The following is a 57,296-nucleotide window of genomic DNA, read 5'->3' as shown; positions in this document are numbered from 1 at the left end:
GTAGGCCCGGACCGCCTCCGCGATCCCCGGATCTGAGGCCTCCGCAAGCGGGTTCGTCTCCTCCTCCTGCCATCCTATGTTCTCTGTCTGTATTTCTACGCTCTGAACGGGCACGGTTTCCCCGTCCTTCGCAATCTCATCCCCTGTAAAAACAGCTCCGGCAGCCGCGAGCACAAGGAGCGACAGGGCGCACAGCGCTGCCAGCGCCCGGCGCACAAGTCTTTTGGCCCGCACTCTGCCTGTTTTCATTCTTTCTGTCACGGCAACCTTCCTTCCCCATGATCGCCATGGCCGACAGACAAGGGCACTACAAATGATACTCGCTAAAATTTGAAAAGTCAAGATTTGCACTTGCGCTTTCCGTCCTGTTGTGGTATTATACTATTTGTCTCTGTAGCTCAGTGGATAGAGCACTGCCCTCCGGAGGCAGGTGCGCCAGTTCGACTCTGGTCAGAGACGTAAAAAGGGAACAGCCCGCAGGCTGTTCCCTTTTTCTATGCCTCCTTCTCCCAGCCGGGAAGGGCCAGCGCCCCCTCGCTCCTGCGGTAAAAGTAGGGCGTGTCGGAGAGCACTTCCTCCTCCATCACCTGGGTCTCGTTGATCTCCTTTACGATCATGGCCGTCTCGCGCCAGGACGGCGCACTGCTCTCCGGCAGGATGATCACCTCGTGAATGCTGCTGGGAAGCACATAAAAATCTTCTTTCAGGAATGCGCCGATCTTCTTCAGTACGTCCTTATAGAGAATGGCCGATGCGCCAAAATTCTGTATGCTGTTCGTGAGGACATACATCCGGTACGCCCCTGCCGGATCCGCCTGCACGGGCGGCTCCTCCATCCCCGCCTGTGCCAGGACCGCACAGAGCGTCTTGAACTCTGCCGGCAGGAGTTTCTCCGTGTTCTCCCCGGCAGCCCTGCGGACCTCCTCCTCCGTGACATGCCACCATTTCAGATGCTCCCTGCGCACAAGCATGGTGGCGATCCGGTCGTCCGCCTCCAGATCCACCAGCACATGGAACACGACCGCCAGATCCAGGTAGGGGACATGGGGGACTTCCTCCAAAAGGTCCCGGTTCCGCTCCCGGTTGATGAGCCGGCAGATAAGCCTTGGCTTTACATTCTCATACCGGGACAGGCGCTCCCCGTCCCAGGACCTGTCCATGCGCACACTGCCGTACAGGGCAAGGATCTGCCCCGCCACTTCCTCGAAGCTGCTCCCCGCCTGATACCGCTCGTAGTACTCCTCCAGATAGATCGTGGGCGATGTGTTGACCCCCGCCTCCGTAAACACAAGCCCCTTCCTATGCCTGCCGTTGTTCTTCAGCGCGCTCCTTAACCGGACGCTCCTCCCGGGGGCAAGGGCGGCGCGCACTCTTTCCTCCATACGCTCTACAAACTGCTCATACGTCATAGTTCTCCTTTCTCTGCCTGCTCTTCATGTGGGATCGGGCCCGTGAAACGGTCCGTGAAAAAAAAGAAAATAAGATAAGAAACAGATCCGGCATGCCGGAATGATATTATGGTGACTTATATTATAAAAAAGCCCTGCAGAAAATGCAAGGCTTTTTTGACATATCTTATATTTATTTCCGGACAGACTATACTCTGGACAGATACTCACCGGAACGGGTGTCGATCTTCAGCACATCGTCCTGGTTCACGAACAGAGGAACCATGATCTGCGCGCCCGTCTCAACGGTAGCCGGCTTCGTGGCGCCTGTAGCTGTATCGCCCTTTACGCCGGGCTCTGTCTCGATCACGCGGAGCTCCACGGTGATGGGAGGCTCGATGGCGAACACATTGCCCTGGTGGGAGATGACCTTCACTGTCTCATTCTCCTTCACAAACTTCAGGGAATCGCCCACAACATCCGCATTGACAGCAAGCTGGTCAAATGTCTCCATATCCATGAAGTTGTAGAGATCGCCGTCATTGTACAGGTACTGCATATCCTTCCTGTCGATGTGCGCTGTCTCAAACTTCTCGGTCGGACGGAATGTCTTCTCCACAACGCCGCCGTTGATGATGTTCTTTAATTTCGTGCGGACGAAAGCCGCTCCCTTTCCTGGTTTTACGTGCTGGAAGTCAAGGATCTGATAAATGTTGCCCTCGATCTCCACTGTTAAGCCATTCTTAAAATCTCCTGCTGAAACCATTCTAATCCTCCTTAAACTGTGCGTTCACACCGCACATGTCGTTCTCTCACTTGTTCCATTTTATAATACTCCAGGCCTTTTTTCAACCTTTTTTTCCGTCCCGCAGGCTCTTCCTGTAAAAATGCAGTACGAGCCGCTCCAGATACCGCTTGAGCACGATCTGGATCTCCTCCTTCGGATGGATCGGTTTTACAAGGATATTGGGGATGCCCGCCCGCTTGGCCCCCCACACGTCGGTAAAGAGCTGGTCTCCGATGAACACCGTGCTCTCCCGGTCCGTCCCCATGATCTCCATGGCCCGGATGTAATTCCTGGTGGACGGTTTGTGGGCGTTATAGACGTAATCCACCTGGATGGGCTCATTGAACATCTTCACGCGCTTCTCCTGGTTGTTGGAGATCAGGCAGCACCGGAAGCCGATCGCCCTGAGGCGTTCAAACAGCTTCACCGCCCGCGCGTCCGCCGGGGCTCCGTGGGGGACAAGGGTATTGTCGATGTCAAAGATCAGCCCGCGCACCCCGTCCGCATACAGTTTCTCAAAATCGATCACGTATGTGGATGCCACATACCTGTCCGGAAAAAAACGCTCAAACATCTCTCTTCCTCTTTCCTGTCCGCGCCTGCTACGCCTCTTCCAGCTCTGTCAGCTTGCGGATCATCTCCTCGCAGGACTGCTGCACCGTCTTGCCGTCCGTGTTGACCACAATGTCCGCGGCCGCCTCATACTTCTCGCGGCGCTGCTCCATCAGCTCGGAGATGGCCTCCACGTCTTTCCGGCCGTTCAGGGCGGGCTGATCCTTGCTGTCCTTCACCCTCTCGTAGATCGTCTCCGGGCTCGCCGTAAGGAGCACGACCCTGCCGTTCTTCTTCATCTCTTCTATATTCCGCTCCCGCAGGGCCACGCCGCCCCCGCAGGAGATGACGGTGTTCTTCCGGGACTGCATCTCGATCAGAAGCTCTGTCTCCAGATTCCGGAAATACTCCTCCCCGTACGTGGCAAAGATATCGGGGATGCTCATCTCCTCCCGGTCCGCGATCACCTGGTCCATCTCCACGATATCCATGGCGAACATCGTGTTGAGGTAGTCGGATATGGAGGTCTTGCCGGCTCCCATAAAGCCGATCAGGATGATGTTGTAATCAAACAGCTTGCGCGCCTGGATCCGCTTGCTGTTGCGGTTGATCCGGCGGAACACGTCGTATATCTCGTCCCTGTATTTGTTGTCCCCCAGTTTTTCCTTCAGGCGGGCCTTCTGCTTGGCCTCCTGCTGCGGCTGGAGGATCGGCATGCCGTACTCTTCCTTGTACGCCATGATCTTCTCCACGATCTTATTTCTCTCCACCAGGGCGTCTATGATCTTGTCATCGCACAGTGCAAGCTGCTCCCGATACATTTCCAAATCGTTCATCGTCCATCTCTCCTGTTTTATCAATCCGTATCTGTATATAGATATAGCGTCATAGGGGAGCCCGCAGGCTCCACCGCCATATTATAGCAAAACATATATGGTTTTTCAATCTGGAAACCATAGATATATTCTATCGACTCCGGCAAAAACATGAATTTGTTTTATCTTTAACAATATTTTATACTATTACCATAAAGGTTCAGGATCACTGAAACATTACACAAAACGGAGGTACAGTCAAATGAAGAACAACTTCAGACACATCTTCAGCCCCCTCACCATCAACGGCATGACCATCCCGAACCGGGTTGTCATGATGCCCATGGGGAGCGATTTCGCCGGCCACACCGGGGAGCTGAGTGACGAGCACATCAAATACTATGAACTGCGGGCCAGAGGCGGCACAGGCCTCATCATCGTGGAGAACGTATGCGTGAAATACCCGGAGGGCTCCAACGGGACAACGCAGCTTCGCATCGACAAGGACTGCTACATCCCGCGCCTGTTCAATCTGACAGAGGCCTGTCACAGGTACGGCGCCTGCATGGGCGTACAGCTCAACCACGCCGGCGCATCCGCCATGTCCTCCCGGATCGGCATGCAGCCGGTATCCGCCTCCACCCTCCCCTCCAAGGAGGGCGGCGAGAGACCCCGCCCGCTTTCCAGGGAAGAGCTGGAGAGCATTGCAAAGGATTACGGCGCTGCTGCGCGCCGCGCGGTAAACGCCGGCTTTGACATGGTGGAGATCCACGCGGGACACTCCTACCTGATCAGCCAGTTCCTCTCCCCCACCATGAACGACCGCACCGATGAGTTCGGCGGATGCGCAAAGAACCGCGCCCGCTTCTGCCGCATGGTCATCGATGAGGTGCGCGCCGCCGTCGGGCCGAGAGTCCCAATCTCCCTGCGCCTGAGCGTGGACGAGCTTGTGGAGGGCGGCAACACTGTGGAGGACTGCCTGGAATACCTGGAGTTCTTAAACGAGGGCGTGGACATGTTTGACACTTCCTCCGCCCTGAACCCCTCCATCCAGTACCAGATCGACGCCAACTATCTGGAGGACGGATGGCGCTCCTACATGGCAACGGCTGTCCGCGACAAGTTCCACAAGCCCACCATCGCCATCGGCAACATCCGCAATCCCCAGGTGGCAGAGGACATCCTGGCAAGAGGCGACGCGGATCTGATCGGTATGGGCCGCGGCCTGATCGCGGATCCCGACTGGTGCAACAAGGCAAGATACGGCCACGTGGAGGACATCCGCAAATGCATCTCCTGCAACATCGGCTGCGTGGGCAACCGGATCGGCGGCAACAAGCCCCTGCGCTGCACCGTCAACCCGGATCTCATAAACGGCGAGGCCTATAAGAAGCACAAAGTGACAAAGCCCTGCAGCGTCGTTGTTGTGGGCGCCGGCACGGCCGGGCTGGAGGCAGCCTGCACAGCCGCAGAGGTCGGCTGTGACGTAACGCTTCTTGAGAAGCAGGATCACGTGGGCGGACTCTCCGTGGATATCTCCCGCATTCCTGCCAAGAAGCGCCTGGCCGATTTCCCGACCTACCTGAAGCACCGGGCGGAGGGCCTTGAGAACCTGACCATCCGGACAGGTGTGGACGTGACCGTGGATGTGATCAAGTCCTGCAACCCGGACCTGGTTGTAAACGCCACCGGATCCGTTCCGCTGCTTCCGCCCATCGAAGGACTCCACGAGAACCTGGGCAAGGAGGGCACAGGGGTGTACGGCATCAAGGATCTGATGGGCGATATCCCGGCATTTGACAAGGATATGACCGGCAAAAAAGTCATCGTCATCGGCGGCGGCGCAGTGGGCCTTGACGTGGTAGAGTTCTTCGCTCCCCGCGGCGCGGAGACGACCATCATCGAGATGATGCCCGCGATCGGCAAGGGCCTTGACGCCTCCACCACATCCAGCATGAATGAGTGCATGAGAAAGCACAGTGTGACGCAGCTTGTGAACACAGCCCTCATGAAAGTGGAGCCCCACGCCTTCGTCGTAAAGCGCGACGGCAAAGAGGAAACTCTCCCCTTTGACTACGGCTTTGTATGCCTTGGCATGAAGGCTTACGCGCCTCTTTGGAACGACATCGTGGAAGGCTTTGACGGCGAGGACACGGAAGTCCTCAACATCGGAGATTCCGTGCGCGCAAGACGGATCATCGACGGAACCGACGCCGGACGCCACATGGTGCTGGCCGCACTGGACAGACTGGGATACCTGTAAGACCCCCGGTAAAGGTATATGGACATTTCTGCTGCTTTCCTGTAAAATAGAGACATCTTTTTATGTACAGACAAAAGGAAGGACAGGACAATGGCGACCAAAACACTGGAACAGATCACAAAAGAAATTGAGGAGATCCTCGCACGCAACGATGAAGGGCAGACGGTCAGGCAGATCAGCCAGGCGCTGGATCTGGAGGAGGACTACATCTGCAGCGTCCTCGTCTGCCGTCAGAGCCACTCCGACGATGCGGCCTCCATCGCCCATATGGTCATGATGGAATAGCCTCCCGCGGATCAGGGTAAGGAAACAATATACGCACCAACGAAAGAGCAGCAGTGATCTTCCGTAAAAGGAAGTATCACTGCTGCTTTTATGCATCTGCTTTATAAGAAGCGTCCTATTTATCTTCCAGCACAAGCTTTGCGAATTCCTCCACGCCCATGCTGCCGATATCGCCCTCGTCCCTTCTGCGGACGGATACGTTGCCGCTCTCCATCTCCTTCTCGCCGACAATGAGCATATAGGGAACTTTCTCCATCTGGGCGCTGCGGATCTTGTAGCCCAGCTTCTCGCTCCGGTCGTCCGTCTCCACGCGCACACCGGCTTCTGTCAGCTCGCCGGCCACCTTCTTCGCGTAGTCCGCGAACTTCTCCGATACCGGAAGGACCTTCACCTGCACAGGAGAGAGCCATACCGGGAATTTCCCTGCGTAGTGCTCGATCAGGATGCCGATGAACCGCTCGATGGAGCCGAAGGCAACCCGGTGGATCATGATCGGACGGTGCTTCTCCCCGTCTGCTCCCGTGTACTCCAGATCAAACCGCTGGGGCATCTGGAAGTCAAGCTGGATCGTGCCGCACTGCCAGGTCCTGCCGATGGAGTCCTCCAGGTGGAAGTCGATCTTCGGTCCGTAGAAGGCGCCGTCTCCCTCGTTCACCACATAGTCCAGTCCAAGGGACTCCAGAGCTCCTCTGAGGGCGCTTGTCGCCATCTCCCACTCCTCGTCCGTACCCATGCTGTCCTCCGGCCTTGTGGAGAGCTCTACGTGGTACTTGAAGCCGAACTTGGAGTACACCTCATCGATGAGCCGCGCCACGCCCTTGATCTCGTCCTGCACCTGCTCTTCTGTCATGAAGATGTGGGCGTCGTCCTGCGTGAAGCAGCGCACGCGCATAAGGCCGTGGAGCTGTCCGGATTTCTCATGCCGGTGCACCAGACCAAGCTCGCCGACCCGCATGGGCAGATCCTTGTAGGAGCGGGGCTCCACCTTGTACACGAGCATGCCGCCCGGGCAGTTCATGGGCTTCACCGCGTAATCCTCATCATCGATGACGGTTGTATACATGTTGTCTTTATAGTGATCCCAGTGACCGGAGTTCTCCCACAGGTGACGGCTCAGGATGATCGGTGTGGATATCTCCACGTAGCCCTCTCTTGTGTGCAGCTTTCTCCAGTAGTCAATGAGCAGGTTCTTGAGCACCATGCCCTTCGGCAGGAAGAACGGGAATCCCGGCCCCTCGTCCATGATGGCGAAAAGCCCCAGCTCTTTTCCGAGTTTTCTGTGATCCCTCTTCTTCGCCTCCTCGATCTTGGCCAGATGCTCCTCCAGCTCAGCGGCCTTCGGGAAGGAAGTGCCGTAGATCCTCGTCAGCATCTGGTTGTGCTCGTCGCCGTGCCAGTAGGCGCCGGCCACGCTCTGCAGCTTGAACGCCTTCACGACGCTCGTGTTGGACACGTGGGGGCCTGCGCACAGGTCCACGAACTCGCCCTGCCTGTAGAGGCTGATCTCCTCGCCTTCCGGCAGCTCCTCTATGAGTTCCACCTTGTAGGGCTCGTTTCTGTCCTCCATGAGCTTCAGCGCCTCGTCCCTGCTGACTGCGCTTCTCTCAAGCGGGAGCGCCTCCTTCACGATCTTCTTCATCTCCTTCTCCACATCCGCCAGATGCTCTGTGGTGAACGGGAAACTGAATTCAAAATCATAGTAGAAGCCATCCTTGATCGCCGGGCCGATAGCGCACTTTGTGTCCGGCCAGAGGCGTTTGACTGCCTGGGCAAGGATATGGGATGTGGTGTGGCGGAAGGCCTCCTGTCCCACTTCGTCTGCGAATGTCAGATCCTGCACGGATCCGTCTCTCATACTTACTTTCATTGTCCTCTTCTCCTTTCCTGCCCCTCCTTCCGGGGCTGCTCTCTATCCAGACAGCATGCGCGGAAAACAAAAAGCACCCCTGAAGGGACTGCCTCTGTCCTCTGCAAGGGTGCATCTTCTCGCTGCACGGTTCCACCTTTATTTTTCACTCAAAGAGATCTCCTCCGAGATCCGTACCCTTAACGCGGGCGGACGTCACCGCTTACTTGGCCTGTCTGCCGTTGGGCGGCGCAGCTCGGGAATGGTTTTCATCGTCCTTCTTCTATAAGGGGCTTCCAGCTCTCCGCCCCTCTCTCTGGATAGTTCCGGATGACTACTCGTTTCCGTCTGTGCCTTTCCTGTCTGAGATTTCAATTTTTATTATAACCATCCCGCAGGAAAAGTCAATCCTTTTCTGCCTCCTGCCCGGTGCGCGCGATGGCCGCCCCGATATCCGCCCGGAACTGCTGCCACGCCTCTTCATTCTCCACAAAATACTTCGGGCAGTTCTTGCCCGTCACATCATAGTGGCGGATCACATCACCCTCATCCAGCCCGAATTTCAGGCACAGCCAGGCGCTAAGCTGCACCATGGAGCGGTAGGTGTCCCCGGTAAACTGCCCCGTCTCGTCCGGGTGGCAGCACTCAATGGACACAGTATCTATATTCCTGGAATTGGAGGCGTAGGCCACCTCCCAGGTAGGCACGCACTGGACGATCTCCCCCTCCAGGCCCACGACAAAGTTGCTGCTTGCCTGGGTGATGTGGCTGTCCTTCAGTCCCTCGAAGTAATTCCGGTTATCCATGGCTGTGGAGCCCGGGTTCGCCGTGTAGTGCACCACGATCCCGGTGATCCGCTCCGTCTCCTCCCCGGGCCTGGACCACGGGTTGACCGTGAGAAGCTCCACGTCGATATCCGGCCGGGAGGCGTCTACCTGCGCGCCGTCATACTCTATGTACTGCCGCCACGGGAGCCACTGGGGCCTGACCGCGCGGATCACCGCCAAAACGGCGAGCAGGGCTGCCAGAATGATCAGCCCTGCCTTCCAGTATGTCCGCATCTTCTTTCGATGCTGTGCTTTCGTCTTTCTCTTCGCTCTTCTTCCTGTCCGGCTCATCTTACCTTCCCCATCTCTGATCCTGCTCCATTCTATCATATTCAGGAAAAGAAAGTATGAAGACTTACTTATGATTTTCTGAATCTTTATTCAGATACAGAAAACCGGTAGGCCGTCACCGTGTCGTACGCCTCGCCGGCCTTCACCACCGGCCCTTCAAAGTTCTCCTTGTGGACGGCGTCCGGGAAATACTGGGTCTCGAAGCAGACGCCGCTCCGCTTCCCGTAGGAGACGCCGCCTTTCCCTTTGTCCCCCTCCAGGAAATTGCCGCAGTAGAGCTGCATGCCGGGCAGATCCGTAAAGACTTCCATCGTGATGCCGCTCTGCGCGCTGGCAAGCTCCGCCACCTTCCGATAGCCGCTGCCGTTCAGCGCCCAGTTGTGGTCATAACCGCCGCCGAAGGCAAGGGCCTGGAAGTCCGCCTCTATATCCCGGCCGATGGCCTTCCTCACGCGGAAATCCATGGGCGTGCCCTCCACCGGCAGGACCGCCCCTGTGGGAATGGACTGCGCGTCCGCCTCCGTGTAGGCGTCTGCGCCGATCCAGACCTCCTGGTCCAGTATGGTCCCGCTGTCCTGGCCGGCCAGGTTGAAGTAGCTGTGGTTCGTCATATTGAGCAGCGTGTCGGCGTCCGGCACGGCGTGATAGTGGATCCGCACTTCATTTTCTTCCGTCAGCGTATAGGTCACGGTCAGATCCACCGCCCCCGGGTATCCCTGGTCGCCGTCCGGGCTGTGGAGGGTGAATGTGACGTGATCCGGCCCGTACTCCGCCGCCGTCCACATCCGCTTGCTGTAGAAATCCATGCCGCTGTGAAGGTTGTTCCCGTTGTCATTGCGGTCCAGCTCGTAGGTCTTCCCGTTCAGCTCAAAAGAAGCCCCTCCGATCCGGTTCGCCACCCTGCCGACCGTGGCCCCGAAGAACTTGTCCCCGGCCTCGTATCCGGCCGCGTCGTCATAGCCAAGGACAACATCCCTCTTTCGGCCGCGCGCGTCGGGTACGATCACTTTCACGAGCGTGGCGCCGTAATCAGAGACGGCGATCTGCATCCCGTTTTTGTTCTCCAGTGTGTACAGGACCGTCTCCTGTCCGGCGCCTGTCTTTCCAAATGCTTCTGTCATGGTTCTTTCCTCCTCCATATAAGACAGGCCCGGGCCTTCCGGCACGGGCTCTGTCAGTGTATCTTTCTTTTATTCGTCTACGCTGTAGTTCGGAGCTTCCTTCGTGATATGGATATCGTGGGGATGGCTCTCCTTCAGGGACGCAGCGGAAATCTTGATGAAGCGCGCGTTTGTCTTCAGCTCCTCAATGTTGGTCGTTCCGCAGTATCCCATACCGGAGCGCAGTCCGCCCATGAGCTGGAATACAGTGTCTTCCACCGTTCCCTTGTATGCCACGCGGCCCTCCACGCCCTCAGGCACAAGTTTCTTCGCGTTCTCCTGGAAGTACCGGTCCTTGCTTCCGTTCTCCATGGCGGCGATGGATCCCATGCCGCGGTATACTTTGTATTTCCTTCCCTGGAACAGCTCGAACGTTCCCGGGCTCTCGTCGCATCCGGCAAAGATGCTTCCCATCATACATACATTGGCGCCTGCGGCGATGGCCTTGGTCATATCTCCGGAGTACTTGATGCCGCCGTCCGCAACGATCGGGATGCCGTACTTGTCCGCTACCTCGTAGCAGTCCATGACCGCCGTGATCTGGGGTACGCCGATGCCTGCCACGACGCGGGTCGTGCAGATGGATCCCGGTCCGATGCCGACCTTGACAGCGTCAGCGCCGGCCTTGATGAGGGCCTCCGCGCCGGCTCCTGTGGCCACGTTGCCCGCGATGATCTGCAGATCCGGGAATTTGCTCTTTATCATGTCAATGGTGCGCAGCACATTGGCGGAATGTCCGTGTGCGGAATCCAGCACGACTACGTCTACCTTGGCGTTCACCAGCTCCCGGGCCCTGTCCAGACAGTTTGCTGTGATACCAAGGGCAGCGCCGCACAGAAGCCGGCCCTGGGCGTCCTTCGCCGAGAGCGGATACTTGATCTGCTTCTCGATATCTTTGATGGTGATGAGACCTTTCAGGTTAAAGTCGTCATCCACGATGGGTAATTTCTCTTTTCTCGCTTTGGCAAGGATCTTCTTGGCTTCCTCGAGCGTGATCCCCTCCTTCGCGGTGATGAGTCCCTCGGATGTCATGGACTCCTTGATCTTCTTGGTAAAATCTTCCTCGAACTTCAGGTCGCGGTTGGTGATGATGCCCACCAGCTTCTTTCCCTCGGTGACCGGCACGCCGGAAATGCGGAACTTGCCCATCAGCTCGTTGGCGTCGGCCAGCGTATTCTCCGGGGAGAGATAGAAGGGATCCGTGATAACGCCGTTCTCCGAGCGCTTCACCTTGTCCACCTCTTCCGCCTGCGCCTCAATGGACATATTCTTATGGATGATGCCGATTCCTCCCTGGCGCGCCATGGCGATCGCCATGCGGTGCTCGGTCACCGTGTCCATGCCCGCGCTCATCATGGGGATATTCAGCCTGATCTTCTTTGTCAGGAAGGTAGACAGATCCACCTGGTTGGGGATCACCTCAGAATAACCCGGCACAAGGAGCACATCGTCAAATGTAATGCCTTCTCCGATAATTTTACCCATCGCTTAAACCTCTCTTTCTTTTATCTTCTATGTGTAACTGCTATCATACATAAAAAACACAGTTCTTGTCAACTGCTTTCCCGCTATTTGCGGATCACTTTCCGCGGGGCCAGCAGAAAGAATCCCTCCACGAGATCCCGGTTTGGCTCAAAGAGGACCTTCACCGTCTCCCCGGACCTGGTGAACACGAGCACGTAGCGCCCGGTCGCGGCCGGATCGCCGCTGCTGTAGTCGTACACTTTGCCTGTCCGGTAGGACTGGAGCTGGAAGGATCCCTCCGGCGCCAGCAGTTCCATATCCTGCACGTTCATGGAGAGCATATGCTTTCTCTTCTCCTTGTGCATGACCTTGTCGATGTCCAGGTCGCCGTTGATGTAGATGTACTCATACTCCACGTCCATGCGCCGGAACAGGAAAATATCCGCGGCGATGAACACGACCGGGAGCAGGAGCAGGAACGGCATCAAAAAAGCGATAAAAAAGCTGATTACCGTCACTGCGATCAGCAGAATTTTCATCGCGATATCCTTTCCGTCTGTTCTCTTCTTGATCAACTGCTCTGTATAGAAGTCACTCATGTCTCTTCCTCCAAATACCCGGTATGCAGTATACCGTCTGTTTCTAGACATTATATCACATCTGTGTACAAAAAGAAAACTCCCGCAGGGGGAGTTTTCTAAATTTTCACTTTTTTATACGGAGGGATTACATCATGCCCATTCCGCCGCCTGCCGGCGCCGCGGGTGTCTCCTCCTTGATGTTGGCGACAACAGACTCCGTCGTCAGAAGTGTGGCCGCTACGCTTGTTGCGTTCTGCAGCGCGCTTCTTGTCACCTTCGCAGGATCGAGGATGCCGGCTTTCACCATATCCACGTACTCTTCCTTGTATGCGTCGAATCCCTGTCCGGGCTCAGACTCTCTCACCTTGTTGATGATGACTGCACCCTCCAGGCCTGCATTGCCTACGATGTGGAACAGCGGGGCCTCCAGGGCTTTCAGCACGACCTTGGCGCCTGTCTTCTCGTCGCCTTCCAGTGTATCTGCCAGCTTTGCCACTTCCTTGGATGCGTGGATGTATGCGGATCCGCCGCCTGCGATGATGCCTTCCTCAACAGCCGCTCTTGTCGCTGCAAGGGCATCCTCCATGCGCAGCTTCGCCTCTTTCATCTCTGTCTCTGTGGCAGCGCCCACACGGATCACCGCTACGCCGCCTGCCAGCTTGGCAAGTCTCTCCTGCAGCTTCTCCCTGTCGAAGTCAGATGTGGTCTCTTCGATCTGCGCCTTGATCTGCGCGATACGTGCAGCGATGGCGTCCTTGTCTCCAAGGCCGTCCACGATGACGGTGTTCTCTTTCTGAACCTTGACGGATTTGGCGCGTCCGAGCTGCTCCATGGTCGTCTCCTTCAGATCCAGTCCCAGCTCGTCGGAGATCACCTGTCCGCCTGTCAGGATGGCGATATCTTCCAGCATGGCTTTTCTTCTGTCACCGTATCCCGGAGCCTTCACGGCCACTACATTGAACGTGCCGCGCAGCTTGTTGACGATCAGGGTTGTGAGAGCCTCGCCCTCTACGTCCTCTGCAACGATGAGAAGTCTTGCGCCGGCCTGCACAACCTGCTCGAGGAGCGGCAGGATCTCCTGGATGTTGGAGATCTTCTTGTCTGTGATGAGGATGTAGGGATCCTCCAGGTTCGCCTCCATCTTATCCATATCCGTGCACATGTATGCAGATACATAGCCGCGGTCAAACTGCATGCCTTCCACCAGATCCAGCTCTGTCTTCATGGTCTTGGACTCCTCGATGGTGATGACGCCGTCGTTGGAAACTTTCTCCATGGCGTCCGCAACCATCTCGCCCACCTCGTCATCGCTGGCGGAAATAGCTGCGACCCTGGCGATCTGGTCTCTTCCTGTCACCTTGCTGCTCATGCTCTGGATCGCCTCTACCGCCTTATCCGTCGCTTTCTTCATGCCTTTTCTGAGCACGATCGGGTTGGCACCTGCCGCCAGGTTCTTCATGCCCTCATGGACCATAGCCTGTGCGAGAACCGTCGCTGTCGTCGTGCCGTCTCCTGCCACATCGTTGGTCTTGGAGGCAACCTCGCGGATCAACTGTGCGCCCATGTTCTCAAACGCATCCTCCAGCTCGATCTCCTTGGCGATGGTGACGCCGTCGTTTGTAATGAGCGGCGCGCCGAACGATTTGTCAAGCACAACGTTCCTTCCCTTAGGTCCAAGTGTCACTCTCACTGTATCTGCCAGCTTATTCACGCCTGACTCAAGCGCTGCCCTGGCCTCTGCTCCGTATTTGATTTCCTTTGCCATGATATTCAATCCTCCTGTTTCTTTCAAAGTATGTTTAAACTATGCCGTTTCCCTTATTCGATCACTGCGAGGATGTCGCTCTGTCTCACAATGATGTAGGTCTCTTCGTCCAGTTCAACCTCTGTTCCCGCATATTTGGAATAGATAACCTGCTGGCCTTCCCTGACGTGCATCTCCACTTCCTTGCCGTCCACAACGCCGCCCGGTCCTACTGCGATGACTTCCGCCTGCTGGGGTTTCTCTTTGGACTGTCCCGGCAGAACGATACCGGACTTCGTGGTCTCTTCAGCAACTAACTGTTTCAATACAACTCTGTCTCCCAATGGTACTAACTTCATGAATGGTTCCTCCTTTAAGCTATCTATGCTGCTTTTATATTTGTCAGCACTCTAAAAAAGAGAGTGCTAATAAACTCTAGTAATAAAATAGCACTCTCCCCATCTTTTGTCAACACACTTTCTTTTAGTTTAGACTATTTTTATAAAATCCGTTTTCGACAGAAAAGAGCAGCCTTGCCCCCTCCCTGTCAAAGAATCGCTCCTTTACGGTCCCCTCGCAGTACACATCCTGCGGATACAGGGTGCACCTGTATTCCGCGTCCAGGGACAGACCTGTAAGGTCCCCCTCCTCCAGCGTCAGATGCAGCCGTTCCCCCTCCTCGTCGCAGTCTGTGACGCGGCAGACATACTCCGTCTCATCCATCTGCTCCTCCGCTAGGTACACGCGGGTCATGGCAAGGACCGCCCTGCTGCCTCTGAGATCCTCCATCGCAATATCCTCCTTCTCAAAAGAAGGGCATCAGTTTCCCGATACCCTTTCTCCCGTCTTATCTACTTGTTTCTCTCCGCCTTGATCTTCTCCAGCTCCGTGAACACGTAGTCGTTTACGACCTTGATATAGGTTCCCTTCATGCCGGAGGATCTGGACTCGATCACGCCTGCGCTCTCGAACTTGCGCAGCGCGTTGACGATCACGGATCTGGTGATCCCGACCCTGTCGGCGATCTTGCTGGCTACGAGGATGCCTTCCGTCCCCTCCAGCTCATCGAAGATGTGGATGATCGCTTCCAGCTCGGAGAAGGAGAGTGTACTGATAGCTGACTGTACGATGTGTTCCTTGCGCGTCTCCTCCGCGTTCTCCTCGTTGACGGACCGGAGCATCTCCAGTCCCACCACGGTCGTGCCGTACTCGCTTAAGATGATATCGTCGATCTCGTAATCCTCGCCCTGCTTGTAGATGAAGAGTGTTCCCAGTCTCTCGCCCGCGATCTCGATGGGTGTCACGATCGCCTGGTATCCCCTCACCGTCTCCGGTGAGAAACCAAGTGTCTCCAGGTTCACATTTTCCTTTGTGGAGAGGATATTCAGGAGCCGCTCGTTGAGCATCTCATCGATATGGCATCCGACCTCTCCCTTGATCAGCTCCGTGATCACACCTACACCACTGCACCTGCTGACGCCGAGGACCTTTCCCTTCCTGCTGATCACAAGGACGTTGGAATTCAGGATCTCCGTCAGTACCTCACAGATATCATTAAAAACAACTTTGCTGGAGTTATTGTTGTGCAGTAATTTATTGATTTTTCTTGTTTTATCTAATAATTGTACACTCATACGCAACCTCCATCCTTTGTCGTATATATTATCATACAATTCTGGAAATATCAACAATCACGCGTAAATTTTTGCGCATCTTTTTATAAAAAATATCTATGAGTCTGTCTCGTTCTTCTCGATATAGCCGCACGACTCATTCATGCAGACAAGCCTGCTGCCCTTTTCCACCATATAGCCGCCGCACTTCGGGCACGGCTTCGGGGCCGGCTTCTGCCAGGACATGAAATCGCATTCCGGATTGTTCTCGCAGCCGTAGTATCTCCTGCCCTTTTTCGTCTTGCGGATCACGATATCCCTGCCGCACTTCGGGCATTTCACCCCGATCTTCTCCAGGTAGGGCTTTGTGTTCCTGCATTCCGGGAATCCCGGGCAGGCGAGGAATCTGCCGTGGGGGCCGTACTTGATGACCATGTTCCTCCCGCACTCCTCGCAGATCACATCTGTGACCTCGTCCTCGATCTTCACGCTCTCCAGCTCTTCCTGGGCCGTCTTCACAGCCTGCTCCAGATCCGGGTAGAAGTTCTCGATGACGGATTTCCATTCCACCTTGCCCTCCGCCACTTTATCGAGGAGGCCTTCCATGTTGGCCGTAAAATTCACATCCACGATGGCCGGGAAAGACTGCTTCATGATGTGGTCCACCACTTCGCCCAGCTCCGTCAGGTACAGATTCCTGCTCTCCTTCGCCACATATCTCCTGGCGATGATGGTGGAGATGGTGGGCGCGTAGGTGCTGGGACGGCCGATGCCAAGCTCCTCCAGCGTCTTTACAAGGGCCGCTTCCGTATAGTGGGCCGGCGGCTGCGTAAAGTGCTGCTTTGTGTCGAATTCTTTCTTTGTGAGGACGGATGACTCATCCAGGCTGCCAAGGAGGACATTGCTCTCCTCCTTCTCCTCGTCCGCCTCTGTGTATACGGTGCGGAACCCTTCAAAGACGATCTTGGAAGCCGCCACGGTGAAGCGGTAGCTGTCCGCGCCGATCTTCACGGAGGTCGTCTCATACCTGGCCGGCTGCATCCGGCTTGCCACAAACCGCTTCCAGATGAGCTGGTACAGGCGGAACTGATCCCTGGTGAGGGAGTCTTTCACCGCCGCCGGTGTGCGCATCACATCGGTGGGGCGGATGGCCTCGTGGGCGTCCTGGATCTTCCGGTTGTCGGCCGCCTTCGCCTCGCCCGATGCCACGAACCCGGCCCCGTAGCTGTCTGCGATGTACGAGCGCACGCTGTTCTCCGCCTCGTCAGAGACGCGGGTGGAGTCTGTACGCAGGTAGGTGATCAGGCCCACTGTGCCGTTCCCCTTGATGTCCACGCCCTCATAGAGCTGCTGGGCGATGCGCATGGTCTTCTGGGTGGCAAAGTTCAGCACCTTGGACGCCTCCTGCTGCATCGTACTGGTCGTAAAGGGAACCGGCGCCTTCTTGAAGCGCTCGCCCTTTCTGACTTCCTCCACGCGGTAGGAGGCGCCCTCCAGCTTTTTCAGGATGCCGTCCAGCTCCTCCCTGGAGCGGATCGTCATCTTCTCCTTCTCCGTGCCGTAGAACTTGGCCCGCAGGGGCTTCCTCTCCCCCTTTACGCCGAGGAGGACGTCCAGCGTCCAGTACTCCTCCGGGATGAAGGCTTCGATCTCCTCCTCCCGGTCCGCGATGATGCGCAGGGCCACCGACTGCACCCGGCCGGCGCTCAGCCCCCGCTTTACCTTGGCCCACAGAAGCGGGCTGATCTCATAGCCCACGATCCGGTCCAGGGCGCGGCGGGCCTGCTGGGCGTCCACCAGGTCCATGTCGATCTCCCGGGCGTGTTTGATGGACTCCTTCACCGCGTTCTTGGTGATCTCGTTGAAACTGATGCGGTACGTCTTCTTATCCTCCAGCTTCAGCGCCTTGCACAGATGCCAGGAGATAGCCTCCCCCTCCCGGTCCGGGTCGGTTGCCAGATAGACTTTATCCGCTTTCTTCACTTCTTTTCTCAGCGCGGCCAGGATCTCCCCCTTGCCGCGTATCGTTATATATTTGGGCTCAAAGTCATGCTCTACGTCGATTCCGAGCTGGCTTTTCGGCAGATCCCGCACGTGCCCGTTGGAAGCCATGACCGTGTAATTGCTTCCCAGGAATTTTTTGATCGTCTTCACCTTGGCGGGAGACTCCACGATTACAAGATAATGAGCCATGTCTTATTTTTTCCTCCCATACGTCTGCGGCCATCCCCGCGCTCACCTGGCGCGGATGTAATAGCCTTTTGAAATTTCCTTCACGTATCCCTTCAACTGCAGCGCCACAAGCGTCTCCATGAGAACGGACGGGGAGAGTCCCGTCTTCTCCAGAAGGCTGCCAAGACTCCCGGGATACAGACCGACACAACTATACACTATATTTTCGGTACTTTCAAGCACTTTTTCAATTTTGTCTGATTTCTCCGCTCCTGCCGCGGTTCCGGGCCCCGCGCAGCCCCCGCGCCCGGCGGCAAGATCCGGTGCCAGCTCCTCCAGCAGTTCCTCCGGACTGAGCAGGATCCCGGCGCCCTGCCGGATCAGCTCATTGCAGCCCCGGCTTAAGGGACTGTCCACAGGCCCCGGGAGGACATACACGTCCCGCCCCTGCTCCAGCGCCATGTCCGCCGTGATGAGGGAGCCGCTCTTCTGCCTGGCCTCCATGACAAGGACCGCGTCCGCGAGGGCGCTGATGATCCGGTTGCGGGCCGGGAAATACTCCCGCCTGGGCGCTGTCCCGGGAAGCTGCTCGGACAGGATGCCCCCGGTCTTTATGATATCGCCGTACAGCCCCTTGTTCTGCGCCGGGTAGCACACGTCCGCCCCGGACCCCAGTACAGCATATGTGTCTCCTCCGCCGTTTATGGCTCCTCTTCCCGCGGCGCCGTCGATGCCGAGCGCCATGCCGCTTACGATCTGCACGCCCCGCTGCGCCAGGTACCGGGCGAACCTAAGCGCCTGTCCCTCCCCGTAAGCGCTGCACTGCCTTGCCCCCACGATCGCCACCGAGGGGCGCGCATCCTCGGGAAGCCGCCCTTTGACATACAGGGCGTAGGGGTAGCCGGCGGTGCGCTTCAGCCGCCCCGGATAGGCCGGATCAAAGCAGGGCACAAAGCGGATCCCCTGTTCCTTAAGTCTGTCATACTCTGCCGCCGGATCCCGTTTTTTCCGAAAAAGACGGATGACTTCCCTGTCCTTTTCTGTCAGAAATTCCATGCCCGCCAGTTCTTTTTCTTCTATATAATATGCGGCCTCCCCGCTGCCCGCCCGCTCCCGGATGCGCTCCTTCTTCCGGTCGGACAGGGGACGGATGGAGGCCAGCCAGTACTCGTACTTCATCGCAGATTCCCCCAGTATTTTGCATCCGGCAGCCGGTAGCCCACCGCCTCCGCCAGATGCGCGCTCTGTATCGCTTCTTCGCCCGCCAGGTCCGCAATGGTGCGGGCGACCTTCAGCACCTTGTGGCAGGTTCTGGCCGTCAGGCCCATCTGCCGGAACGCCTGGGAGAGCATCTCGTCCCCCTGCGTGTCCAGGGCGCAGTAGACCGGTATCTTCCTGGCCGGCACGGCGGCGTTGACCGCGAAGGGTTCCTGCCTGTAGCGGAATGCCTGCCTCTGTCGCGCCTCCATGACCCGTTCCCGGATCCGGGCGGATGTCTCCCCGCCCTCTCCCGCCCGCAGGCTCCTGTAGTCCACCGCCGGCGTGTCCATGCAGATATCGATGCGGTCCAGGAACGGCTGGCTGACTTTTCCCAGATACCGGCTGATGCTGCCCGGCGCGCAGGTGCACCGGGAGGCATCCGGATAGTACCCGCAGGGACAGGGGTTCATGGCTGCCGCCAGCATGAAATCAGCCGGGAATTCGTACACGCCCTGCTTCCGGGTCAGCCGGATCCGCTTCTCCTCCAGAGGCTGGCGCAGCACATCCAGCACCGGCCTCTGGAACTCGGAGAGTTCGTCCAGGAAAAGGACGCCCCGGTGCGCCAGCGAGATCTCCCCCGGCGCCGGGACCGCTCCGCCGCCAATGAGCGCCGCCCGGGTGGCTGTGTGGTGCACTTCCCGGAAGGGGCGCCTGCGCATGAGCGGCGTGTCCTTGTCCAGCATGCCCTGGATGCTGTATATCTTCGTGATCTCCAGAGCCTCCTCCATGGAGAGCGGCGGCAGGATGGTGGGAATCCGCCTGGCGATCATGGATTTGCCGCTGCCGGGCGGACCGATCATGAGGAAATTGTGGCCGCCTGCCACCGCGATCTCCGCCGAGCGTTTGACCGCCTCCTGCCCCCGCACCTCACAGAAATCCTCCTGGAATTCCATCTCCTGCCAGTCCCCGTCTTTTGCCGCCCCGTCCGTCCGGCCGCTTTGTCCCGCCCCGGCGGCAGGTTCCCCCATGGCAAGCAGAGTCAGAAGTTCTGACAGACTGCCGGCTGCAAGGACCGGGATGCCAGCTGCAAGCCGGGCTTCCTTCTCATTCCCCGGCGGGACGATGCAGAAGCGGTACCCCTGCTTCCCCGCCTCCCACACGATCGGCAGGACGCCCGCCACATCCCGGATGCTGCCGTCCAGCCCCAGTTCTCCCACGGCCAGCGCCCCTTTGAGGGCCGCCCCGCTTACCAGCCCCTGGGAGAGCAGGATCGCCAGGGCGATGGGCAGGTCAAAAGACGCGCCGCGCTTGCGGACGCTGCCCGGAGAGAGGTTGATCACTGTCTTTTTCACCGGGATCTCAAGGCCGCTGTTGCGGATGGCCGTGCGCACCCGCTCTCCCGCCTCCTTCACTTCCCCCGAAAGGTAGCCCACCATGTGGAACATGGGAAGGCCGTTGCTTAAGTCCGCCTCCACGCGGATGAATTTCACTTCCAGGCCGTGGAGGGCCGCCGAACACACCATGCCAAGACTCATGCGCATGCCTCCTTTTTTGCATTTTTAAAATTGTGCCAATTGAAACTGTCCGGGCGATATGCCCTGGAATACAATGAAAAATTATGAAACTTTAGAAAGTATGAATAGTATACGCCTGTTGCGCAGACTTGGCAAGAAAAATCTGAGGATTTCGTGTCACTCCCCGCCCACCTGCCAGGCGGGGAGGACACTGTTTTCTTTTACAGGCCGGCTTCCAGCCTTTTCTTCTTCGCCTCCTTCACGACCGCCGACATCTGCCGCAGCCCAGAGCTTAAGATCACCAGGGCGACGAGCACCGCCACCGCGCAGAGGATCCACTGCACAAGGTACATGGACTCTCCGAACCGGATCGGCATATCCCACACCGCGTGAAGGATGATCACAAGCACCAGGAATTTCAGGAATCCGGGCTCCAGGTAAAACCTTTTGTCAAAAGGCCTGTCCCCTTTGGCGATCACAAGGCCCGCAGCCGAGATGGCTGCCCAGAGCGTATGACCGCCGACCGCCATCGCGCCCCGGAGCACGAGTATGTCCACCATCCCGGAGACAGAGCCGGATAAGAGCAGCGCATTGAAGGCGTAACCGGCCGTCTCAAACACCGCAAACCCGGCGCCGACACAGCTTCCAAGGAGAAGTCCGTTCAGGATATAGCCCGTGTTCATCTTTTTGATATAATGGCCGACCACAACGATCTTTCCTATCTCCTCAATGATCCCCACCAGGACGGCGCCTGTGTAGTTCAGCTCGCCCACCTGGATGAAATTGTAGAGGATCAGCGTGCAGATCAGGGACATAACGCCGCCCACGAAGAAGATGGACACTGCCTCAAATATGCTGATGTTGCGGGGAATATTCGTCTCCCAGAAGAAGACCATCAGGGAGAAGGGCACCGCCAGCGCCCCGATGAACATCGCTCCCGGCACGCCGTTCAGGTTGTCGAACTGTGTGATCATCACAAGCAGTCCCGCAAACACGAGCAGGAACATGAGAAAGATCCTGGCGAACAGCCATGGATGGGGCCAGTCCGAGACCATGTTTTCCGGCGCCGGCGTCGTCTTCTTCGTCCCGCTGATGAACAGCTCGTCCCTCTCATCCGCCGTGTGCTTTTTAAACACTTCACTGACAAGCTCGCGCAGGCGGATATCCGCCTCCCCCTCCTGCCCTGTCATATCGTTGAGCGTGTTGACCACTTTCTCCATCCCGCTTTTGGACGCCTGGACAAAATCGTCCATGCCGAATCCGGATTCCGGCTGCCAGTCTGCCTCTGTCCGTGGACCTTCTTCATATTTTGTGCCGCAGTGGATGCAGAACAGGTCTGTATCCTTCATTTCCCTCCCGCATCCGGGACATCTCTTACTCATGGCTTACATGACCTCCTTTGTTGCACTTCGTGCAATCATTATACCACGCGCGCAGGGAAGGAAGCGCCGCCGCAGGCGGCATTTACTTCCCAAGCCGTGGATCGCCGGTATAATCCCTGCGCAGCAGGGCAGCCCGGCAACCGGGCTGGATTGCACTTCGTGCAATCATTATACCACGCATGCGGCGCGCCATGCCATCTTCCTTTTGGAAAAGCACAAAGCCCCCCTCTTTGACATAGACTGTAAGTAACCACGCCAGCGAGGTGCTTCGTCTTGAAATCCTTTCCCCAACCTTTGAATGCCGCCAAGGAGCAGTACTACCTGCAGAGATTCGCGGAAGGCGACACAGAAGCGAAGCACATCCTGATCGAGCGGAATATGCGCCTGGTGGCTCACATTGTCCGGAAATACCAGTCTGCGGACGAGGAGACGGAAGATCTTCTGTCCATCGGCACCATCGGCCTTATCAAGGCAGTGGTGACTTTCAACCCGGACAAAGCCGTGCGGCTGGGAACCTACGCTGCAAGATGCATCGAAAATGAAGTGCTCATGTATCTGCGCTCGCGCCGCAAGTCGTCACGCGACATTTCCCTCTACGAACCGATCGGCACGGACCGGGAGGGAAATGAGATCCAGCTCTTCGACATCATCGAGTCAGATGCGGATGACGCCCACGAAAGAGCGGTCCTGAAAGATGATGTACGGCTTCTTTACTCCAGGATCGAGAGCGTTCTCTCTCCCCGGGAACAGCTTGTGTTGAAGATGCGGTACGGCCTTTACAATGAGGATGAATATACGCAGCGGGAGATTGCAAGGGTGCTTGGGATCTCCCGCTCTTATGTCTCACGGATCGAAAAGAGCGCAATTGAAAAGCTGCGGGACTCGTTCTGAGTTTCCGCAGCTTTCATCTACTCTTCTTTTCTCCGCAGTATATCGCACGGATCCGCTTTGCCCTCCAGATCCACGTAGACGATCTGTTTTGCATGGGGCGCGCTCTCCTGCTCCTGTCCGTCCTCGTTCACGATCCGGCGCACTGTCACCGGAAGATCCCTGCCGTCCGGCTTCATGATCTCGATCTGTTCGCCGACGGAGAACTTATTTCTCTGCTCGATGCAGAACAGCCCGTCCCGGGAGGCTCCAGCAATGCCCAGATACGTGTACTCTTTCTCATATGTGCTGTTGTCGTAGATCTGCGCCTGTTCGTCCGGTTTCCCGAAATAGAAACCCGTTGTAAACTGCCGGTGGGTGCAGCTGCCGATCTGCTCCAGGTACCAGGGCATGTTCGCTTCATACAGCGCCGGATCCGTCAGGTAATCGTCGATCGCCTTCCGGTAAGTCCTGGCAACCGTAGCCACGTAGAGAGCCGTCTTCATCCGCCCCTCGATCTTGAAGCTGTCAATGCCGGCGTCAATGAGCTCCGGTATGTGGCCGATCATGCACAGGTCTTTGGAATTAAAGATAAAGGTGCCTCTCTCATTTTCGTAGACCGGCATGTATTCGCCCGGCCGCGTCTCCTCCACAACCGCGTATTTCCAGCGGCACGGGTGGGTGCAGGCGCCTTGGTTTGCGTCCCGGCCGGTAAAGTAATTGCTCAGAAGGCAGCGGCCGGAGTAGGAGATGCACATGGCTCCGTGGATGAAGCTCTCGATCTCCATCTCCTCCGGGATGTGACGGCGGATCTGACGGATCTCGGCAAGAGAGAGTTCCCGCGCGGAGACGACCCGTTTTGCCCCCAGCTTCCACCAGAAATTGTAGGTCCCGTAGTTCGTGTTGTTGGCCTGTGTGCTGATATGCCGCTCGATCTGAGGGCAGACCTCCTTCGCGATCTCAAAGACAGCCGGATCCGCGATGATGAGGGCATCCGGCCCCAGCTTTCGCAGCTCGGCAAAATAGTCCCGCACGCCGGCCAGGTCGTCGTTGTGGGCCAGGATATTGGCGGTCACATGCACGCGCACGCCATGGGCATGGGCGAACCGGATCCCCTCCGCCATGTCCTCCATGGAGAAATTTTTTGCCTTTGCCCGCAGGCCAAAAGCCTCTCCTCCTATATAGACTGCATCCGCGCCAAAGTTTACTGCTGTCTTCAGCACTTCAAGGCTGCTGGCCGGTATAAGAAGTTCCGGTCTTTTTTTCATAGCTTGCTTCCTTTCTTTACACTGACTGCCAGCCCGTCTCCCAGTGGGAGGATGCTGGTCAGCAGGCGTTCATCATGCTTCAGCTGGTAGAGATATTCCCGCATCCTTTTATGGATCGTGCGGTCCCGCCGCTCCACTGCAAAGCGGGACTCGAGGATATCCCCCTCCTGCAGGACATTGTCAGACACGAGGACTCCCCCGTCTCTGAGCAGCCGCAGCGCCTCCGGAAGATAGTAGATGTACTGGGCCTTCGCCGCATCCATAAAGATCAGGTCGAAGGGCCCTTCCAGCCCTTGCATCACTTCCAGGGCATCCCCTTCTACAAGCGTGATCCGGTCCTCTTTCCCCGCGCGCCGGAAATTCTCCCTCGCCACCGGGATCCGCTTCTCATAATTCTCGATCGTCGTGATATGGCAGTCCTCCGGGGCATACCGCTCCATCACAAGGGCAGAGAAACCGACCGCCGTCCCCAGTTCCAGGATATTTCGGGGGCTTACTATCTGCATCAGAACTTTCAGAAAACTCTGCGTCTCCTTCCGGATGATCGGCACCCGCTCTTCCAGCGCCCGCTGCTCAATCTCCTCCAGCAGCGGACATTCCGGCGTCTCCAGCGAATAGAGAAAAGTCGAAATTCTTTCATCAATCATCATATTTGCACATCCGTTTACACACAATTACACACCAGTTACATGAACTTGGGACGTAACACTTTTTAAAAGTATTACGTCCCTCTTTACACTTTTTTAAATTATCTGTCAACATCCATAATAATCGGAAGGATCATCGGTCTTCTCTTTGTCCTCTTCCAGATGAACTCATTCATCGTGTCACGGACAACCAGCTTGATCTTACTCCAGTCCGCGCCTCTCTGGCGGTGAAGGCAATTGTCGACCGCGTCCACCAGGACTTTCCTCGCGTCCTCCATGAGTCCCTCGGACTCGCGCACATAGACGAATCCGCGCGACACGATGTCCGGGCCTGCGAGCAGGCGGTTGGACCCCTTCTCCAGCGTCATGACAACGATGAGGATCCCGTCCTCGGCCAGATGCTGCCGGTCGCGAAGGACGATATTGCCCACATCGCCGACGCCCAGGCCGTCCACAAGGACCTCGCCGGTATGGACTTTGTCCACCACCTTGGCCTCCTTGCTGTCAAGCTCCAGCACGTCTCCCGACTGCAGCATGAACACGTTCTCCTTGGGGATGCCAAGGGAGAGCGCCAGGCCGGCGTTTGCCTTCCTGTGGCGGAACTCGCCGTGGATCGGGATCGCATACTTCGGCTTTACAAGGGAGTAGATCAGCTTCAGCTCCTCCTGACAGGCATGTCCGGACACGTGGGCGTCCTGGAAAATAACGTTGGCGCCCTTCTCGGAGAGCTCATTGATCACCTTGGATACGGACTTCTCATTGCCGGGAATGGGGTTGGAACTGAAGATGACAGTGTCCCCCGGCATGATGGTGACTTTCTTATGGATGTCCGCAGCCATTCTGGACAGAGCCGCCATGGACTCGCCCTGGCTTCCGGTCGTGATAAGCACCGTCTTCTCCGGCGGATAATTCTTAAGCTGGTCGATCTCGATCAGAGTCTTGTCCGGCACATTCAGATAGCCAAGCTCCTGGGCGGTGGAGATGATATTGACCATGCTCCGCCCCTCCACGACCACCTTCCGGTCATACTTGTACGCGGAGTTGATGATCTGCTGCACCCGGTCCACATTGGATGCAAAAGTCGCGATGATGATGCGCGTGTTCTTGTACTCTGCAAACAGGTGGTCAAAAGTGTGTCCCACCGTCCGCTCCGACTGGGTAAATCCTTTCCTCTCCGCGTTCGTGCTGTCGGACATGAGGGCCAGCACGCCCTTCTTGCCGATCTCGCCGAACCGCTGCAGATCGATGGCGTCTCCAAACACCGGCGTGTAGTCCACCTTAAAGTCTCCCGTATGCACCACGATGCCTGCCGGGGAGTAGATAGCCAGGGCCGATGCGTCCTGGATGCTGTGGTTTGTCTTGATAAACTCGATGCGGAACTGCCCCAGGTTGATGGACTGTCCGAACCGCACCACTTTCCTCCTCGTGCTCCGCAGCAGATTGTGCTCCGTAAGCTTCTTCTCGATAATACCCATCGTCAGCTTTGTGGCGTAGATAGGCAGGTTCATCTCCCGCAGCACATAGGACAGAGCCCCGATATGATCCTCGTGTCCGTGGGTGATGACAAAACCTTTGACTTTCTGGATGTTGTCCTTCAGGTAGGTCACATCCGGAATGACCAGGTCGATCCCCAGCATATCGTCCTCCGGGAACGCCAGGCCGCAGTCCACAACAACAATACTGTCCCCGTACTCAAAGGCAGTAATGTTCATTCCGATCTTCTCCAGTCCTCCGAGCGGAATGATGCGCAGTTTTCCATTGTTCTCTTTCTTCAAACTTACACCTCCATAATGATTATTTTACGTTCTCTTTTTCTTCACGGCATTTTCTGCACATACCGTAGAATTTCAGTTCATGGTCTGTCACTTGAAAGCCCGTCTCTCTCTCAATGTAGACTTCCAGCTCTTCCAGAAGGTCGTCCCGGAACGCGGTTACACTGCCGCACTCTGTACAGATGAGATGGTGATGGTGGTGGCGGTGTCCGTCCCGCTCATCCAGAAATTCACCGATCTCGTAGCGCACGCAGCCATCGTCCAGCAAAATGCGGTCCACCAACTGCATATCCAGCAGAAGCTGCACCGTCCGGTAGATCGTGGCCAGGCCGATCTCCGGATAATCCTCCCTGACCAGCTCAAAAATATCCTCCGCCGTCATGTGCTCATCCTTGTGTTCCGCGAGCACCTGCAGCACGAGGAGTCTCTGGTTGGTCACCTTCAGACCCTTCTCTTTCAGCATTTCTTTGAATTTCTCCTGGCTTATGGACATAGCAACTTTACCTTTCTATCTCAATATCCTCAAGCAGTTCCTCAAATACCCCGGATACTGCCGCAAGCTCTGTGTCGTCTTCCACGATCTCGTAAATGCTGTCTGTATCTTCTCTTTCTGATCTGTCCTTCAGGATGAGGCACTCCGCGTCCCCCTCCTCAGAATCCGTGACCAGAATGTAGGACGTTCCATTGACCCTTGTCTGCTCCAGGACGAAGAACTCCATCTCCTCCCCGTCCGCGAGAAATTTGATCTTTTCCATAACATAACACCTCAAAAAATCCAGTATTTAAAGACGGTCCTCCTGTTTGGCCGCCTCATGGTATTTCGAGTCCAGATATCCCTGCAGTATAAAAACAGCCGCAATCTTGTCAATGTATTTCTTGCGGTCTTCCCTTCTCACATTGCTCTCTATCAAAATCCGCTCTGCTTCCACTGTAGTCAGACGCTCGTCCCACATCACGACCTCCAGGCCGGTCCGCCGGCGCAGCATCTCACCGAATTCCAAAGATTTTTCCGCCCGATCTCCCACATCGCTGTTCATGTGGCGCGGCAGGCCAAGCACGATCCTCTCCACTTCGTACTCCCGGATCAGCTCCTCGATCCGTGCGCAAGTCTTCCGGAGCTTGTTCTCGTCCCTGCGCCAGATGGTCTCAATCCCCTGCGCTGTAAGACCTAAAGGATCGCTCAGCGCAACCCCTACCGTCTTAGAGCCATAGTCCAGTCCCATCACTCTCATAGGATTATGCCCACTCGTGGTACTTGATATACGTCTTGAGCATCTCCTCTACCAGCTCGTCCCGCTCCACCTTCATGATAAGGCTTCTGGCTCCGTTGTGGCTTGTGATGTAGGTGGGATCCCCCGACATGATATAGCCCACGATCTGGTTGACCGGGTTGTATCCCTTCTCGCTGAGCGCCTTGTACACGATTTCAAGTACGTCTTTTGCCTGAATTTGCGGACCGCTTTCTACCGTGAAAAACTGGGTGTTGGTTAACTCTTTCATATACTCACGTCCTCCAAAAATACTTCAAATTTATTCTACTCTATTCCCCTCTGAAATTCAACGAATTATTTGTAAACGGTTCTCAATTTCTACATTTATCAACTGATTTGACAGATTTTCTGTCGTTTTTTGTCCGACTTTCACATATTCTTTTGTGTGTCCCACCTGGTAGACGCCGTCCTCCCTCTCGACGGCCTCCTCCATCAGCACTTCCACCGTCGTCCCGATGAGCCGGTCCTCGTAGGCCTGCTGCTTCCTTCTTCCAAGGGCGATCATCCGGGCGCTGCGCGCCGTCTTCACCTGCTCCGGCACCTGGTCCGCCATGGCGGCCGCCTTCGTCCCCTCCCTGCGGGAATACTTGAAAATGTGGGTCTCGTAAAAGTCCACCTTGTCCACAAACGCCAGGGACTCCTCAAACTCCTCCTCCGTCTCGCCCGGGAAGCCAACGATGACATCCGTGGTCAGCGCCGGATGGTCAAAATGAGCCCTCAAAAGCTGACATTTCTCATAGTACTCCTGCGCCGTGTACCTGCGGTTCATGCGGCGCAGCGTCGCATCGCACCCGCTCTGCAGCGAGAGGTGGAAATGAGGGCAGATCTTCGGCAGCGCCGCCAGGGCGCCGGCAAACTCCTCCGTAACGATCCGCGGCTCCAGGGAACCGAGGCGGATGCGGCAGATGCCGTCCACCCCGTGGACTGCCCGGATCAGCGCCAGCAGATCCTCACCTCCGCCAAGGTCGATCCCGTAGGAGCTCAGATGGATCCCCGTGAGGACCACCTCCCGGTATCCCTGCCGGGCCAGAGCCTCCACTTCCGAGACCACATCCTCCATGCGCCGGCTGCGCACCCTGCCCCTTGCGTAGGGAATGATGCAGTAGGAACAGAACTGGTTGCACCCGTCCTGCACCTTGATGTAGGCGCGGGTGTGCTCGCCGGTCCGGGTCAGGCTCATCTCCTCATAGGCAGGTGCGTGGATGATGTCCGCCATCTCCTCCTTCTTCTCCCCCTCGCTTCGCCAGTACTCCTCCAGGATGCCGGCCAGCTCATGCTTCCGGTTGTTGCCGATCACAATGTCCACGCAGTCGTCCACCTCGCCCGCCTTCGCCTGGACATAGCAGCCCGCAGCCACCACTACGGCGTCCGGGTTCATCTTCCTGGCCCGGTGCAGCATCTGCCGTGATTTCCGGTCCGCCATGTTGGTCACCGTGCACGTATTGATGACATAGACGTCCGCCTTCTCATGGAAGGGCACGATCTCATAGCCGCTGCGTTCCAGTATTTCCTGCATGGCTTCCGTCTCATATGCATTCACCTTGCATCCCAGATTGTGAAGCGCCGCTTTTTTCATTTTCCTATACCGCCTTTCTTGTCTGCTCGTACAAATTGTTGTAAGCTTTAACGAAATTTACACGAATTCTTTGGCATATTGTTCCTTGACTTTTATGAGTGCAACTCTTAAGATGTTTATAGAAAATGATAAAGAAATCAAGGAGGTCATTCCAATGAAAACAGTACAAATTTCCTTAAACTCCATCGACAAAGTAAAATCTTTCGTAAACGATATCACAAAGTTCGACTACGACTTTGATCTTGTATCCGGAAGATATGTGATCGATGCAAAATCCATCATGGGCATCTTCAGCCTGGATCTGTCCAAGCCGATCGACCTGAACATCCACGCTGACGCTGGTGTTGATGAGGTTCTTGAGACTCTGAAGCCCTACCTCGTATAAGCACCGAATAAGATATACCGTACATAGCGAAAGACACGCCGGAATGCAGTTGCTACACTCCGGCGTCTTTTTTATCCCTTTACTTCTATCACTTCAACCGTCTCGACCGCGCGCTTTACAAGCTCGTCGATCTTTTCCGTCAGATTCTCCTCCGACCTGTGAATGATGTTGAGATTCGGCTTTGTCACCGGATGTTTGGCCACAAAGATCGTACAGCAGTCCTCAAAGGGCTGGATCGACGTCTCGTAGGAGCCGATCTTCTCAGACACCTCCACGATCTCCTTCTTGTCAAACCCGATCAGCGGCCGGTATACGGGAAGGGTGCAGACCTCGTTGGTCGCCGCCAGGCTCTGCATCGTCTGGCTCGCCACCTGGCCGATGCTCTCGCCCGTGATCAGTCCCAGGCAGCCGTCCTCTCTGGCGAAATGCTCCGCGATCTTCATCATATAGCGCCGCATGATGATGGTCAGCTCATCATGGGGACACTGGTCGTAAATGTAGAGCTGGATATCCGTAAAATTCACCACATGGAGCCGGATGGGGCCTGCGTAGGATGCGATGATCTTCGCCAGATCCACCACCTTCTCCTTGGCCCTCTCGCTCGTGTAGGGCGGCGCGTGGAAATACGTCGCCTCCAGGGCAACGCCCCTCTTGGCGATCATGTAGCCCGCCACCGGGCTGTCAATGCCGCCCGACAGAAGGAGCATGGCTTTCCCGTTCGTCCCCACGGGCATGCCGCCGGGGCCCGGGATGATCCGGGAGTACACATAGATCTCCTCCCGCACCTCAATGTTCAGCATCACATCCGGATGGTGCACATCCACGCGGATCTGCGGGAATGCCTCCAGAATGGCCTCCCCCAGGTCGCAGTTGATCTCCATGGATGTCTTCGGATAGTTCTTGCGGCTTCTCCTCGCCTCCACCTTGAAGGTGATGTTCTTATCCGGGTACAGCTCATCCATATAGGACACCACGTCCGCCTTCAGCTGGTCGAACCCTCTGTCCTCCAGCCGCACGACCGGGCAGATGCCCACGATGCCGAACACTTTCTGCAGGCATCCGGTCACCTCGTCAAAATCGTAGGACCCCTCGCAGTCCACATAGATCCTGCCCCGTGTCTTGTATACTTTAAAGCTGCCGTCCGCCTCCCGCAGGGCAAAGCGGATCTGGCGCACAAGGGCGTCCTCAAACATGTAGCGGTTCTTGCCCTTGATGCCGATCTCCCCGTACTTGATCAAAAATGTATGAAACGTCATGTGTCTTCTTCCTCTTTTCCTTCCGTCATGCCCTGCTGCCTAACGCCTCGTGTATCGCCTGAGCACTGGTACTAAATTATAAAGGGTTTCCAGCGTGTAGTCAATCTCTTCCGCCGTTGTAAATTCTGACATGCTGAAGCGCAGCGTGGCGTCCAGGTACTCTTTGTCCGCGCCGATCCCCTTGAGCACGCCGCTGATGGCGGGATGGTTGGATGCGCAGGCGGAGCCGGACGAGACGCAGATCCCTCTCTCCTCCAGGGCGTGGAGCAGCACCTCGCTGCGGATCCCCGCAAATCCCACGCTGATGATGTGGGGGGCGCTGGTCTCGTCGTACAGCCCGTGGATCGTGATGTCGTCCAGCTTCTGTACACCCCCGATGAACCGCGCCTTCAGATCCCGCATCCGCGCCACCTTCTCCTCCAGGCCGTCGTAGATCATCTTTGCTGCCAGCCCGAGTCCTGCAATGCCGGGCACATTCTCCGTTCCGGAGCGGATGTTCCTCTGCTGCTCTCCCCCGAAGACGATGGGCTTGATCTTCACATGCTCCCCGATGTAGAGCGCGCCCGTCCCCTTGGGGCCGTGGATCTTGTGGCCGCTCAAGGTGAGCATGTCGATCTTCTCCCGCCTGGGATAGATCCTGTATTTCCCGAAGCCCTGCACCGCGTCCACATGGAACAGGATCTCCTTATTGTAAGCCTTGACCAGATCCGCCGCCGCATCCACGGGCTGCACGGAGCCCACCTCGTTGTTCACATACATGACGGACACAAGGATCGTCTCCGGACAGAGCGCCTCCTCAAGGGCCTCCAGCCGGATCCGGCCGTACCGGTCCACCGGGAGATAGGTCACGCGCAGCCCCTCTTCCTCCTCCAGATACCGCATCGTATTGAGGACCGCCGGGTGCTCGATGGAGGAGGTGATCAGGTGACAGCCCCTCCGCCTGTTCGCCCTGGCCGCGCCGATGATGGCCAGATTGTCGCTCTCCGTGCCGCCGGAGGTAAATACGATCTCCTTGTCCTTCACTTTGAGCAGTTTTGCCAGGATCTCCCTGGTGTCTTTTATATAATGCTCCGCCTGTACGCCCTTGGCATGCATGGAGGACGGATTGCCGTAGTCCTCGCACATCACTTTGCGCACCAGGTCCCCGACCTCATCGTAGGCCCGCGTTGTGGCGGAATTGTCAAGATACACTTCCATCAAAGATCACTCCTGTACTTTTTTACTATTAGCTTATGCGTGCCGCCCGCTCTGGTGTCTGGGAGGCGCGCCGTCACGGCTCCAGGCAGTACCCGAGCATGGCGAGCACTGCCAGGGGCGCCGTCTCCGTGCGCAGGATCCTCCTTCCAAGGGTGATGACCTTCGCCCCTGCCGCCAGCGCCTTCTCCTCTTCTTCCCGCTCAAAGCCGCCCTCCGGGCCGATGAAGATACCGACGGACTGGCCCGGTCTGACAGAGCCGATCACCTGTCTTGTGTAGTCCATCCCCTCCGCCAGCTCATAGGGAAAGAGGATCACATCCAGTTCCCCGGCGAGCGCCAGCGCCTGGTCAAAACCGCACACATCCCCCACCTTGGGGATGATCCCGCGGCCTGCCTGCTTGGCGGCGCTCCTTGCGATCTCATTCCACCGCTTTACCTTCTTTGCCGCCTTGGGGCCGTCCAGCTTTACCACGCACCGCCTGGCCGCCACAGGAACGATCCCGGCGGCCCCGAGCTCCACAGCCTTCTGGATGACAAGCTCCATCTTGTCGCCTTTGGGCAGGCCCTGGAACAAAAGGATCCGGGAGGGAAGCTCTGTATCCAGCTCCCGCTCCTCGAGGATCTCAAGGACCGCCCGGTCCGCCTCATAGCCGCGCACGCGGCAGACATACTTCCGGTTGTCGCCGTCGCTGATCTCCACCTGTTCGCCCGGCTTCATGCGCAGCACGTTCTTCATATGGTTCACATCCGAACCTTCCATGTAGATGCAGGGCTTCTCCACCTGCGCCGGCGTCACAAAAAAATGCTGCATCTATCTCTTCCTCGCTGTCACGGAGACCCATTCGCCCTGGTGGTTCACTTCCAGCACCTCCATGCCGGCCGCCTTCACGGCTTCCACAACAGTCTCCTCCTTGTCGTCTATGATCCCGCTTGTGATGTAGATGCCGCCGCTCTTAAGCTGCGCCTGGATCACAGGCGTCAGCGGCACAAGCACTTCCGCCAGGATGTTGGCGGCCACGATGTCGTAGCAGCCGTACCCGACTTTGTCCTGCACAGCCGGATCGTCAATGATGTTGCCGGTCATGACTTCATACTGTCCCTTTTCCACACCGTTGACGGCCATATTTTCATGGGTGGCGTCAATGGCGCAGGGATCCAGGTCCGTCCCCACACAGTAGCCGGCGCCGAACTTGAGGGCCAGCATGCCAAGGATGCCGCTGCCGCAGCCCACGTCCAGGATCCGCATGCCCGGCTCCACATACTTTTTCAGCTGGCGGATGCACAGCTGCGTCGTCTCGTGCATGCCCGTGCCGAAGGCCGTGCCGGGATCGATGTGGATGATGAGCTTGTCCTCGTCTTCCGGCTTCACATCCTCCCAGGAGGGGATGATGAGCACGTCGTCTACCGTGAACTGATGGAAGTACTGCTTCCAGTTGTTGACCCAGTCCACATCCTCTGTCTGGGACTCCTCGATCACGGCCTCCCCCACATCCACAAAAGCGGACAGCTCTGCAAGCTCTGCGCGCACTCTCTGAAGCATCTCCTCCTTGTCGTCTTCCTCCTCCAGATAGAAGGTGATGTAGGCCACGCCGTCATCCTCTTCTGTCTGCGGGAGGATGTCCACGAACATCTGCTCCTTGTCCGCCTGGGTCAGGGGGATCTTGTCCTCGATCTCCACCCCCTGGATCCCCAGATCCATAAGCGCGCTGCTGACGATCTCCTCCGCCGCAGTCGTTGTCTTTAACCGAAATTTATTCCATTTCATACCGTCTCACCACAGGCCCCGCCTCTCGCCGCCGGGGCTTTCCTTTCCACATCAGTTTATCATATGAGTCCCAAATGCTCAACGAGGATTTTCACCCCCAGGCAGATGAGGATCACGCCCCCTGCGATCTGCGCCCCCTTCTGCCAGCGGGACCCGAAGATGCCGCCGATCTTCACCCCCGCCATGGAGATGACAAAGGTGGTGGCGCCGATGAACGACACAGCCGGCACGATCTCCACCTGCAGGAAGGCAAAGGTGATGCCGACCGCCAGGGCGTCGATGCTGGTGGCCACCGCCAGGGTGAGCATGGTCCGTATATCCAGGGAATCGTCCGCCTCCTCACAGTCGCCGCCAAACGCCTCCTTAAGCATACCGCCGCCGATCAGCCCCAGCAGGATAAAGGCGATCCAGTGATCGATGGAAGTGATCACATCCCGGAACTGGCTGCCCAGGAGGTAACCGATCACCGGCATTCCCGCCTGGAACACGCCGAAATACAGTCCCACGAGCCCCGCTTTCCCCCAGGTGCATCTTTTCATGGCCAGGCCTTTACAGACCGACACTGCGAAGGCGTCCATGGACAGCCCCACCGCCATCAGAAACAGTTCAATAAGTCCCATCTTTCTCTTCTCCTTTGTCCGAAGCATTCCTCTGTACTGCAAAAAAGACCTACCCGCGGATCCTCTCCGCGGATAAGTCTTATTTATTATAAGAAGACAGACGGGGCCTGTCAATCTTTTTTCTCATCTTTTATCTTCCGAAAAGCGGCCTTAAGCGGCGCTCTTCCTGCCATGGCCGCCCGTGCCGCCGCCGGCTGCCCGCTCGTACTCCCTGAGCCGCTGTTTGGCCTCCGGGCTTAGGTTCCTGGGCACCTGGATCTGCACGGTCACATAGTGGTCGCCGTGCACGGACGGATCCTGCATGGACACGATGCCCTTGCCCCGCAGGCGGATCTTCGTCCCCGACTGGGTGCCTTCCCGGATCCGGCACATGACGTCGCCGTAGAGGGTGTGCACGCGGGCCTCCCCTCCGAACACAGCCGTCGTAAAGGGGATCTCAGCCGTGCTGTACACATCCATCCCCTTTCTCTCAAATCCGGGCTTTTCTCCGACGCGAACCTTCAGGAGCAGATCTCCTGGCTCCCCGCCGCCGGTCCCGGGCATCCCCTTCCCTTTCAGGCGGATGCTTTTGCCGCTGTCGATACCGGCCGGGATGTGGACCTGCAGCGTCTGCATGCCGCCGCCCCGGTTCGGGTCCTGGAACGAGATGATCTTATCACAGCCGAAAGCCGCCTCGTCAAAGGAGACTTCCGTCTCCGCCCGGAGGTCAGCGCCCTTTTGCCGGAACGGTCCGCCGCCAAAGCCGTCCTGGAATCCGCTCTTCTTCCTGCCGCCGTGGAAAAAGCCGCCGAACAGGTCGTCGAACATATCGTCCATGCTGCCGCCCTCAAAGTGGAACTCCCGGTAGCCGCCGTTCCCGCCGGTGCTGTAGCTGCCGCTGCTGTAGCCGCCGCTCCTGAACGGTCCGCCCGAAGCGGACGCCCCGCCGTCGAAGGCCGCGTGGCCGAACTGGTCGTACAGCTTCCTTTTCCCCGGATCGCTCAGCACAGAGTAGGCCTCCGTGACCTCCTTAAACTTCTTCTCCGCCTGTGGATTCCCGGCGTTTGTATCCGGGTGGTACTTCTTTGCCAGCTTCCGGTATGCCTTTTTGATCGCATTCTCATCCGCGCCTCTGGCAACGCCAAGCACTTCATAGTAGTCTCTCTTTGTCTCCATCCTGATCACCTCCCGATCATCCACTTGCTATGAATCTATGGAAACGGCCCGAAGGCCGGAACAGTCTCACGAAAACTCCCCGGAGGAAAACCTCCGGGGAGAAAACTTACCTTGCCTTCTTTAACCCTCGATCGTTACGTAGCGGCTCTCCTCCACCTGCTTCTGCTCCTTCTTGGGGATATCCAGTGTCAGGATGCCGTTCTCAAACTTCGCTTTGATATCCTCCTGGGTCAGGCTGTCGCCCACATAGAAGCTTCTGCTCACATTGCCTGTGAACCGCTCCTGGCGGATATACCTGCCTTCCTTCTTCTCCTCGTTGTTCACATTCCTGGCTGCGCTGATGGTGAGGTACCCGTCCTTGAGCTCCGCACGGATCTCATCTTTCTTAAAGCCGGGCAGATCGATCTCTACTTCGTAGGCGTCATCCTTCTCCTTCACATCTGTGCGCATCACCTGGTTGGCTGTCCTTCCTCCGAAGTACTTCCTGTCAACATCCGGGAAGGAAAAATCAAACCAGTCGTTAAATAAATCTTCTCCAAAAATACTAGGCATCATCATACGTCATCTCTCCTTTTTCATTTACATCTATCCTGCGCTTCCATAACAGAAACGTTGCTTTTGAACTCATGGAAGGGATCCTTTTCGTTCCCTCTTCCTTTGTTCTAGGTGTAATATAACACATATTGTTAGCAATGTAAATAGGTGAGTGCTAATTCTTTTGTGAAAGTTCTGTGAACAGCAAAGCAGTGCAGGAACTTCTCCTGTCCCTGCACTGTTCGTTGTCTCTTATCTTCTCTTTCTGCGGTAAAACTCCGCGCCTGCCGCAGCCGCGCCCGCTGCGAGCATGAGCAGGATCCACAGCATGCTGTCCGCCGGATCGCCGGTCTGCACAGCGCCTGTACCGCCAGTCTGCTCTCCTGCCGGTTTCTCCGGTTCTTCCGGTTTCTCCTGCTCGATCGCCGGGATCTCTACCGGATCCTTGGCATATCCGCAGACCGTACACGCTTCATGTTTCAGACCTGCTTCTGTCTCCGTGGCCTCTTTGTCTGTCACCCAGATGAAGTCATGGGCCTCGCGGACGGTCACCTTCACTTCCGCGGCATTGCCTGCTTTATCCAGGGCAGTGACGGTATACTCGCCTGCCGCAAGCGTATACAAGCCGTCCTTCGCCGCAGCATCCTCCCCGTTTATCTGCACTTTGTCGATATTCCTGTCGCTTACGGTAAATTCCGCGCTGACGCAGTAGATCCCGCCGTCCGTGATGCCTTCGATCACCGGGGCGGTCCGGTCGATCTTATAGTCTTCCGTCTTCGCAAGGGAGATCGCGCCGGTCGTCTCATTCTTTACATAGAATGTAACCTCTCCGCTATCCGTCTCATCCGATGCGCTGAGGGTATCTGTCCACGTCCCGTCCGCCGTATCCGTAAGAGACAGGCTGTAGCCTTCTTCTGCAGTGATCACAAACTCTTCATTGACCCAGCCGTTATCGTTGGTGTTCAACGTGTAATCCGTGCCCGGCTCCGCCTCATACGTATTGTAGATCTCCGCTGTCACGCCGGAGGGCTGCGTCAGGGTGTAGTTACTCGCGCTGTCTCCGCTGATCACGAACTCTGTGAAGCTGACTGCAATATCCTCACCGGTCTTCACACTGTCAAAGGCGGGCGTCTGCTGCGCGGCGTCTGTGTAGACCACGATGCCCTCGGAATTGATCACCGCCGTATTGCCCGCATGGTCTGTCACGCGGACATACACGGATCCTTTCTGGTTCGGCTCGATGCTGAAGCTGTATGTATCGCCGCTGGTGCCTTTCAGTTCCTTCCAGTCGCCGTCCGCCTGGTCAACGGATGCGAATGCATCTGTGGAGAGCATGTATTCCACCTTCTCCACACCGCTGGCATGAGCAGTATCACTTGCCGTAATGTTCACATCAACCGTCTCTTTAAAGAACTTCCCGAAGGTTATGGTATTCAGAAATCCCGTCCACTGATTGTCTTTGACATGGATCGCCGCCTCTGGTGCGGTCCGGTCGATCTTCACGCCAAACGCTTCGGTGGCTGTTCCTTTTGTTCCGGCATTCGTCACAACCCGGAAGAGATACGTTGTCTGTCCTTCATCCGGGACGGCCAGGCAATATGCCCCCTCGGCATCCGGTGTAATCCCAGTCCATTTCTTCCCGCCATCTGCAGAATACTCATATCCGGCGATCCCGCTTTCCGCACTTGACCCTGAAACGGTAAAGACCACATGATCCTGTTTTGTCCAGGTACCGGAAGTATAGGGATTGCCGTCCGCTGTGACAGCAGTTACAGCCGGTGCTGCCGGAACGCTTTCTTCCACAGAGATCACCGTTGCATCCGCCGTATTTACAGAAACATAATTGTTGTCGCCCTCATACACCGCGTACAGATCGATTTTCCCGGCCAGCAGATCCTCCACATCCACTGTAAACTCCAGCGTAGCGGATCCGTCCTCAAGTGTTCCTGTTGCCAGCGGTTCATCTGTACCCGGCTTCCCATTATAAAGCGTCACAGTACCGGTCGGCGTTCCGACTAAGGGCACATCTTCTTTTTCCGAAGCGACTTTCATTGTCACCGAAACCTGATCTTCAAACCCGGCAACCGGAGTGTCGGTCGTCTCACCATTTACCGCAATTGACTCAATCGTTATCTCCGGCGTATAGCCGTCTTCGCAGTACAACCTCAGATATCCGCCCTGTCCGGAAATAGTGAAATCCACTCCTCCGCCCGGATTCTTCTCTACGGGGATCTGCTGCGGGGCATCGCCTGTTTTGGGGATCATGTAAAGAGCTAGCGCAATATCATCCATCCCACGTATAGGAAGTTGTACCCGTCCTTTCGGTACAGTGTACTGCGGCAGAAGTACGGGCATGACCGTGTTTAGAATGTCCTGTTTAGTAGTCTGGGGTAAAAACTCAATATCATTGTCTGTGAGTGCCAATAATATTTTTTCGTTCTTCATAAATGATTTTCTCCTTTCCTAACGAACGTATTTCATAATTACCCTCGATGCCCGTAAGGGCATTTTAAAGGAGAACAATCTATAATGACTGAAAAGAAAAAACGAGATACTCCACATAAAATGTGGAATATCCCGTCTGACAGGCAAGGCTCTTGAAAAGTAGTAAATTAGTAGTAAAATAAGCGATTTTCTGCTTGCAAATGCCGTAAAGTACAGTATTTACGGCACTTTAGGGAAATTATTTAAAGTTTATTATAACAGTTATTGAAGAATTCAGCATTATAAATCTTTTAAAAACGTGGAATTTTTAAACCCCTGTGGAATTTAACTCTGCACTGGAATTTAAAATTTCAAGTTAGCTATTATAATGGTCGTTCAGGTGTTTTTTCGTATTTTTAGTCCATCCGCAGGTTCCGGCGCGAGATCCCGCCCTCCTCCACGACGCACTGCTCCCTTCCCGTGTCCGCGGCGATCTGCCTGGCATGAAGGCGCCGGTAGGACATAGGGCCGCAGCCGTGATACTTCTCGAATGTGTGGGCGAAATGCTGCCGGCTGTTGTAGCCCACGGCGAAGGCGATGTCCGTGATCTTCATGGAACTGTTTGTCAAAAGGAAGACCGCCTCCTCCATCCGCTTCCGGTTCACGTACTCCGTGATGCTGCAGCCCATGATGCGGGCGAACAAGGCCTGCAGATAGGACTTGTTGACGCCTGCATAGGCAGCCAGGTCCGGCACCCGTATGCTCTCATGAACGTGCCTGTCGATGTAGCCGCACGCCTTTCTGAGATAGGCGATCCCCGTGCTTTCCTCGCCGCGGGTCACCGAGTAGGCGAGTTCCGCCATCGCCCGGGCCATCAGAAGCTGAAGCAGGTACTCCTCCCCCTTGTACGTCCTCTGGATCTGCGAGATGAGATCTTTCAGCGCGTACCCAAGGCTGCGCATATCCGTGCCGAAGAAGCAGGGCGGCATGTGCCTGCGGAACTTCTTAAAATCACTGCTTCTCCCGGACAGCTCCGTGAGGTCCAGCGCGCCTTCGCCGTCCCGGAACGCAAACTCAAGATTCAGGATCGAGCACGGCTCCTCCGGGCGTATCTCCAGACAGTGGGGCGTGCTGGCCCCGACAAAGACAAACTGATTGGGCTTCATCCGGAACTGCTCCCCGCCGCAACGGACCGTACAGCTCCCCGCCGTCACATACATGATCTCGCAGCTGTCGTGCGTGTGGGCTTCCATATGAAACTCCGGCAGCGCCAGCGCGTAAAATGCCGTGATCTCCCCCGCAAGTCTCTTTTCCGTCTGTCCTGTCATACAGATCTCCTCCATGCCATATACTGTATCCATTGTACCACAGGCAGAAAATAAATGCGGCAATATATTGCATTTTTTATCTGAAGTGACAAAAGGTTGCACATGGATGCGCAAGGGAATTTATAATTGTAGAAAACAGATACAGCAGGAGGTTTTATCATGAGTTTTAAAGTATCATTTATAGGCGCGGGCAGTCTGGTCTTTGCCAGAACCCTGTTCACAGACATCATGTCGGTCCCGGAGTTTCACAACATCGAGGTTTCGTTTACCGACATCAATGCGGACAACCTGGAAAAGACAAGGGCCCTCTGTCAGCGGGACCTGGACGCCAACGAGATCCCTGTGACGATCCATGCCACAACAGACCGGCGGGAGGCGTTTAAGGACGCCCGGTACATCGTCAACTGCGTCCGCATCGGCGGCCTGGAGGCGTTCGAGTCCGACATCGAGATCCCTCTCAAGTACGGCGTCGACCAGTGCGTGGGCGACACGCTGTGCACCGGCGGCATCATGTACGGCCAGAGAGTCATCGCGGAAATGCTTGCGTTCTGCAGGGATATCCGGGAAGTGGCGGAGCCGGGAGCCATCATGCTCAACTACTCCAACCCCAACGCCATGGCCACCTGGGCCTGCAATAAGTACGGCGGGGTCCGCACCATCGGCCTGTGCCACGGCGAGATCCACGGCGAGATCCAGATCGCGGACGTGCTGGGCATCCCCCGGGAAGAGCTTGACATCGTCTGCGCTGGCATCAACCACCAGACCTGGTACATCTCCGTAAAGCATCACGGCGAGGATATGATCCCGCGTCTTTTAGAGGGCTTTGAAAACCACGAAAAGTACCGCGAGGAGGAGAAGGTGCGGATCGATATGCTGCGGCGTTTCGGCTACTACTCCACCGAGTCCAACGGACATCTCTCCGAGTATGTAGCCTGGTACAGGAAGCGTCCGGATGAGATCAAAGACTGGATCCATCTCGGCAACTGGATCAACGGCGAGACCGGCGGCTACCTGCGGGTTACAAGGGAGGAGCGCAACTGGTTCGAGACGGATTATCCGAAGATCCTGGCCGAGGAGCCCAAAAAGCTGGACGGCTCAGAGCGCGGAAAGGAGCACTGCTCCTATATCATGGAATCCTTAGAGACCGGCCGGTGCTACCGCGGCCACTTCAACGTGATGAACGAGGGATGCATCACCAACCTTCCCTGGGAGTCGGTTGTGGAGGTTCCCTGCTACGTGGACGGGAACGGAATCAGCGTGCCGAAGGTGGGCGATCTTCCGCTTGGCTGCGCGGCCGTGTGCTCCCAGTCCATCTGGGTGCAGAAGCTGGCGGTGGAGGCCGCCGTACACGGAGACGTCAGCCTTCTGAAGCAGGCGGCGCTCATGGATCCCCTGACCGGCGCGGTCTGCAATCCGCCTGAGGTATGGCAGATGATCGACGAGATGCTGGTCGCCCAGGAGAAGTGGCTGCCCCAGTACGAAGAGGGCATCCGGGAGGCAAAAGAGCGTCTTGCATCCGGCCACCTGATCCCCACCAGGGACTATCACGGCGCAGCCCGGCTTCGCGAAAAGACGCCTGCGGAGGTAGCCGCGGAGCACGAGGCGAGAAAGATCACGGTATAGACCCTCTTTCCTGCAAAAGAGAAAAAAAGAGAGAACGGAACAGACCGCCCGTTCTCTCTTTTTTCATTCTGTTTTCTTACGCTTCATAGCGCAGTTCAAAAAGTCTCGCGCTGATCCGCGCCGGAAGCTTCGCCGTCAGCTCCCCTGCTTCCCTGTTCCAGTGGAACTCACAGCCGGCCTTGCCCGGATAGCCGCAGATCACCTTCACGTCCCGCCCTTTCAGATGCGCAACCGGAAGCGTGATGATGTCCTCCTGGCTGTTCCTTCTCCACACGGCAATATAGTCTTTGCCTTCGCACCTAAGTCCCAGGCTGACCCATGGATCCGTATACTGCGAGATGCCGGTGGGCCAGTACGGAAGCGCCGTCTTGATATCCTTCCGGATCGTCTTGTAGTAGGCGATGGCCTCCTGCACATAGCCCATCCTCTCCGGGCTTAAGTTGACAAGATGCCCGCTCTGATGGATCCGCAGAAGGAGCGCGTTGATCATGTTGAAGATGACCTCCTCGCTGTCCCCGTCCGTCAGCGGATAAGACCAGACCGCCGCCTGCTCCGGCGTAACGGCTGAGGGCGCGTTGGCCGACACGGTGGCGTACCGGATATAATCCTCCTGGTCGCTTGTGGACTGGATGCTGTATCTGGACAGCATGGCGTAGTCCATACGCAGGCCGCCGGAAGAGCAGTTCTCGATGATCAGGTCCGGATACTTCCGGAAGATCCCGTCCAGCCAGTTCAGGTATGCCCGGTTGTGGCCGAGCAGGCCGTCGCCGCTGCTGTCCGCGTTCACCTCTGTCCCGATGCCGGGCTCGATGTTGTAGTCCATCTTGATATAGCCGACGCCGTATTCATTGACAAGCCTGTCGATGACCTCCGTCGCGTGTTCGATGACCTGCGGGTTTCTGAAATCAAGCTGATACCGGCTCCTGTCAAGGACCTTTTTCCCGTGGCGCATAAAGTACCAGTCGTCCGGCACCCTGTCCGCCTTCGGGCATTTGATGCCCATGACCTCAAGCTCCAGCCACACGCCGGGGATCATCCCTTTGGACCGGATGTAGTCCATCAGCTTTCGAAGACCGCCCGGGAAACGCTTCTCACACGGAAGCCACTCGCCCACGCCGTCCCACCAGTATCCTTCCGAGTACCAGCCGCAGTCGATGCAGTAGTATTCGCACCCCGCCTCCGCAGCCTTGTCGATCAGCGGGATCTCTTTGTCTGTGGTCGGATCGCCGAACAGGCAGTTCATGTAGTCGTTAAAGATGACCTGGAGCTTCTCGTTGTCGTCGTTCACCCGGCGGATGGCGCGCCTGTACTTTGTCAGCTCGTCCATGGCCTCGTCAAAGCCTCCGGCTGCGCTTCCCACGCTCACGGGAACCGTGACGAACATCTCCCCCGGCTTCAGGTTCTTCCACCAGGAGTTGTGATGCTCCGTCGGTCCGCTCAGCTTCAGGTACACGTGGCCGTCCTGGTCGCTGATCTCCCAGTACCAGGAGCCGTTGTGCTCAATCTGCCAGAAGAGGGACGCGTTCATCTCCCGGTTGTGGATGTATCCCATGGGAATGTACTCCTTGGCCGACCAGTTGCCGGTGTTGGAGATCTCGACCGCCTTGGAGGAGCGGTGCATGATCTCCGGCTGCGAGGCAGCCATGCCCAGCTCCCGGAGTGTGTATTTCTGCCAGCAGAGTTCTTTCTCCCAACTGTTGTGCGGGATCCACAGCTCCATCTTGTCGTCGAAGTCCGTAAGTCCTTCCTTGTCTATGCCGTTGAGGGCAAAGGAGGATACGTACTCCAGGCCCTGCGGTTCGCTCCCTTTGTTCGCGACTTCCGTCCAGCATCTCACCACGGAGATCCCGTCGTAGAACTGCATGTAGCTGGTCAGCTCAAGGCCGGTGATGTCGTCTTTTGTCACGATCTCCAGCAAGCGCCCCTTCTCATTGCGGCTGTCCCTGAAATCCACATATTTCATGCGGTAGCCGGGCGACGTCTGGATATACTTGGACCCGTGGCGCTCTCCCACCCTGTCCTGTCCCGTCACAAGGATCTCCTGCGGGTAGAAGGACTGGACGCCTGTGTCGGACGCCAGGTTCTCCTCCTCAAAGTCAAGGACGGAGAAATGTAAAAGTTTGATCTCGTTCTTGTCCGTGATCTCCCAGACAAGGTGGATCCTGTTTTCTGTTATCTCCCATCTTTTCATTGTGCTGTCTTTTGCCTCCTGTCTAACTTCAGGCGTATATTAGCCCTTTACAGATCCTGCCATCAGCCCTGCGAGGAAGTATCTCTGCAGGAACAGGAAAATAAATGTCACAGGGATGACCGCCACGACGGATCCCGCCATCAGCGCGCCCCAGTCGATGGTGTTCGCGCCCTTGAACAGCATGATCGCCGGCGTCAGCGTCCTGTATGTGTCTGTAGATATGAAGATATAGCCGTACATGAACTCGTTCCAGGCGTTGATAAATGCGTAAAGGCCTGTAGATACGAGACTGGGGATGGACAGGGGGATGATCACCTTCGTCAGTGTCTGGGCCCTGTTGCACCCGTCGATCTCCGCCGCTTCCTCCAGCGCCGTCGGCACCGTGTCAAAGAAGCTGCTCATCATGAACGTACACAGCGGGATCACGAAGGTCGTATAGGCCAGGATCAGCGAGCGGTAGGACTCCAGGATGCCGAGCATCTGCATGATCATGTACAGCGGCACGAGAAGCAGCACGCCCGGGATCATCTGTGAGAGCATCATCGCCAGGTTGGATACCTTGACCACCTTCAGTTTGTAGAACCTGCTCAGCGCGTATCCGGCCAGAACGGCGATGATCATGGAGATCACGCAGGCCGTCACGGATACGATCAGGCTGTTCTTGATGTAGTTGACAAATCCCGCGTCAAAAAGGACCCTGTGGAAGTTCTCAAGCGTCGGCGCGTCGATCGTGAACGACGGCGTCGCCGTCCGGATCTCCGTCTTCGGCTTGAAGGAGGAGATCAGCATCCATACAAACGGGAACATGGTATAGATGGAGAACAGGATGAGCAGGACATACGTGATGACCTTGGCGATCACACGGTTTCTTTTATTCAGCATAACATTTCCTCCTTTCTCCTAAGCCATGTCTTCGCTGATCTGCGTTCTCTTCCTGTAGTAGAAGATAAACAGGATCACCATGACTGTGAACATCATCGTGGAAAGCGCGGACGCCGCTCCGACGTCAAAGGTACGCATGGAGTACCGGTAGATCATGATCGGCAGCGTCTCTGTGGCGTAGTTCGGTCCGCCTTCTGTCATAACCCAGATAAAATCAAAGTTTACTGCGGTCCAGATAATATGGATGAATACGATCACCAGGGACACGGAGCGCAACTGGGGAAGCGTCACGCTGAAGAAACGGCGGAACACGCCGGCTCCGTCGATCGCGGCAGCCTCCGACAGATCTCCGGGAATGGACTGCATGGCAGACAAAAAGGAGATCGTATAGTACGGGAAACTTCTCCATATATTTACGAAAATAACCGTCGCCAGCGCATAGTCGGAATTCCCGAGGAAGTTGATGGACGTCTCTATAATGCCCAGGTTCTTAAGGACATAGTTCAGGATTCCGAACTCCGGGTTCAGGATCCAGTCCCATGTCATGCCGGCCACGATGATCGGCACAAGCCACGGGATAAAGATAAATGTACGGAAGACTGCTCTTCCTTTAAATTTCTGGTTCAGCAGGACCGCTGTGATCATGCCGACCACGTACTCGCCAAGCACGGAGAACACCGTCCACAGGACCGTGTGCTGCACGGCCTCCATAAAGTGCTCGTCCTCAATGACCGTCTTAAAGTTCTCAAGACCGGCAAATCCGGTCATGGACTTGTTGATCAGGTGCACATGGGTAAATGCGTCATGGATGACTTTGCCGAGCGGGAACGCGATCATAAGCGCCAGGAATATAAGCGCCGGCGCCAGCATGATGAGGGCAGTCCTGAATTTTCTCTGATCTCTTGTCAGTTTACGGGATGGTTTCATCTTCGTACCCCCTTTGCTTTTTTACGTAAAAGCGGGGCCGCCACATGAGCAGCGCCCCGCATGTCTTGCAAGTTAATGCCTATTCGCTCAGTTCTCCCGAATCTGCCAGGGAGTCGTTTACCGCATTGCTAAGCCACTCTGCTGCTGCCGCCGGCTCTTCACCTTCCTGAAGGACCATTGCCATTGCATCCTGCATAGCCTGTGTGATACCGCCAAGTGTTACAGGCGGGAATGTGATACCTGTGTCTGCCAGAGCCTGGAAATCCTTGCTCCACTTGCTGTCTGTGGAAACGTCGGAACGCGGGGATCTGTCTGCGAATCCTGCGGACTGCCAGTCGTAGCTGCAGAACGCTGTCGCCAGTGCAAACGCATCGTCTTTGTTCTTGCTGTCGGCAAGGATGAAGAGCGGTTTACACTCCATGTATGTAGCCGGATGTCCGTCGGACGGATAGGGGATCGGATTTACAGCGATGTCGCCCATTGTATCCGGGTTGGAGGCTTCTCTTTCTGCCAGCCAGTTTCCTGTCACATAGCTGGATACGATGCCTGTGGCCAGGTTCTCGTCTGTCTCCTCCCAGCCCCAGTTTGCACAGTTGGGATCGATGATGCCGTTGTCAACAAGATCCTTGTACATCTGGAATACCTTTGTCGCTTTCTCAAGCTCGTCCGGATTCTCTGTCCATGTGTTCCTGTACTTGCCGTCGTCCTGCGCCGTAGCGATCTCAAGATCGTACTGAGCCAGGTATACGACCAGCTCCTGCGCGGAGCGGACGCCTGTGCAGGCGAGCTCTGTCAGGTATTTGCCGTTGTTGTCATAGTAGTCTGTCTGCGCCATCAGGTCTTCCCATGTAGCCGGCGCTTCGATGCCTGCTGCGGAAAGATCGTCCGCATGTGTCAGGTAGGCGCGCACTGTCATCTCATAGGGGATGCCCACGATCTTGTTGTCGATGGTCATGGCGTTCACAACTGCCTCAGACAGGGCGTCCTTGTCCTCCCACTCGTTGAAGCGGTCTGTCAGGTCCTCAAGGATCCCCATGTTGTAGAACTCACCGACGTACTCCGGAAGTCCCCAGATCAGATCCGGCACATTGCCGCCTGCCGCCGCAGTCAGGATCTTCTCGTGAAGCATGTCGTAGGTGAAGTTCGTCTGGTTGACCGTAACGCCGGTCTCCTCCTCGAACTTCTCGATCTGCTCCAGGCCCGCCGTCTCTGTGTCGGCGCCCTCGGTCCAGCATGTCCAGAGTTCTACGACTCTTTCGCCGTCTTCGCCGCCGCCCTCAGAAGAGTCTGAGGAGCCGGAGCTGCCGCATGCCGCAAGGGATGCTACCATTGCTGCAACCAGCATGAGTGAAACTACTTTCTTCTTCATTTTCATACCCTCTTTCATAATATTTTCCCGTACGTCTGTACTGGAGCAATCGTAGCACACCTTTTGTGCACTTACAACAATTCAGAGGGCAGTGCCAAAAAACACCACAGCACTTTGTATAAAAACCCACCTTTTCAGGACCGCTTTGCTTTCTTGTATCCGGACGGGCTGTCGCCGTAGTACTCCTTGAATTTCTCCGTGAAGCTGCGCACGTCGTTGTACCCCACCGCCTTCGCGAGCTCGTAGGTCTTCATGTCCGTCTGCATCAGGAGGCGGACCGCCTCCTTCATGCGGACTTCCGCCAGATAGTTCTTAAAGTTCTCTCCCGTCTCTTTCTTAAAAAAGACGCTGAAATAGTAGGGGTTCATATAGACGATCTCGGCCATCTTCCGCAGGGAAAGGTTCTCTGCGTAGTGCTGCTGGATATACTCTTTTACCTGATGGATCGTCTGGTGCTCCGCCGCCGCGTCCTGGAAGGCGTGCTCCTCCAGAAAGGCGGTCAGGAACCGGGCCGTGTACTGCCGCAGTTCCTCGTAGCTCTGCTGATGGCGCATCGCCGCCACCGCCTCTTCGTACTCCGGCCGCTTGTCCGGCGGGAGGATATGGTATTCCTCCAGGTCCCTGTACAGGTTCATGACCATGACGATGCAGCGGTTCTCCGCCGCGTACCGGTTCCCGTAATGCAGGTTCTCGATCACGGACAGCGCCTCGTCCAGCTTGTCCTGCCAGTCCTCCCCGCTGGAGAGGAAGCTGCTGACAAGCTCTTTGTATGCACTGTCGTAATCTTCAAAGGAGGTCTTGAAATCCCGGTCCACCTCGTTGTAGCGGATGCAGTTCTCCTGCGTAAAATAATAGAGCTCCGAGCAGAATTTGGCTGTCTTATATATGTACTTCAGTTCCCGGATGTTCCCGGACGTCTTTCCGATCCCGACCACGAGGCGGACGTCGTACTCCCGGTATACCCGGTCGCAGATGGCGCGGATCTCCTCCTGCACCTTTTCCGGCCCGTCCTCCTGGGGGCTCAGCAGGATGAGATTGCTGCTGCCGGCGTCCCGCTTGATGACGAAGCCGTTCCGTTCTTTCTTCAGGATCTCCTGTATCTTTCTGAAAACAGAGAACCGGAGAAGCTCCTGCATGTTCTGGTCCTGCACCTTTGTGTAGAAGTCCACCGGCATGGAGAAGCACACGCCGGTAAAATTCACACCTTCCGTCCGGATCCCCATCTCCTGAAAATGTCCGTACAGCTCTTTTGAATCCGCCTCGGAGTTGATCATCCGGAACACGGACTGCAGGTCGTCTTTTTCTTCCCTCCACTTTTCAAGCGGGCTGTTCTCTTTCAGCGCCTGCTCCGCTTTGAGGACGGCCTGGCGGAGTTCTTCCCTTCCGGCCGGTTTGAGCAGATACTCCTGGGCCTCGTAGTGGATCGCGGTCCGGACATAGTCGAACTCCTGGTACCCGCTCAGAAAGATGAACTTGACGTCCCGGTCCGTCTCCCTGACTTTCTTCAGCACGTCCAGACCCGTCATATTCGGCATGGATACGTCGCAGATGATGATATCGGGAGAGCAGTCTTCTATCTTTTGAAGAAGCTCTTCCCCGTCCCCGGCTTCCGCCACGATCCGGGCGTCCAACTGCTCCCAGTCGACCAGCTTCCTCAGTCCTTTTATGATGATCGGCTCATCGTCCGCCAGTATGATCTTAAACATGTCCGTCCTCCTGTTCTGTCTCCTCCTCCGGCCGGATCACCGGAAGCCTGTATTTCACGATCGTTCCAATCCCCTCAAAGCTGCTGATCTGGATGTGGTACTGATCGCCGAAGATCATCCGGATCCTGTCATATACGTTTTTGATCCCGATGCTGGCCCTGCGGCTTTTCACATGGGTCTCCGTCTCATGGCTCTCCAGGACCTGCTGCACGTACTCCAGCCGCTCCGGCGTCATGCCGGTCCCGTTGTCCATGACCGTGATCTCCAGCGCGTCCTGCTCCACCGACGCCTGGATCGCCACAACGCCTTCCCCTTTTTTTCCTTTCAGGCCGTGCTTGACCGCATTTTCCACCACCGGCTGCAGGATCAACTGGGGCACCTGAAGGTCCATGATATCGTCTCCCACGTTCACTTCCAGTGAAAATCTGTTCTCGTAGCGGATCCGGATGATCTTAAAATAGTTCCGCACATTCTCGATCTCATCCCTGAGGGACACCATGTCCTTCGCCCGCCCCATCAGGTATTTGAGCTGGCCGGAAAGACCGTCGATCATCTCGGCCGTCTCCCCGTCGTCGTGAGTCACCGCCATCATGCGGATCACATCCAGCGTATTGTACAGGTAATGCGGCTGGATCTGGGTCTTCAGCGCTTCGATCTCCGCCTCCCTTTGCCGGATCTCCGCAATGTACACCCTCTTGATATGGGCCTGCAGGTTCTCCGTCATCTGGTTGAGCCCCCTGGCCAGATAGCTGATCTCGTCGTTGGAGCGGACCGCCACCCTCGTATCCAGATTGCCCTGCTCGATGGATTCCATGGCGCCGGCCAGATTGCGGATCGGCTGGCTGGATCTCTTGGAATAGAAATAGTAGACGACGATCAGAACGACCGCGCTGCCGAGGATGATCAGAAGCGTCATATTGCGGATGGCCTGATAGCTGTCCTCCAGGTGGTGGGAGGAGATCTTCTCGATGACAAGCCAGTCTGTCCCTGGCACTTCGCTGTATATGTAGTAGTCGCCCTCCGCCTTGATGTACTGATATCTGCCGTCCATATGTTCAAGGAAGGACAGCAGGTCATCTTCCTCCTGCCCCTCATACGGATTGTAGGCGAATTCCCGGCGCTTCTGATCCACAATATAGATCTGGCTCCCGTCCTCCAGGCGGGTCTCATGGATGATATTGTCCAGAAAATCCTGGCTGATATCGATGTAGAGCGTGCCGAGGATCTCCCCGGAGGCCGACTCGATCGTGGACGTGTTCATGATATTCCGGGAGATCGTAAAATCCCTCTCCCGCGTCCCCATGTAGTAGTCCGCCTGATGGACCGGAAGGAGCTGCATCTTCCTGGAATGCTCCGTATAAGTCTCCTCATACCACTGTCCGATCACATAGGTGTTCACCATTCTTTCCGGGCTGCGCATGGCGGAACAGATCTCCCCGTCCGGGAAGATCAGGAACACGTGATCGATATACTGGTTCCTGTACAGGATGTTCCGCAGCATATCGTTGATCTCCGCTGTTTTCTTGTCGCTCCCCACAGAGCTGTCTGCCAGGAGCTCATAGATATACCCGTAGTCCTCGCTCTGGGCGCTGTAGAGATAGGTCGTGTTTTCCTCCATCTCGTCCAGGAGGGAGTGGATGTTCCTTCCGATCGTGAGGGTGGTGCGGTACATGTTGGACAGCATCAGCGTCTGCAGGGAACCCTGATATGCGTTATAAATAGCCATTCCCATGAGCATCAGCGACAGCACGCCGATCACGATCATCGCGGCCACCGATTTGGTAAACAGACTGATGTACCGCTCTCTTCTCTGTGTGTCGATCCACTCCTTCAGCTTGTAAAGCCTGGTTTTCTTCCAATCAAATTTTTTCATTCCGCCTGTTCCTTCTCCGCCTCGTTCCACTTCTCATCCAACTGCCTGGCCGCCGTCCCGACCTCGATGGTATTCGACGCAAGGGAGTGCACCGTCTCCTGCATGTCCCCCCGGAAGCTTGCCGGCGTCTCCATGTTTCCAAGATACCGGCTGATCCGGTCCGCGTACCGGTAGTCGATGATCACATTCTGCTGCACGGCCGGCGCCGCGTAGAGAACCCCGTCGTTTGTCACCGGCATCCCGTTCATGGCCTGCAGGACCTTTCTGTAATTCTCCGTGCGGTAGCAGAATTTAAGGAAGGTGTCCGCCGCCTTCTTTTTGGTCGGGATCCCCATGCATGCCTTGGACGCGGCCCAGATCGACCCTGTCTGCTCCATCACGATCCTTGTCCCGCTGTCGTCCGGCATGTAGAACCATCCGGGCCGTATCTGCACCGTATCGTTCTCCAGCTCCTCCCCCAGGGGCGTCTTGTCAGAATCCATGGCGCGCGGATACGCTTCCCATATCTTCGCCAGCATGGCGGGCGTCCCATAGTACATAGCCACCTTCTGATCGATCATGTAGGAGATGATCTGGGTATCCCCCATATTGATGGAATCCTCCAGCACATACTCTCCCGTCATCAGGTCGCGGAACTCTGTCAGAGCCTCCGTCACTTCCGGGTCCTGGAAAGACACCTTGCCGCTGATCCTGTCCTGGATCCAGGTGCTTCTGCCCGTCTCCACATCTTTCAGGAAGAAGTAGTTGATCCACCCCTGGTCTGCGGACGACTCGCTTCCGCCCACCGCCAGGGGCGTGATGCCCAGGTTCTTCAACTGCCCGCAGAGCTCAAGGAACTCCCCGTATGTATTGGGCACAGACAGCCCGTACTCTTTGAAGATCACCTGATTGTAAATGATGCCGTAGGAAGTCCCGTAAAACGGAAGGGCGCAGATCTTCCCGTCGTCCATGATCGGCTGCTCCACCAGTTCCCCGATCTCCCCGTCGACGGCGCCCAGCATGTCCGCCTCCTCGAACATGTAGGGATCCTCGATCTCAAAGATATCCGGGAATTCGTCCAATGCTTCCTTGGCCTTCAGTTCCTCTGTATAGTCGTCGCCGGATGAATACTCCACTTCCAGCGTGTACTGCGGATACTCTTTGGAAAACGCGCTGCACAGATCCTCTATGGCAGAGATCCACACTGTATTTTCACCCGAAAAGAACAGGGTCAGGTCCGGGGCCTGGCTCTCCTGCGTATCTCCTTCAGCCAGTTCTCCTGTTTCGATCTTCTCTCCGGAACAGGCCGTCATGCACAGCAGACAGACTACCGCCGGCAGCAAAATCCTTGCCTTTCTCATATTGCTGTCTTGTCTCCTTTCCCTAGCTCCTGTTCTGTTTCATCCTCTCCAGGATCCGGGCGATCATCCCGGCCCGGTTGAAGGGGACCATGAAGTAGTACCCGTCCGCTGTGTCATATAGTTTTTCCGCGATCTCCACGGCGATCTGCACGCCCGTCTCCTGCGCCTCCTCACGGCTCATGTCCGGCCGGTAGCGGGCAACCGTCTCGTCCGGCACCGAGATGCCTGTGATCTCGTTTTTCATGAACAGGGCGTTCCGGTAGCTCACAAGCGGCATGATGCCGCACAGGATCTTCGTGTCGATCCTGGACTTGATGTAGCGGATCTTCGCAATGTCCTCATCCGAGTAGATGGGCTGCGTCAGGAAGAAGGAGGCGCCGGCTTCGCACTTTTTCTCCATCCGCCGGATCTCCGCATCCAGGTTCGCCCTGCCGTAGTTGAGGGCGCCGCCGTAGGCAGCCGGATCGCCGGCGAAATGCTCCCGGTTCATCCTGGCCATATACTGCATGAGCGTAATGGAGTGAAAATCATAGACGCTCTTGACCATATCCCTGTCGCCGGAGGGCACGGGGTCCCCCGTCACGAGGAGGAAGTTGCGGATCCCGTTCATGTAGGCGCCAAGGAGCTGCGCCCCCATACCGATCACATTCTTGTCCCTGCAGGCGATGTGCGGCATCGTCTCGATCTGCAGGCGGTTCGCCACTTTCACGGCCGACATGGCGGAGTCGGCCCGCATCCGCCCCATCGGAGAGTCGGAGAACGTGATCATCTCCACCCCCGCCTCTTTTAAGACGGCGGCCGCCTCCAGCATCTTCCCGTCGTTGGCGTCGTGGGGCGGATCCAGCTCCGCGATCACCACTTTCTCCCCGGAATACAGCCTTCGGATAAAGGGGTTGTTGTCGTAGCGCACCTCCTTGTCCGCGCGCACCTCCGGCCGGTCCGCCGCCCGCTTTGGGATCCTTTTGTCCGGCGCCTGGGACAGCCGGCGGATATAGGCCGGGTCCGTGCCGCAGCAGCCGCCGATGATGTTCACGCCGAGACCTGCGATCTCCTCCAGCGCCTGCCCGAAATATTCCAGGTTGTCCCGGTAGATGTTCCGGTACCGGATCCGGTCCGCATACCCGGCGTTCGGCGCGGCGGATACGATCAGATCCCCAAAGTCAAGCCGGCGCAGCACCCGGGCCAGATGGGCGGGCCCCACGCCGCAGTTGAAACCGATCCCGTCGATCTCCTCTGCCTCCCTGGCTGTCTCCACAAGGGAGGCCGCGCTGACCCCCGCATTCGTATACCCGTACATATTGACAGAAAAGCTGGCCATGACAAACGCGTCGCTTACGGACTTGATCCACCGGGCCACCGGAAGGATCCTGTCGAAATCCGCAAAGGTCTCAAACCAGATCACCTGCACGCCTGCATCCAGGTGCGCCCTGGCAATGGTCCTGTACTCTTCTGCGATCTCCTGCTCCCGGCTCTCATCCTCCTTATGTCCGCCCTCCGGGATGGGGCCGATGTCCCCCGCGACAAAGACAGACCGGCCGCAGGCCTCCTCCCGGATGGCGTCCCGGGCGATCCCCATCGCCGCCTGCACATTCTCATACACTCTCTTAAGAAGCTGCTCCCGGTCCTCCTCTTTCGGGCCGCCCCCAAACGTCCCTGTGTTGGAGGCAAAGGTGTTGGTCCGCAGGATGTCCGCCCCGGCCCGGATGTACTCCCTGTGGATCTCCCGGATCCGCTCCGGCGCCGCCTCGTTGTCCAGCTCCGGGATGCCGCCGCCTTCCCCGTATTTCTCTCTATAGTACGTTCCCATGGCGCCGTCCGTGACAAGCCGCCTCTCTTTGCATATTTCCCTGAAATCTATCTGATCTGCCATCGCATAGCCCTCCCTTTTGCATGCGCCGGAATACCCGGTTTCTTTTCAGTATAATACATGCCCGGCCTGCGGCGCAAGAAAAAGGGGCGTGTGATCAGTTGTAGATCACATGCCCCTCTGCCGCCAGAAGCTGAAGCCCCGGACAGGGTACGCTCTGCCTGCACAGGATCGTCCCGCCCCCCGCCTCCACGGTGATCCGCCTGCGCCACTCCTTCGGGATGTAGACGATCACCCGGTGCCTCTCGTCGTAATACTGCACCACAAGATTGCCGTTGAAGCCGTCCCGTATCTCGATCTCTCCGTCCTTCTCACAGATACGGTAATCCCTGGCCTCCTTTTCACGCATCACAAAATGTCTCATCCATAGCCGCCTTTCCCCGGCCCGGGGCCGGTCCCTGCTGTCTCTGTTATCTGATACAGACAGTATAGCGGATCTTTCTATAGATTTCAGATGTTTTCTTTTAAATATTTCTTAATATTTCTATCCTGTACTGCGCCTCAAACACCTGCTCCGGCGTCAGCCGGTTTTCCCACTCCCGGTCTTTGAGTTCCCCGTCGAAGCCTTCCCGGTCGCACCGCCCGTACCAGGGCTCGATGCACACGAACGGCGCGTGCTTCTTCGGGGGCGACCAGATGCCCACCAGGGGCGAATCAAAGTGCACCGCCAGGTACGCGCGCCCCTGCGGGTCCACCAGGGCGATCTCCTGCGTCTGCCCGTTCTCCAGGATCAGCGCATCCCCGTCAAAGAGGTGCTCGCTCACCGGCAGTCTCCCGCTCTCCAGTTCGTACACGGCAGTCCGGTCCGTGGCAAGACCCCCTGCCCCGAACACCCGGTTTACAAATGAGGAGAGCGCCTGCCCGTCCGACGTGCGCAGGCAGAGGCTGTAATCGCTCTGCTCCTCTCCTGCCCGCAGGGGACAGAAGAAGGCCGGGTGGGCGCCGATGGCAAAATACATCTCTTTCGTATCCCGGTTCCTCACCCGCCACATGACATGCAGGCTTTGTCCCTCCAGCCGGTATCCGATCTCCAGGCGGAAGCGGAAGGGATACACCTCCCTGGACGCCGCATCGTCCTCCAGGGCAAACCAGGCCGTGGCGCCGGACTGTTCCGTCAGGACAAATTCCCGGTCTCTGGCAAACCCGTGCTGTCCCATGGGATACTCCCTGTCCCCGATGCGGTACTTCTTATCCCGCACGCCGCCCACAAAGGGAAAGAGGACCGGGGAAGTCCTGCCCCAGTACGCCGGGTCAGCGTTCCACATATACTCGGTTCCGTCCTCTTTTTTCTTCAGCGACTTCAGCTCCGCCCCGTGAAGGCTGATCTGCGCCTCCAGGACATCATTCTCCAGCCGGATCCCCTGCGTCTTATTCTCCATCATGCATCCTCCTTTTCTCCAACTGCCAGCGGCCGGCCGTCAAGGACCGCCTCCAGCAGGGTGTCGCTCTCATCGTAGACAAGCTTCAGGGAGAAAAAGGGTCTTTCTTCCTGCAGAAGACGGAAAAAGATCCTGTCCCCCTCCCAGATATTCAGATCCGCCACTTTCTCCTTATCCACCCACTCGAGGTCCCCCTCATCGCAGGGGTGGGGCGTGCCGGTAAAGCCGTCTGCCGTATACAGGGACATGTACTCTGCCGTGTCCTCCCCGTAGATGAAGGTCACGATCCCCCGGTACTGCCAGGACGTGAGTGTGTAGCCTGTCTCCTCCCACACTTCCCGCAAAAGGCACTCCTCCGGGCTCTCGTTTCTCTCAAAATGGCCGCCCACGCCAATCCATTTATCCTTATTTACATCCTGCTCCTTAACGGTCCTGTGGAGCATCAGGTATTTCCCGTCCCGCTCCATGTAACAGAGCGTGCTCAGCTTCACCATACGCTTCTTCCTCCCCCTCCTTGGGCCCTGCGAGATACCCTCTCTTTTTCAGTTCCTCCCCGATCAGGTCCAGGGTCTTTTCGCTGTCCGCCGTCACTCTGTGATAGTGATAGCCGGAAGTAATGTTTTTCAGCGGACTTGACTTTCCGCTCCTGATATCCTTCAGAAATTCCGCCACCTGCCTTCTGGAACTGATGTGCAGCTCCGCCTCCAGGCGGCCGTACACCCTGTGGCTGACCATGACGTTCTCCACCGTTCCACCCAGATCCACGATGGCGCACAGTTCATCCTCCAGCTGCTCGTCCGTATGCTGTACCTTGAACACCCGGCCTGCACTGGCAGGGCTGCTCAGAATATATCCCCGGTTCGTGGCGATGACGCCGTAGCCTGCCGCCCGGATCAGCGCGATATCCTGCACGATTACCTGCCGGCTCACCTGAAACAGAGCGGCCAGGTCCTTCGCCGGCACAGGCGCGCTGCTCCTTTGGATCCTGTCCAGGATCTCTTCCCTTCTCTTTGAACCGTCCATGTTCCCATCAGCCTCCTTCCCAGCTATTGTATCACATCCCCCGGCGTCTGCGCCAGTGTCCCGCGGGAGAAAAAGAAGGCCTGAAGCATCCTGTCCTTGACACTGCCGTCCCATACTTCTATAATAAAGACAATTTCGCAGAAGAGAAGGTATGAACGTGTCGCACAGCAAAAAAGGGAGCGCGCTCCCCAGGACAGACAAAAAAATACAGACCCTCACCCTGTGCGGTCTGTTTACGGCGCTGGTCGCTATCGGCGCCTTTATCCAGATCACGATCCCCGTGCAGCCGCTGCCCATGCACTTCACCCTCCAGTTCTACTTTGCCCTGCTGGCAGGGTTTCTCCTGGGCGGGAAGTACGGGAGCCTCAGCGTGGGGATCTATCTGCTCATCGGCCTGTGCGGCATCCCGGTCTTCGCCGCAGGCGGCGGCCCATCCTATCTGCTCCGGCCCACCTTTGGCTTCCTCCTCGGTTTCTTCTTCACGGCGGCAGTGGTCGGCAGGCTGACCGAGATCTTCCGGCCGAAGGGCCGGTTCTCCTACCTGGCGGTCTCCATGGCCGGCTTTGCGGTCATGTACCTGTCCGGCAACCTGTACTACTATTTTATGAGCAACTATGTGCTGGACACGCCTGTGCCCTGGAGCGTCGTCATCTTCAACTGCTTTCTCCTCACGGCGGCGGGAGATTTCCTTCTGTGTGTTCTCGCCTCCCTGACAGCGAGGCGGCTTGACATCATTATGAAAAGGTTCATCCACTGATGCGGATGAACCTTTATTTTTTGGAAAACAGATGTTTTAAAAAGACGTACATCACGATCACGAACGCGATCATGTACCCGAACGCACCAAGCGCCGGGATCCCCCATATCTTCGGCCTCATGTCGGTCGTACAGATGATGCTGGAGCTGATGAGCAGCGCCATCACCCACAGGCCCATGACGATATTCTGCACCATTCTGCGCAGAAGCCGGGCCAGTTCCGGCGATGCATGCAGATCCAGATTGACCTTGGTCTGCCCTTTCAGGTATCCCTGCACCGCATCTGAGATAAGGACCGGGATATCCAGCGCCCGCTGCACGGACCGGTACACCGCCTTGCCGCCGCTTTTGATCTCCTTCTTCCAGTCGAAGCTGCGCAGCATGCTCTCCTTGATCCTTGCCGCCGCGATC

Annotated in this window: 54 protein-coding genes and 1 tRNA gene (2 of these 55 running past the window's edge); 7 read left to right on the top strand and 48 right to left on the bottom strand. The window is 56.8% G+C overall.

Going from position 1 to position 57,296, the window contains the following annotated elements; translation table 11 throughout:
- Positions 1-249: the start of a hypothetical protein gene (locus H6A20_RS04030; RefSeq protein WP_204905886.1), read on the bottom strand. It extends 378 nt beyond the left edge of the window; only the first 249 of its 627 coding nucleotides appear in the window; the start codon lies at positions 247-249; the stop codon falls past the left edge of the window.
- Between the two features lie 138 nt (positions 250-387).
- On the opposite strand from H6A20_RS04030, the gene H6A20_RS04025 reads away from it, so the two are divergent.
- Positions 388-459, top strand: a tRNA-Arg gene (locus tag H6A20_RS04025).
- A 35-nt stretch (positions 460-494) separates the two neighbouring features.
- On the opposite strand, the gene H6A20_RS04020 is transcribed toward H6A20_RS04025, so the two are convergent.
- The 4 genes from H6A20_RS04020 to H6A20_RS04005 all read right to left on the bottom strand — a co-directional run bounded on the left by H6A20_RS04020 (position 495) and on the right by H6A20_RS04005 (position 3,563).
- Complete coding sequence (locus tag H6A20_RS04020; protein ID WP_204905885.1) at positions 495-1,409, bottom strand: DUF5688 family protein; 915 nt, start codon at positions 1,407-1,409, stop codon at positions 495-497.
- 187 nt (positions 1,410-1,596) lie between these two features.
- Entirely contained in the window at positions 1,597-2,154 is a 558-nt protein-coding gene (efp, locus tag H6A20_RS04015) for an elongation factor P (RefSeq protein WP_204905884.1), read from the bottom strand.
- A gap of 82 nt (positions 2,155-2,236) precedes the next feature.
- On the bottom strand, positions 2,237-2,749 hold the full coding sequence (locus H6A20_RS04010; protein ID WP_204905883.1) for a YqeG family HAD IIIA-type phosphatase: 513 nt from the start codon (positions 2,747-2,749) through the stop codon (positions 2,237-2,239).
- A gap of 28 nt (positions 2,750-2,777) precedes the next feature.
- Positions 2,778-3,563, bottom strand: coding sequence for a shikimate kinase (locus H6A20_RS04005; RefSeq protein WP_204905882.1), 786 nt, complete (start codon positions 3,561-3,563; stop codon positions 2,778-2,780).
- 241 nt (positions 3,564-3,804) lie between these two features.
- On the opposite strand from H6A20_RS04005, the gene H6A20_RS04000 reads away from it, so the two are divergent.
- Both H6A20_RS04000 and H6A20_RS03995 read left to right on the top strand, forming a co-directional pair.
- Positions 3,805-5,805 carry an NAD(P)/FAD-dependent oxidoreductase gene (locus H6A20_RS04000; protein ID WP_204905881.1) on the top strand — a complete coding sequence of 667 codons (2,001 nt, stop codon included), beginning with the start codon at positions 3,805-3,807 and terminating at the stop codon, positions 5,803-5,805.
- Between the two features lie 90 nt (positions 5,806-5,895).
- Positions 5,896-6,090, top strand: coding sequence for a hypothetical protein (locus H6A20_RS03995; RefSeq protein ID WP_204905880.1), 195 nt, complete (start codon positions 5,896-5,898; stop codon positions 6,088-6,090).
- Between the two features lie 115 nt (positions 6,091-6,205).
- Here the strand turns inward: H6A20_RS03995 and thrS are convergent, their stop codons facing one another.
- From thrS to H6A20_RS03930, 13 genes are all read right to left on the bottom strand, one after another.
- Entirely contained in the window at positions 6,206-7,945 is a 1,740-nt protein-coding gene (gene thrS, locus H6A20_RS03990) for a threonine--tRNA ligase (protein WP_476739003.1), read from the bottom strand.
- 395 nt (positions 7,946-8,340) lie between these two features.
- Positions 8,341-9,054 (bottom strand): peptidoglycan recognition protein family protein, encoded by a 714-nt coding sequence (locus H6A20_RS03985; protein ID WP_243426117.1) that lies wholly within the window; start codon positions 9,052-9,054, stop codon positions 8,341-8,343.
- 86 nt (positions 9,055-9,140) lie between these two features.
- On the bottom strand, positions 9,141-10,175 hold the full coding sequence (locus H6A20_RS03980) for an aldose epimerase family protein (RefSeq protein ID WP_243426116.1): 1,035 nt from the start codon (positions 10,173-10,175) through the stop codon (positions 9,141-9,143).
- A gap of 69 nt (positions 10,176-10,244) precedes the next feature.
- Entirely contained in the window at positions 10,245-11,699 is a 1,455-nt protein-coding gene (guaB, locus tag H6A20_RS03975; RefSeq protein WP_204905877.1) for an IMP dehydrogenase, read from the bottom strand.
- Positions 11,700-11,782: 83 nt separating this feature from the next.
- The gene (locus H6A20_RS03970; RefSeq protein ID WP_204905876.1) at positions 11,783-12,277 is read right to left on the bottom strand and encodes a DUF6106 family protein; all 495 of its coding nucleotides are present in this window, start codon (positions 12,275-12,277) and stop codon (positions 11,783-11,785) included.
- A gap of 127 nt (positions 12,278-12,404) precedes the next feature.
- On the bottom strand, positions 12,405-14,024 hold the full coding sequence (gene groL, locus H6A20_RS03965) for a chaperonin GroEL (protein ID WP_204905875.1): 1,620 nt from the start codon (positions 14,022-14,024) through the stop codon (positions 12,405-12,407).
- Positions 14,025-14,077: 53 nt separating this feature from the next.
- Positions 14,078-14,362 (bottom strand): co-chaperone GroES, encoded by a 285-nt coding sequence (locus tag H6A20_RS03960; protein WP_204905874.1) that lies wholly within the window; start codon positions 14,360-14,362, stop codon positions 14,078-14,080.
- A 124-nt stretch (positions 14,363-14,486) separates the two neighbouring features.
- Positions 14,487-14,792: a hypothetical protein gene (locus H6A20_RS03955; RefSeq protein WP_204905873.1), complete on the bottom strand. Its 306-nt coding sequence runs from the start codon at positions 14,790-14,792 to the stop codon at positions 14,487-14,489.
- A 62-nt stretch (positions 14,793-14,854) separates the two neighbouring features.
- A complete protein-coding gene (gene codY / locus H6A20_RS03950) occupies positions 14,855-15,637 on the bottom strand; it encodes a GTP-sensing pleiotropic transcriptional regulator CodY (RefSeq protein WP_204905872.1) in 783 nt (260 codons plus the stop codon).
- 96 nt (positions 15,638-15,733) lie between these two features.
- Positions 15,734-17,809, bottom strand: coding sequence for a type I DNA topoisomerase (topA, locus tag H6A20_RS03945; RefSeq protein WP_204905871.1), 2,076 nt, complete (start codon positions 17,807-17,809; stop codon positions 15,734-15,736).
- Between the two features lie 42 nt (positions 17,810-17,851).
- Positions 17,852-18,967: a DNA-processing protein DprA gene (gene dprA / locus H6A20_RS03940; RefSeq protein ID WP_204905870.1), complete on the bottom strand. Its 1,116-nt coding sequence runs from the start codon at positions 18,965-18,967 to the stop codon at positions 17,852-17,854.
- Positions 18,964-20,523: a YifB family Mg chelatase-like AAA ATPase gene (locus H6A20_RS03935; protein WP_204905869.1), complete on the bottom strand. Its 1,560-nt coding sequence runs from the start codon at positions 20,521-20,523 to the stop codon at positions 18,964-18,966. The genes dprA and H6A20_RS03935 overlap by 4 nt, the downstream gene beginning before the upstream one ends.
- Positions 20,524-20,723: 200 nt before the next feature.
- Positions 20,724-21,884, bottom strand: coding sequence for a PrsW family glutamic-type intramembrane protease (locus H6A20_RS03930; RefSeq protein ID WP_204905868.1), 1,161 nt, complete (start codon positions 21,882-21,884; stop codon positions 20,724-20,726).
- A gap of 273 nt (positions 21,885-22,157) precedes the next feature.
- On the opposite strand from H6A20_RS03930, the gene sigK reads away from it, so the two are divergent.
- Entirely contained in the window at positions 22,158-22,775 is a 618-nt protein-coding gene (gene sigK / locus H6A20_RS03925) for an RNA polymerase sporulation sigma factor SigK (RefSeq protein WP_204905867.1), read from the top strand.
- A gap of 17 nt (positions 22,776-22,792) precedes the next feature.
- Here sigK and H6A20_RS03920 read toward each other — a convergent pair whose 3' ends face one another.
- From H6A20_RS03920 to mtaB, 8 genes are all read right to left on the bottom strand, one after another.
- Complete coding sequence (locus tag H6A20_RS03920) at positions 22,793-24,019, bottom strand: peptidase U32 family protein (protein ID WP_204905866.1); 1,227 nt, start codon at positions 24,017-24,019, stop codon at positions 22,793-22,795.
- The gene (locus H6A20_RS03915; RefSeq protein WP_204905865.1) at positions 24,016-24,669 is read right to left on the bottom strand and encodes an O-methyltransferase; all 654 of its coding nucleotides are present in this window, start codon (positions 24,667-24,669) and stop codon (positions 24,016-24,018) included. The genes H6A20_RS03920 and H6A20_RS03915 overlap by 4 nt, the downstream gene beginning before the upstream one ends.
- 98 nt (positions 24,670-24,767) lie before the next feature.
- The gene (locus H6A20_RS03910) at positions 24,768-26,441 is read right to left on the bottom strand and encodes a ribonuclease J (protein ID WP_204905864.1); all 1,674 of its coding nucleotides are present in this window, start codon (positions 26,439-26,441) and stop codon (positions 24,768-24,770) included.
- A gap of 19 nt (positions 26,442-26,460) precedes the next feature.
- Positions 26,461-26,901 carry a Fur family transcriptional regulator gene (locus tag H6A20_RS03905; RefSeq protein ID WP_338106573.1) on the bottom strand — a complete coding sequence of 147 codons (441 nt, stop codon included), beginning with the start codon at positions 26,899-26,901 and terminating at the stop codon, positions 26,461-26,463.
- A 37-nt stretch (positions 26,902-26,938) separates the two neighbouring features.
- Positions 26,939-27,193, bottom strand: a complete 255-nt coding sequence (locus H6A20_RS03900; RefSeq protein WP_204905862.1) for a DUF1292 domain-containing protein — start codon at positions 27,191-27,193, stop codon at positions 26,939-26,941.
- A gap of 27 nt (positions 27,194-27,220) precedes the next feature.
- Complete coding sequence (gene ruvX / locus H6A20_RS03895) at positions 27,221-27,670, bottom strand: Holliday junction resolvase RuvX (protein ID WP_204905861.1); 450 nt, start codon at positions 27,668-27,670, stop codon at positions 27,221-27,223.
- A 4-nt stretch (positions 27,671-27,674) separates the two neighbouring features.
- On the bottom strand, positions 27,675-27,938 hold the full coding sequence (locus H6A20_RS03890) for an IreB family regulatory phosphoprotein (RefSeq protein WP_204905860.1): 264 nt from the start codon (positions 27,936-27,938) through the stop codon (positions 27,675-27,677).
- 57 nt (positions 27,939-27,995) lie between these two features.
- Entirely contained in the window at positions 27,996-29,285 is a 1,290-nt protein-coding gene (gene mtaB, locus H6A20_RS03885) for a tRNA (N(6)-L-threonylcarbamoyladenosine(37)-C(2))-methylthiotransferase MtaB (protein WP_204905859.1), read from the bottom strand.
- Positions 29,286-29,439: 154 nt separating this feature from the next.
- On the opposite strand from mtaB, the gene H6A20_RS03880 reads away from it, so the two are divergent.
- On the top strand, positions 29,440-29,670 hold the full coding sequence (locus H6A20_RS03880) for an HPr family phosphocarrier protein (RefSeq protein ID WP_204905858.1): 231 nt from the start codon (positions 29,440-29,442) through the stop codon (positions 29,668-29,670).
- A gap of 71 nt (positions 29,671-29,741) precedes the next feature.
- Here H6A20_RS03880 and thiI read toward each other — a convergent pair whose 3' ends face one another.
- The 9 genes from thiI to H6A20_RS03835 form a co-directional block, all read right to left on the bottom strand.
- Positions 29,742-30,926, bottom strand: a complete 1,185-nt coding sequence (thiI, locus tag H6A20_RS03875) for a tRNA uracil 4-sulfurtransferase ThiI (protein ID WP_204905857.1) — start codon at positions 30,924-30,926, stop codon at positions 29,742-29,744.
- A 39-nt stretch (positions 30,927-30,965) separates the two neighbouring features.
- Positions 30,966-32,123 (bottom strand): cysteine desulfurase family protein, encoded by a 1,158-nt coding sequence (locus tag H6A20_RS03870; protein ID WP_204905856.1) that lies wholly within the window; start codon positions 32,121-32,123, stop codon positions 30,966-30,968.
- A gap of 73 nt (positions 32,124-32,196) precedes the next feature.
- Positions 32,197-32,934, bottom strand: a complete 738-nt coding sequence (locus tag H6A20_RS03865) for a 16S rRNA (uracil(1498)-N(3))-methyltransferase (protein ID WP_204905855.1) — start codon at positions 32,932-32,934, stop codon at positions 32,197-32,199.
- Positions 32,935-33,888: a 50S ribosomal protein L11 methyltransferase gene (gene prmA / locus H6A20_RS03860; protein ID WP_204905854.1), complete on the bottom strand. Its 954-nt coding sequence runs from the start codon at positions 33,886-33,888 to the stop codon at positions 32,935-32,937.
- Between the two features lie 59 nt (positions 33,889-33,947).
- The gene (locus H6A20_RS03855) at positions 33,948-34,508 is read right to left on the bottom strand and encodes a manganese efflux pump MntP (protein ID WP_204905853.1); all 561 of its coding nucleotides are present in this window, start codon (positions 34,506-34,508) and stop codon (positions 33,948-33,950) included.
- A 150-nt stretch (positions 34,509-34,658) separates the two neighbouring features.
- Positions 34,659-35,663, bottom strand: a complete 1,005-nt coding sequence (locus H6A20_RS03850) for a DnaJ C-terminal domain-containing protein (RefSeq protein ID WP_204905852.1) — start codon at positions 35,661-35,663, stop codon at positions 34,659-34,661.
- Positions 35,664-35,783: 120 nt separating this feature from the next.
- A complete protein-coding gene (locus H6A20_RS03845; RefSeq protein ID WP_204905851.1) occupies positions 35,784-36,221 on the bottom strand; it encodes an Hsp20/alpha crystallin family protein in 438 nt (145 codons plus the stop codon).
- 228 nt (positions 36,222-36,449) lie between these two features.
- Positions 36,450-38,462: an Ig-like domain repeat protein gene (locus tag H6A20_RS03840; RefSeq protein WP_204905850.1), complete on the bottom strand. Its 2,013-nt coding sequence runs from the start codon at positions 38,460-38,462 to the stop codon at positions 36,450-36,452.
- A 575-nt stretch (positions 38,463-39,037) separates the two neighbouring features.
- Positions 39,038-39,949 (bottom strand): AraC family transcriptional regulator, encoded by a 912-nt coding sequence (locus H6A20_RS03835; protein WP_243426115.1) that lies wholly within the window; start codon positions 39,947-39,949, stop codon positions 39,038-39,040.
- A 159-nt stretch (positions 39,950-40,108) separates the two neighbouring features.
- Between H6A20_RS03835 and melA the strand changes: the two genes are divergently transcribed.
- Positions 40,109-41,572: an alpha-glucosidase/alpha-galactosidase gene (melA, locus tag H6A20_RS03830; RefSeq protein ID WP_204905849.1), complete on the top strand. Its 1,464-nt coding sequence runs from the start codon at positions 40,109-40,111 to the stop codon at positions 41,570-41,572.
- A gap of 76 nt (positions 41,573-41,648) precedes the next feature.
- Here melA and H6A20_RS03825 read toward each other — a convergent pair whose 3' ends face one another.
- The 12 genes from H6A20_RS03825 to H6A20_RS03770 form a co-directional block, all read right to left on the bottom strand.
- Positions 41,649-43,763 (bottom strand): glycoside hydrolase family 36 protein, encoded by a 2,115-nt coding sequence (locus H6A20_RS03825; RefSeq protein ID WP_204905848.1) that lies wholly within the window; start codon positions 43,761-43,763, stop codon positions 41,649-41,651.
- Between the two features lie 39 nt (positions 43,764-43,802).
- A complete protein-coding gene (locus H6A20_RS03820) occupies positions 43,803-44,645 on the bottom strand; it encodes a carbohydrate ABC transporter permease (RefSeq protein ID WP_204905847.1) in 843 nt (280 codons plus the stop codon).
- 18 nt (positions 44,646-44,663) lie between these two features.
- A complete protein-coding gene (locus H6A20_RS03815) occupies positions 44,664-45,572 on the bottom strand; it encodes a carbohydrate ABC transporter permease (protein WP_204905846.1) in 909 nt (302 codons plus the stop codon).
- A 79-nt stretch (positions 45,573-45,651) separates the two neighbouring features.
- Positions 45,652-46,941, bottom strand: a complete 1,290-nt coding sequence (locus H6A20_RS03810) for an ABC transporter substrate-binding protein (RefSeq protein WP_204905845.1) — start codon at positions 46,939-46,941, stop codon at positions 45,652-45,654.
- Positions 46,942-47,075: 134 nt separating this feature from the next.
- Positions 47,076-48,647 (bottom strand): response regulator transcription factor, encoded by a 1,572-nt coding sequence (locus H6A20_RS03805; protein WP_204905844.1) that lies wholly within the window; start codon positions 48,645-48,647, stop codon positions 47,076-47,078.
- Complete coding sequence (locus tag H6A20_RS03800) at positions 48,640-50,520, bottom strand: cache domain-containing sensor histidine kinase (protein ID WP_204905843.1); 1,881 nt, start codon at positions 50,518-50,520, stop codon at positions 48,640-48,642. The genes H6A20_RS03805 and H6A20_RS03800 overlap by 8 nt, the downstream gene beginning before the upstream one ends.
- Positions 50,517-51,860 carry an ABC transporter substrate-binding protein gene (locus tag H6A20_RS03795; RefSeq protein WP_204905842.1) on the bottom strand — a complete coding sequence of 448 codons (1,344 nt, stop codon included), beginning with the start codon at positions 51,858-51,860 and terminating at the stop codon, positions 50,517-50,519. The genes H6A20_RS03800 and H6A20_RS03795 overlap by 4 nt, the downstream gene beginning before the upstream one ends.
- A gap of 22 nt (positions 51,861-51,882) precedes the next feature.
- The gene (locus H6A20_RS03790; RefSeq protein WP_204905841.1) at positions 51,883-53,730 is read right to left on the bottom strand and encodes a bifunctional homocysteine S-methyltransferase/methylenetetrahydrofolate reductase; all 1,848 of its coding nucleotides are present in this window, start codon (positions 53,728-53,730) and stop codon (positions 51,883-51,885) included.
- A 94-nt stretch (positions 53,731-53,824) separates the two neighbouring features.
- Positions 53,825-54,091, bottom strand: a complete 267-nt coding sequence (locus tag H6A20_RS03785) for a DUF4097 family beta strand repeat-containing protein (protein WP_204905840.1) — start codon at positions 54,089-54,091, stop codon at positions 53,825-53,827.
- 100 nt (positions 54,092-54,191) lie between these two features.
- The gene (locus tag H6A20_RS03780; protein WP_204905839.1) at positions 54,192-55,106 is read right to left on the bottom strand and encodes an aldose 1-epimerase family protein; all 915 of its coding nucleotides are present in this window, start codon (positions 55,104-55,106) and stop codon (positions 54,192-54,194) included.
- A complete protein-coding gene (locus H6A20_RS03775; protein WP_204905838.1) occupies positions 55,106-55,600 on the bottom strand; it encodes an NUDIX hydrolase in 495 nt (164 codons plus the stop codon). The genes H6A20_RS03780 and H6A20_RS03775 overlap by 1 nt, the downstream gene beginning before the upstream one ends.
- Positions 55,530-56,129 carry a transcription repressor NadR gene (locus tag H6A20_RS03770; RefSeq protein WP_204905837.1) on the bottom strand — a complete coding sequence of 200 codons (600 nt, stop codon included), beginning with the start codon at positions 56,127-56,129 and terminating at the stop codon, positions 55,530-55,532. Before H6A20_RS03770 ends, H6A20_RS03775 begins: the two co-directional genes overlap by 71 nt.
- Before the next feature lie 151 nt (positions 56,130-56,280).
- Here H6A20_RS03770 and H6A20_RS03765 point away from each other — a divergent pair, with 151 nt between their 5' ends.
- Positions 56,281-56,886, top strand: a complete 606-nt coding sequence (locus H6A20_RS03765) for a biotin transporter BioY (RefSeq protein WP_204905836.1) — start codon at positions 56,281-56,283, stop codon at positions 56,884-56,886.
- A gap of 13 nt (positions 56,887-56,899) precedes the next feature.
- Here H6A20_RS03765 and H6A20_RS03760 read toward each other — a convergent pair whose 3' ends face one another.
- On the bottom strand, positions 56,900-57,296 hold the end of the coding sequence (locus tag H6A20_RS03760) for an ABC1 kinase family protein (RefSeq protein WP_204905835.1). 1,187 nt of this gene lie beyond the right edge of the window; only the last 397 of its 1,584 coding nucleotides appear in the window; the start codon falls outside the window, past its right edge — the gene reads right to left on this strand; the stop codon is at positions 56,900-56,902.

It is taken from the genome of Mordavella massiliensis (assembly GCF_016901695.1).
Lineage (GTDB): Bacteria > Bacillota > Clostridia > Lachnospirales > Lachnospiraceae > Claveliimonas > Claveliimonas massiliensis_A.
The sequence above is the reverse complement of the archived record's forward strand: the minus strand, read 5'-3'. Positions and strand labels throughout refer to the sequence as shown.

Bases quoted from the DNA above. Each gene is read 5' to 3' on its own strand.
- H6A20_RS04020 (WP_204905885.1), bottom strand. From the start codon at position 1,409: ATGACGTATGAGCAGTTTGTAGAGCGTATGGAGGAAAGAGTGCGCGCC.
- efp (WP_204905884.1), bottom strand. From the start codon at position 2,154: ATGGTTTCAGCAGGAGATTTTAAGAATGGCTTAACAGTGGAGATCGAG.
- H6A20_RS04010 (WP_204905883.1), bottom strand. From the start codon at position 2,749: ATGTTTGAGCGTTTTTTTCCGGACAGGTATGTGGCATCCACATACGTG.
- H6A20_RS04005 (WP_204905882.1), bottom strand. From the start codon at position 3,563: ATGAACGATTTGGAAATGTATCGGGAGCAGCTTGCACTGTGCGATGAC.
- H6A20_RS04000 (WP_204905881.1), top strand. From the start codon at position 3,805: ATGAAGAACAACTTCAGACACATCTTCAGCCCCCTCACCATCAACGGC.
- H6A20_RS03995 (WP_204905880.1), top strand. From the start codon at position 5,896: ATGGCGACCAAAACACTGGAACAGATCACAAAAGAAATTGAGGAGATC.
- thrS (WP_476739003.1), bottom strand. From the start codon at position 7,945: ATGAGAGACGGATCCGTGCAGGATCTGACATTCGCAGACGAAGTGGGA.
- H6A20_RS03985 (WP_243426117.1), bottom strand. From the start codon at position 9,054: ATGAGCCGGACAGGAAGAAGAGCGAAGAGAAAGACGAAAGCACAGCAT.
- H6A20_RS03980 (WP_243426116.1), bottom strand. From the start codon at position 10,175: ATGACAGAAGCATTTGGAAAGACAGGCGCCGGACAGGAGACGGTCCTG.
- guaB (WP_204905877.1), bottom strand. From the start codon at position 11,699: ATGGGTAAAATTATCGGAGAAGGCATTACATTTGACGATGTGCTCCTT.
- H6A20_RS03970 (WP_204905876.1), bottom strand. From the start codon at position 12,277: ATGAGTGACTTCTATACAGAGCAGTTGATCAAGAAGAGAACAGACGGA.
- groL (WP_204905875.1), bottom strand. From the start codon at position 14,024: ATGGCAAAGGAAATCAAATACGGAGCAGAGGCCAGGGCAGCGCTTGAG.
- H6A20_RS03960 (WP_204905874.1), bottom strand. From the start codon at position 14,362: ATGAAGTTAGTACCATTGGGAGACAGAGTTGTATTGAAACAGTTAGTT.
- H6A20_RS03955 (WP_204905873.1), bottom strand. From the start codon at position 14,792: ATGGAGGATCTCAGAGGCAGCAGGGCGGTCCTTGCCATGACCCGCGTG.
- codY (WP_204905872.1), bottom strand. From the start codon at position 15,637: ATGAGTGTACAATTATTAGATAAAACAAGAAAAATCAATAAATTACTG.
- topA (WP_204905871.1), bottom strand. From the start codon at position 17,809: ATGGCTCATTATCTTGTAATCGTGGAGTCTCCCGCCAAGGTGAAGACG.
- dprA (WP_204905870.1), bottom strand. From the start codon at position 18,967: ATGAAGTACGAGTACTGGCTGGCCTCCATCCGTCCCCTGTCCGACCGG.
- H6A20_RS03935 (WP_204905869.1), bottom strand. From the start codon at position 20,523: ATGAGTCTTGGCATGGTGTGTTCGGCGGCCCTCCACGGCCTGGAAGTG.
- H6A20_RS03930 (WP_204905868.1), bottom strand. From the start codon at position 21,884: ATGAGTAAGAGATGTCCCGGATGCGGGAGGGAAATGAAGGATACAGAC.
- H6A20_RS03920 (WP_204905866.1), bottom strand. From the start codon at position 24,019: ATGAAAAAAAGACCGGAACTTCTTATACCGGCCAGCAGCCTTGAAGTG.
- H6A20_RS03915 (WP_204905865.1), bottom strand. From the start codon at position 24,669: ATGATGATTGATGAAAGAATTTCGACTTTTCTCTATTCGCTGGAGACG.
- H6A20_RS03905 (WP_338106573.1), bottom strand. From the start codon at position 26,901: ATGCTGAAAGAGAAGGGTCTGAAGGTGACCAACCAGAGACTCCTCGTG.
- H6A20_RS03900 (WP_204905862.1), bottom strand. From the start codon at position 27,193: ATGGAAAAGATCAAATTTCTCGCGGACGGGGAGGAGATGGAGTTCTTC.
- ruvX (WP_204905861.1), bottom strand. From the start codon at position 27,670: ATGAGAGTGATGGGACTGGACTATGGCTCTAAGACGGTAGGGGTTGCG.
- H6A20_RS03890 (WP_204905860.1), bottom strand. From the start codon at position 27,938: ATGAAAGAGTTAACCAACACCCAGTTTTTCACGGTAGAAAGCGGTCCG.
- mtaB (WP_204905859.1), bottom strand. From the start codon at position 29,285: ATGAAAAAAGCGGCGCTTCACAATCTGGGATGCAAGGTGAATGCATAT.
- H6A20_RS03880 (WP_204905858.1), top strand. From the start codon at position 29,440: ATGAAAACAGTACAAATTTCCTTAAACTCCATCGACAAAGTAAAATCT.
- thiI (WP_204905857.1), bottom strand. From the start codon at position 30,926: ATGACGTTTCATACATTTTTGATCAAGTACGGGGAGATCGGCATCAAG.
- H6A20_RS03870 (WP_204905856.1), bottom strand. From the start codon at position 32,123: ATGGAAGTGTATCTTGACAATTCCGCCACAACGCGGGCCTACGATGAG.
- H6A20_RS03865 (WP_204905855.1), bottom strand. From the start codon at position 32,934: ATGCAGCATTTTTTTGTGACGCCGGCGCAGGTGGAGAAGCCCTGCATC.
- prmA (WP_204905854.1), bottom strand. From the start codon at position 33,888: ATGAAATGGAATAAATTTCGGTTAAAGACAACGACTGCGGCGGAGGAG.
- H6A20_RS03855 (WP_204905853.1), bottom strand. From the start codon at position 34,508: ATGGGACTTATTGAACTGTTTCTGATGGCGGTGGGGCTGTCCATGGAC.
- H6A20_RS03850 (WP_204905852.1), bottom strand. From the start codon at position 35,663: ATGGAGACAAAGAGAGACTACTATGAAGTGCTTGGCGTTGCCAGAGGC.
- H6A20_RS03845 (WP_204905851.1), bottom strand. From the start codon at position 36,221: ATGATGATGCCTAGTATTTTTGGAGAAGATTTATTTAACGACTGGTTT.
- H6A20_RS03840 (WP_204905850.1), bottom strand. From the start codon at position 38,462: ATGATCCCCAAAACAGGCGATGCCCCGCAGCAGATCCCCGTAGAGAAG.
- H6A20_RS03835 (WP_243426115.1), bottom strand. From the start codon at position 39,949: ATGACAGGACAGACGGAAAAGAGACTTGCGGGGGAGATCACGGCATTT.
- melA (WP_204905849.1), top strand. From the start codon at position 40,109: ATGAGTTTTAAAGTATCATTTATAGGCGCGGGCAGTCTGGTCTTTGCC.
- H6A20_RS03825 (WP_204905848.1), bottom strand. From the start codon at position 43,763: ATGAAAAGATGGGAGATAACAGAAAACAGGATCCACCTTGTCTGGGAG.
- H6A20_RS03820 (WP_204905847.1), bottom strand. From the start codon at position 44,645: ATGCTGAATAAAAGAAACCGTGTGATCGCCAAGGTCATCACGTATGTC.
- H6A20_RS03815 (WP_204905846.1), bottom strand. From the start codon at position 45,572: ATGAAACCATCCCGTAAACTGACAAGAGATCAGAGAAAATTCAGGACT.
- H6A20_RS03810 (WP_204905845.1), bottom strand. From the start codon at position 46,941: ATGAAGAAGAAAGTAGTTTCACTCATGCTGGTTGCAGCAATGGTAGCA.
- H6A20_RS03805 (WP_204905844.1), bottom strand. From the start codon at position 48,647: ATGTTTAAGATCATACTGGCGGACGATGAGCCGATCATCATAAAAGGA.
- H6A20_RS03800 (WP_204905843.1), bottom strand. From the start codon at position 50,520: ATGAAAAAATTTGATTGGAAGAAAACCAGGCTTTACAAGCTGAAGGAG.
- H6A20_RS03795 (WP_204905842.1), bottom strand. From the start codon at position 51,860: ATGAGAAAGGCAAGGATTTTGCTGCCGGCGGTAGTCTGTCTGCTGTGC.
- H6A20_RS03790 (WP_204905841.1), bottom strand. From the start codon at position 53,730: ATGGCAGATCAGATAGATTTCAGGGAAATATGCAAAGAGAGGCGGCTT.
- H6A20_RS03785 (WP_204905840.1), bottom strand. From the start codon at position 54,091: ATGAGACATTTTGTGATGCGTGAAAAGGAGGCCAGGGATTACCGTATC.
- H6A20_RS03780 (WP_204905839.1), bottom strand. From the start codon at position 55,106: ATGGAGAATAAGACGCAGGGGATCCGGCTGGAGAATGATGTCCTGGAG.
- H6A20_RS03775 (WP_204905838.1), bottom strand. From the start codon at position 55,600: ATGGTGAAGCTGAGCACGCTCTGTTACATGGAGCGGGACGGGAAATAC.
- H6A20_RS03770 (WP_204905837.1), bottom strand. From the start codon at position 56,129: ATGGACGGTTCAAAGAGAAGGGAAGAGATCCTGGACAGGATCCAAAGG.
- H6A20_RS03765 (WP_204905836.1), top strand. From the start codon at position 56,281: ATGAACGTGTCGCACAGCAAAAAAGGGAGCGCGCTCCCCAGGACAGAC.